The 49,416-nt window shown below is 69.5% G+C and carries 46 protein-coding genes, 3 pseudogenes and 1 riboswitch; of the genes and pseudogenes, 13 read left to right on the top strand and 36 right to left on the bottom strand.

Features of this window, described 5'->3' with window-relative positions; genetic code table 11:
- From ABZ490_RS37000 to ABZ490_RS36990, 3 genes are all read right to left on the bottom strand, one after another.
- Positions 1-858, bottom strand: an 858-nt coding sequence (locus tag ABZ490_RS37000; protein WP_359000552.1) for a UvrD-helicase domain-containing protein, incomplete at its 3' end; no start/stop codon positions are given.
- Complete coding sequence (locus ABZ490_RS36995; RefSeq protein WP_359000549.1) at positions 846-2,849, bottom strand: ATP-dependent endonuclease; 2,004 nt, start codon at positions 2,847-2,849, stop codon at positions 846-848. The genes ABZ490_RS37000 and ABZ490_RS36995, both read right to left, overlap by 13 nt.
- A 307-nt stretch (positions 2,850-3,156) precedes the next feature.
- Positions 3,157-3,468, bottom strand: coding sequence for a hypothetical protein (locus ABZ490_RS36990; RefSeq protein ID WP_359000547.1), 312 nt, complete (start codon positions 3,466-3,468; stop codon positions 3,157-3,159).
- Between the two features lie 69 nt (positions 3,469-3,537).
- Between ABZ490_RS36990 and ABZ490_RS36985 the strand changes: the two genes are divergently transcribed.
- Positions 3,538-4,412, top strand: a protein-coding gene (locus tag ABZ490_RS36985) for an IS5 family transposase (RefSeq protein WP_359000544.1) whose coding sequence is annotated in 2 segments (ribosomal slippage) — positions 3,538-3,928 and positions 3,928-4,412 — 876 coding nt in all. Because the reading frame shifts where the segments join, the coding sequence is not laid out codon by codon here.
- A 21-nt stretch (positions 4,413-4,433) separates the two neighbouring features.
- On the opposite strand, the gene ABZ490_RS36980 is transcribed toward ABZ490_RS36985, so the two are convergent.
- The 6 genes and pseudogenes from ABZ490_RS36980 to ABZ490_RS36955 form a co-directional block, all read right to left on the bottom strand.
- Positions 4,434-4,769 (bottom strand): ankyrin repeat domain-containing protein, encoded by a 336-nt coding sequence (locus ABZ490_RS36980; protein WP_359000541.1) that lies wholly within the window; start codon positions 4,767-4,769, stop codon positions 4,434-4,436.
- Between the two features lie 273 nt (positions 4,770-5,042).
- Entirely contained in the window at positions 5,043-6,227 is a 1,185-nt protein-coding gene (locus tag ABZ490_RS36975) for an IS701 family transposase (protein ID WP_359000566.1), read from the bottom strand.
- 215 nt (positions 6,228-6,442) lie between these two features.
- The gene (locus ABZ490_RS36970) at positions 6,443-6,847 is read right to left on the bottom strand and encodes a transposase (RefSeq protein ID WP_359000538.1); all 405 of its coding nucleotides are present in this window, start codon (positions 6,845-6,847) and stop codon (positions 6,443-6,445) included.
- A pseudogene (locus ABZ490_RS36965) lies at positions 6,811-7,038 on the bottom strand (transposase); the annotation flags it as partial. The gene ABZ490_RS36970 and the pseudogene ABZ490_RS36965, both read right to left, overlap by 37 nt.
- 1,716 nt (positions 7,039-8,754) lie before the next feature.
- Positions 8,755-9,087 (bottom strand): annotated as a pseudogene (locus ABZ490_RS36960) (class I SAM-dependent methyltransferase); the annotation flags it as partial.
- A gap of 116 nt (positions 9,088-9,203) precedes the next feature.
- Complete coding sequence (locus ABZ490_RS36955; RefSeq protein WP_359000535.1) at positions 9,204-9,638, bottom strand: hypothetical protein; 435 nt, start codon at positions 9,636-9,638, stop codon at positions 9,204-9,206.
- Between the two features lie 88 nt (positions 9,639-9,726).
- Between ABZ490_RS36955 and ABZ490_RS36950 the strand changes: the two genes are divergently transcribed.
- A complete protein-coding gene (locus tag ABZ490_RS36950) occupies positions 9,727-13,515 on the top strand; it encodes a hypothetical protein (protein WP_359000532.1) in 3,789 nt (1,262 codons plus the stop codon).
- Between the two features lie 177 nt (positions 13,516-13,692).
- Here the strand turns inward: ABZ490_RS36950 and ABZ490_RS36945 are convergent, their stop codons facing one another.
- From ABZ490_RS36945 to ABZ490_RS36900, 10 genes are all read right to left on the bottom strand, one after another.
- Positions 13,693-13,995: a hypothetical protein gene (locus ABZ490_RS36945; RefSeq protein ID WP_359000529.1), complete on the bottom strand. Its 303-nt coding sequence runs from the start codon at positions 13,993-13,995 to the stop codon at positions 13,693-13,695.
- A 141-nt stretch (positions 13,996-14,136) separates the two neighbouring features.
- Complete coding sequence (locus ABZ490_RS36940) at positions 14,137-14,265, bottom strand: hypothetical protein (protein ID WP_277820415.1); 129 nt, start codon at positions 14,263-14,265, stop codon at positions 14,137-14,139.
- 659 nt (positions 14,266-14,924) lie between these two features.
- Entirely contained in the window at positions 14,925-15,638 is a 714-nt protein-coding gene (locus tag ABZ490_RS36935) for a ParA family protein (RefSeq protein WP_359000525.1), read from the bottom strand.
- A gap of 169 nt (positions 15,639-15,807) precedes the next feature.
- Complete coding sequence (locus ABZ490_RS36930) at positions 15,808-16,380, bottom strand: helix-turn-helix domain containing protein (protein ID WP_359000522.1); 573 nt, start codon at positions 16,378-16,380, stop codon at positions 15,808-15,810.
- Positions 16,377-17,858, bottom strand: a complete 1,482-nt coding sequence (locus ABZ490_RS36925) for a MarR family winged helix-turn-helix transcriptional regulator (RefSeq protein WP_359000519.1) — start codon at positions 17,856-17,858, stop codon at positions 16,377-16,379. Before ABZ490_RS36925 ends, ABZ490_RS36930 begins: the two co-directional genes overlap by 4 nt.
- Positions 17,859-18,961: 1,103 nt before the next feature.
- On the bottom strand, positions 18,962-19,618 hold the full coding sequence (locus ABZ490_RS36920; protein WP_359000516.1) for an ATP-binding cassette domain-containing protein: 657 nt from the start codon (positions 19,616-19,618) through the stop codon (positions 18,962-18,964).
- Positions 19,611-20,576: an ABC transporter ATP-binding protein gene (locus ABZ490_RS36915; protein ID WP_359000513.1), complete on the bottom strand. Its 966-nt coding sequence runs from the start codon at positions 20,574-20,576 to the stop codon at positions 19,611-19,613. Before ABZ490_RS36915 ends, ABZ490_RS36920 begins: the two co-directional genes overlap by 8 nt.
- Entirely contained in the window at positions 20,573-21,460 is an 888-nt protein-coding gene (locus ABZ490_RS36910; RefSeq protein WP_359000510.1) for an ABC transporter permease, read from the bottom strand. Before ABZ490_RS36910 ends, ABZ490_RS36915 begins: the two co-directional genes overlap by 4 nt.
- Positions 21,450-22,418: an ABC transporter permease gene (locus ABZ490_RS36905; RefSeq protein WP_359000563.1), complete on the bottom strand. Its 969-nt coding sequence runs from the start codon at positions 22,416-22,418 to the stop codon at positions 21,450-21,452. Before ABZ490_RS36905 ends, ABZ490_RS36910 begins: the two co-directional genes overlap by 11 nt.
- Before the next feature lie 26 nt (positions 22,419-22,444).
- Positions 22,445-24,031: an ABC transporter substrate-binding protein gene (locus tag ABZ490_RS36900; RefSeq protein WP_359000507.1), complete on the bottom strand. Its 1,587-nt coding sequence runs from the start codon at positions 24,029-24,031 to the stop codon at positions 22,445-22,447.
- A gap of 248 nt (positions 24,032-24,279) precedes the next feature.
- Here ABZ490_RS36900 and ABZ490_RS36895 point away from each other — a divergent pair, with 248 nt between their 5' ends.
- Positions 24,280-25,113, top strand: a complete 834-nt coding sequence (locus tag ABZ490_RS36895) for a hypothetical protein (RefSeq protein ID WP_359000504.1) — start codon at positions 24,280-24,282, stop codon at positions 25,111-25,113.
- Positions 25,110-25,778 (top strand): class F sortase, encoded by a 669-nt coding sequence (locus tag ABZ490_RS36890; RefSeq protein ID WP_359000501.1) that lies wholly within the window; start codon positions 25,110-25,112, stop codon positions 25,776-25,778. The genes ABZ490_RS36895 and ABZ490_RS36890 overlap by 4 nt, the downstream gene beginning before the upstream one ends.
- 5 nt (positions 25,779-25,783) lie before the next feature.
- Here ABZ490_RS36890 and ABZ490_RS36885 read toward each other — a convergent pair whose 3' ends face one another.
- The 3 genes from ABZ490_RS36885 to tsaD all read right to left on the bottom strand — a co-directional run bounded on the left by ABZ490_RS36885 (position 25,784) and on the right by tsaD (position 28,322).
- The gene (locus ABZ490_RS36885) at positions 25,784-26,593 is read right to left on the bottom strand and encodes a MucR family transcriptional regulator (protein WP_359000499.1); all 810 of its coding nucleotides are present in this window, start codon (positions 26,591-26,593) and stop codon (positions 25,784-25,786) included.
- A gap of 110 nt (positions 26,594-26,703) precedes the next feature.
- Positions 26,704-27,276 carry a GNAT family N-acetyltransferase gene (locus ABZ490_RS36880; RefSeq protein WP_359000560.1) on the bottom strand — a complete coding sequence of 191 codons (573 nt, stop codon included), beginning with the start codon at positions 27,274-27,276 and terminating at the stop codon, positions 26,704-26,706.
- Positions 27,273-28,322 carry a tRNA (adenosine(37)-N6)-threonylcarbamoyltransferase complex transferase subunit TsaD gene (gene tsaD, locus ABZ490_RS36875; RefSeq protein ID WP_359000496.1) on the bottom strand — a complete coding sequence of 350 codons (1,050 nt, stop codon included), beginning with the start codon at positions 28,320-28,322 and terminating at the stop codon, positions 27,273-27,275. Before tsaD ends, ABZ490_RS36880 begins: the two co-directional genes overlap by 4 nt.
- A gap of 140 nt (positions 28,323-28,462) precedes the next feature.
- Here tsaD and cbiE point away from each other — a divergent pair, with 140 nt between their 5' ends.
- Genes cbiE through ABZ490_RS36860 form a run of 3 tightly spaced genes read left to right on the top strand, consistent with a single transcriptional unit; the run spans position 28,463 to position 30,925 of the window.
- On the top strand, positions 28,463-29,737 hold the full coding sequence (cbiE, locus tag ABZ490_RS36870; RefSeq protein ID WP_359000493.1) for a precorrin-6y C5,15-methyltransferase (decarboxylating) subunit CbiE: 1,275 nt from the start codon (positions 28,463-28,465) through the stop codon (positions 29,735-29,737).
- A complete protein-coding gene (cobM, locus tag ABZ490_RS36865; RefSeq protein ID WP_359000490.1) occupies positions 29,734-30,483 on the top strand; it encodes a precorrin-4 C(11)-methyltransferase in 750 nt (249 codons plus the stop codon). The genes cbiE and cobM overlap by 4 nt, the downstream gene beginning before the upstream one ends.
- Positions 30,473-30,925 carry a GNAT family N-acetyltransferase gene (locus ABZ490_RS36860; RefSeq protein ID WP_359000487.1) on the top strand — a complete coding sequence of 151 codons (453 nt, stop codon included), beginning with the start codon at positions 30,473-30,475 and terminating at the stop codon, positions 30,923-30,925. Before cobM ends, ABZ490_RS36860 begins: the two co-directional genes overlap by 11 nt.
- On the opposite strand, the gene ABZ490_RS36855 is transcribed toward ABZ490_RS36860, so the two are convergent.
- On the bottom strand, positions 30,912-32,048 hold the full coding sequence (locus ABZ490_RS36855; protein WP_359000483.1) for a cobalt-precorrin-5B (C(1))-methyltransferase: 1,137 nt from the start codon (positions 32,046-32,048) through the stop codon (positions 30,912-30,914). The genes ABZ490_RS36860 and ABZ490_RS36855 overlap by 14 nt on opposite strands.
- Positions 32,049-32,066: 18 nt before the next feature.
- On the opposite strand from ABZ490_RS36855, the gene ABZ490_RS36850 reads away from it, so the two are divergent.
- The 3 genes from ABZ490_RS36850 to ABZ490_RS36840 all read left to right on the top strand — a co-directional run bounded on the left by ABZ490_RS36850 (position 32,067) and on the right by ABZ490_RS36840 (position 34,766).
- Positions 32,067-32,837 (top strand): cobalt-precorrin-6A reductase, encoded by a 771-nt coding sequence (locus ABZ490_RS36850; protein ID WP_359000480.1) that lies wholly within the window; start codon positions 32,067-32,069, stop codon positions 32,835-32,837.
- 191 nt (positions 32,838-33,028) lie between these two features.
- Positions 33,029-34,114: a HoxN/HupN/NixA family nickel/cobalt transporter gene (locus tag ABZ490_RS36845; RefSeq protein ID WP_359000477.1), complete on the top strand. Its 1,086-nt coding sequence runs from the start codon at positions 33,029-33,031 to the stop codon at positions 34,112-34,114.
- Positions 34,115-34,166: 52 nt separating this feature from the next.
- A complete protein-coding gene (locus tag ABZ490_RS36840) occupies positions 34,167-34,766 on the top strand; it encodes a cadmium resistance transporter (RefSeq protein WP_359000474.1) in 600 nt (199 codons plus the stop codon).
- On the opposite strand, the gene ABZ490_RS36835 is transcribed toward ABZ490_RS36840, so the two are convergent.
- From ABZ490_RS36835 to ABZ490_RS36825, 3 genes are read right to left on the bottom strand one after another with little or no spacing between them, the layout of a single operon-like run.
- The gene (locus tag ABZ490_RS36835) at positions 34,763-36,259 is read right to left on the bottom strand and encodes a precorrin-2 C(20)-methyltransferase (protein ID WP_359000471.1); all 1,497 of its coding nucleotides are present in this window, start codon (positions 36,257-36,259) and stop codon (positions 34,763-34,765) included. The two genes, ABZ490_RS36840 and ABZ490_RS36835, sit on opposite strands and share 4 nt — an antisense overlap.
- Complete coding sequence (locus ABZ490_RS36830) at positions 36,256-36,900, bottom strand: precorrin-8X methylmutase (protein ID WP_359000468.1); 645 nt, start codon at positions 36,898-36,900, stop codon at positions 36,256-36,258. The genes ABZ490_RS36835 and ABZ490_RS36830 overlap by 4 nt, the downstream gene beginning before the upstream one ends.
- A complete protein-coding gene (locus ABZ490_RS36825) occupies positions 36,890-38,167 on the bottom strand; it encodes a cobalamin biosynthesis protein CobG (RefSeq protein ID WP_359000556.1) in 1,278 nt (425 codons plus the stop codon). Before ABZ490_RS36825 ends, ABZ490_RS36830 begins: the two co-directional genes overlap by 11 nt.
- Before the next feature lie 101 nt (positions 38,168-38,268).
- Positions 38,269-38,344: riboswitch (cobalamin riboswitch) on the top strand.
- Between the two features lie 53 nt (positions 38,345-38,397).
- Between ABZ490_RS36825 and cobN the strand changes: the two genes are divergently transcribed.
- Both cobN and ABZ490_RS36815 read left to right on the top strand, forming a co-directional pair.
- Entirely contained in the window at positions 38,398-41,982 is a 3,585-nt protein-coding gene (gene cobN / locus ABZ490_RS36820) for a cobaltochelatase subunit CobN (RefSeq protein ID WP_359000465.1), read from the top strand.
- Positions 41,983-42,283: 301 nt separating this feature from the next.
- Positions 42,284-42,512, top strand: a pseudogene (locus ABZ490_RS36815) (ABC transporter ATP-binding protein); the annotation flags it as partial.
- Positions 42,513-42,624: 112 nt separating this feature from the next.
- On the opposite strand, the gene ABZ490_RS36810 reads toward ABZ490_RS36815, so the two are convergent.
- Positions 42,625-43,077: a Fur family transcriptional regulator gene (locus ABZ490_RS36810; protein WP_359000462.1), complete on the bottom strand. Its 453-nt coding sequence runs from the start codon at positions 43,075-43,077 to the stop codon at positions 42,625-42,627.
- Positions 43,078-43,223: 146 nt separating this feature from the next.
- Between ABZ490_RS36810 and ABZ490_RS36805 the strand changes: the two genes are divergently transcribed.
- Complete coding sequence (locus ABZ490_RS36805; protein WP_359000459.1) at positions 43,224-43,865, top strand: superoxide dismutase; 642 nt, start codon at positions 43,224-43,226, stop codon at positions 43,863-43,865.
- A 294-nt stretch (positions 43,866-44,159) separates the two neighbouring features.
- Here the strand turns inward: ABZ490_RS36805 and ABZ490_RS36800 are convergent, their stop codons facing one another.
- From ABZ490_RS36800 to ABZ490_RS36760, 9 genes are all read right to left on the bottom strand, one after another.
- Complete coding sequence (locus tag ABZ490_RS36800) at positions 44,160-44,495, bottom strand: YnfA family protein (protein ID WP_359000456.1); 336 nt, start codon at positions 44,493-44,495, stop codon at positions 44,160-44,162.
- Positions 44,496-44,505: 10 nt separating this feature from the next.
- Positions 44,506-44,874, bottom strand: a complete 369-nt coding sequence (locus ABZ490_RS36795; RefSeq protein WP_359000453.1) for a hypothetical protein — start codon at positions 44,872-44,874, stop codon at positions 44,506-44,508.
- Positions 44,855-45,301, bottom strand: a complete 447-nt coding sequence (locus ABZ490_RS36790) for a MerR family transcriptional regulator (protein WP_359000450.1) — start codon at positions 45,299-45,301, stop codon at positions 44,855-44,857. The genes ABZ490_RS36795 and ABZ490_RS36790 overlap by 20 nt, the downstream gene beginning before the upstream one ends.
- Entirely contained in the window at positions 45,298-45,555 is a 258-nt protein-coding gene (locus tag ABZ490_RS36785) for a hypothetical protein (protein WP_359000448.1), read from the bottom strand. Before ABZ490_RS36785 ends, ABZ490_RS36790 begins: the two co-directional genes overlap by 4 nt.
- A 162-nt stretch (positions 45,556-45,717) precedes the next feature.
- The gene (locus ABZ490_RS36780; protein WP_359000445.1) at positions 45,718-46,317 is read right to left on the bottom strand and encodes a cation transporter; all 600 of its coding nucleotides are present in this window, start codon (positions 46,315-46,317) and stop codon (positions 45,718-45,720) included.
- Positions 46,318-46,547: 230 nt separating this feature from the next.
- On the bottom strand, positions 46,548-47,102 hold the full coding sequence (locus tag ABZ490_RS36775; protein WP_359000442.1) for a copper resistance CopC family protein: 555 nt from the start codon (positions 47,100-47,102) through the stop codon (positions 46,548-46,550).
- 165 nt (positions 47,103-47,267) lie between these two features.
- Positions 47,268-47,579, bottom strand: coding sequence for a hypothetical protein (locus ABZ490_RS36770; RefSeq protein ID WP_359000439.1), 312 nt, complete (start codon positions 47,577-47,579; stop codon positions 47,268-47,270).
- A 116-nt stretch (positions 47,580-47,695) separates the two neighbouring features.
- Positions 47,696-48,556, bottom strand: coding sequence for a hypothetical protein (locus ABZ490_RS36765; protein WP_359000437.1), 861 nt, complete (start codon positions 48,554-48,556; stop codon positions 47,696-47,698).
- Complete coding sequence (locus tag ABZ490_RS36760) at positions 48,553-49,266, bottom strand: ParA family protein (RefSeq protein ID WP_359000434.1); 714 nt, start codon at positions 49,264-49,266, stop codon at positions 48,553-48,555. The genes ABZ490_RS36765 and ABZ490_RS36760 overlap by 4 nt, the downstream gene beginning before the upstream one ends.
- Positions 49,267-49,416: the final 150 nt, after the last annotated feature.

Genomic DNA, 49,416 nt, shown 5'->3' with positions numbered 1-49,416 from the left:
TCGCACCAAGCAAAAACGACGTCCTCCGGACGGGCACCCCGCCCCATTTTCCCGGCCCCGGGGTGAGGCCGAAAGGCCTCGGGATGACTGGCTACCGACAGGGTCCTGTATGAGCTCGGGGCGCATCCGATTGAGCACCTCGACGACGGGAGGCGAGCACCGGTAGTTCTCGTGCTTGGTGATCTCGGTGAGCAGCCCAGGCCGTTTCACCGCTCCGACACCGGACTCGTAGATCTTCTGCATGGAGTCGCCGAAGAGTCCGACCACGCATTCCTCTCGCCCGGCGCCCGCCAGGTGGTCCAGCAGGAGTTGGATCGTCTTGGGTGAGGTGTCCTGGTACTCGTCGACGAAGATGACCGGGTACGTGCTGGTGATGATGCGTATGAGCTTGGAGTGGGTCTTGACGAGGCGCAGTGACAGCGCGATGACGTCGTCGTGGGAGATGCGTCCTTCCCTCAGCCTCCGCCCGCGGTCGGAATACTCGATGGCCGGGGGAGTGGTGACTTCGTCGAGGTCTTCGGGCTTGGCCAGGTCCTTGTTGTAGTCGAGGATCTGCTGCCAGAGTTCACGCTGGTAGAGCTGGATCGCTTGCCAGAGGAATTCGTGGATGGTGGCGACGTCGACGAGTGGGTCTGCGGCGATGCGTTCGACGATCTTCTTCTTGGCGACGTTCGTGTACGTGATGCAGGCGATCCGCCGGCCGTTTGCCTCCAGGCCGGCGCGTTGGTGGGTGAGGAGGTGCTGCAGGGTGCGCACGAGGGTGGTCGTCTTGCCCGCGCCGGCCCCTGCTTCGACGAGGAAGCTGCGCCGGGCCTTCAGTTCTATTGCGACGGCTTTGAGTGTGTCTAGGCGAGCCACTGCAGTCCTTCGGCGATGTAGCGGGGAACGGCCCAGTCCTCTAGGAGCATGACGTCGAAGGCGAAGTCGGTCTTGTGGTCGCTGAGATGCTGGGCGATGTCGTATGCCTTGGCCTCGATGTCGTCGGCGGAGGGGTCGGCCCCGACCTCTTTGACGAAGGCCGCTTTCAGCGCGAGCTGACGGAAGTCACGGGCGAGAGGTTCTGCGTTGGCGATGATGAAGGCGTCCTCGAAGCTCCGCGCGCAGACTCCCGAGTCTCTTTCGGGGACCTGGTAGGCGACGCGGACGTGTCCCTGCTCCTTGTCGGCCGCGTCGGTGGCGAGCAGTTCGGCGGTACTGGACTCTGCGGGCAGCCAGTTCTTGAGCGTCGAGTTCGCGGTGACGGTGGGCCCCTGGCTGGGGGGACAGGCCTTGCGGTGTCGGGGGCACACGGAGTCGATGTCGGTAATGACGAGGGTCTTGACGTTAAGGAAGGTCAGAAGTTCGCGGAAGCGGACGGCATAGGCGTCGCCGACCTCGATGACCGACACGTACTGGTGCAGGAGTTCTTTGGCGCACCGTTTCGCCATCTCGGGGAGGAGCAGGCGTTCTGCGGTTCCCTCGATGAGGATCACCTTGTCGGCGAAGAACATGTCGCACCGGTGTAAGACCATGTACTGGCGCAGGAAGCGCAAGGTCTCGTCGCCCTGAGGGGTGGTCTTGACGTTGGCCTGGAAGGTCGACAGGTCCTTGACCGTGAGCTGTGGCCCGGAACGGTCGAAGTAGCGCACGGTGTGAAAGCCGCTGCTGGCGACGATGTGGGAGGAGTGCGTGGTGATGATCACCTGCACTTTCCATCCCGTCTTACGTTCGATGAAGTCCTGGATGTTCTTGATGAACGTCTCCTGCATCTGGGGATGCAGGTGGGCTTCCGGTTCCTCGATGAACAGCACCTGCAGCGCCGGTTTCGGCGTGGTGCGTTCGTAGGTCTGGTGAAAGCTGATGACCTGCAGGATCGTGAAGATCAGCTTGCTGTAGCCCAGCCCGTTGTGGCCTTCGGGGAGATGGAAGTCGTCATCCCCGGAGGGGTACTGGATGCGGGTGCTGCCGCGCAGGATTCCTGAGGCCTCGATGAGGGAGACGATGCGGGGCTTCTGAACCGGGGTGATGGTGCCGACCCCGAAGGTGCGCAGGTCTTCGAAGATGGGGTCGAACAGGGCGGCGTAGTTGTCGTCGAGCTGCTTCGAGGCGGATTCCAGGGCCGTCTCAATCTGCTCGATGCTCTGGTGGCGGTCTTCGTGCCCACTGTTGACCTTGTAGTAGGCCTCGAACGTCTTCGACAGGGTGCGGGCCTTGTCGCCCGGGGTGTCGTCCACCTTGGTCTGCGCGTAGACGAACTTGACCGACAAAATGGACTCAGCAGTGCCCCGCTTGATGTCCTTGCGGACGTTCTCGTCCAGCGGGCTGACCCCTCGATAGGCCGGGGCGAAGTGGTCCGAGAAGTTCTTGCGGAGCCACTTGATGCGGTCGAACGGCTGCCGCTGGCTGGCCGACCAGAAGTCCTTCAGGAAGTCGTGCGGGCGCGCCGCCTCCAGCGCCGCCTCGATCTTGACCTCGAAGCAGGCGTCGTTCAGATCGAGGATCACTCCGGTGAGCGGAGCAAGGTCGTCCTCCTCCGCGTACTCGATGGTGAGGACCAGTCGGATGGCGGGGACGAGGTCGTAGGCCTTGGCCAGCAGCTCCTCGCTCGTCTCGGTGTCGCCTTGGGCAGCGTGCGTCTGTGCCTCGCCGAAGATCTGCCGGGCCTGCTCGATGTCGGCGATACGGCAGGTGGAGAAGTCCTCCAGGACGAACCTCGTGTCCTCCTCACCGAAGAACTTCTCGAAGAGATTGACGAACGACGTCTTGCCGCTGTTGTTGCGTCCGACGATGAGAGTGGCCTTGGGATCAACCCGGACATCCACCCTCTCCAGGGCGCGAAAGTTGATCACTTCGGCATGGGTCAGCTGCATCGCACTCCCGACGTCGTTCCCAACCCCACCTCCCGGGGCGGCATACGCCTGCGACTACCGAGAGTCAGAGCAGTATCTGATACGGAAGGGACAGAGGTGCCCACTTGGCTCAAAGTGGTCAATGATCTGACAGATTACATACGTTTCTGTCTTGGCTGATCGATTTCGGTCGTTGGGTGCCGGGCTGTGCCTTCACGCGTCGGTGAAGGCAATTCGGCCGACACCGCTCATCCAACCCAGCGCACAGCGTCCGGGTTCACAGGCCACCGTGCCAAGCGGTTCCAGCGCAAGATCGTCTGGTGCCCGGTCACGGCGCTTCGACCTTGGGCGGTTTGAGGTCGGGTGGGTAGCCCTTGGCGCGGAGGAAGGCGTCGATGGCGAGGGTGACGATGTCGCCGTGGGGGATGTTGCTGTCGGCGTTGTAGCGGCGGATGCGGTGTTGGAGTTGGAGGGCGTTGGGAACGGCGTAGTTGAGCTGTCCGCGGCGGGTGTGGCGGTTGCTGATGATTGCCTGTGTGTCGGGGTGTGGGCTGAAGGGGTCGTCGGTGGGCCCGGGCAGGGCTTCGAGGACATCCGCGAGGTCGCGCAGGAGCCGGATGTGGTGGGTGTGGTCGGGCATGAGGTGCTCCGGGTGCTGCGACTAGGGCCTGTTGCGAAAGTGGATCTTGACGGTGGATGATCACACTCTGTGGGGCGTGGTGATCTGACGGACGGGCAGTGGGCCCAGCTGGCGCCGTTGTTGCCGAGGGGCATCAAGCCGGGCCGTCCGCCGGTGTGGACGCGGCGGCAGCTGATAGACGGCATACGGTGGCGGACCCGGACCGGTGCCCCCTGGCGGGACGTGCCCGAGCGATACGGGCCCTGGGACCGGGTCTACGACCTCTTCCGTCGTTGGCAGCGTGATGGCACCTGGGGCCGGATTGTCACCCAGCTGCAGGCCCAGGCGGACGCGAAGGGCTTGATTACCTGGGAGGTGAACGTCGACTCCACCGTCTGCCGGGCTCACCAGCACGCCGCAGGGGCGGCGAAAAGGGGGACCTGCAAAAGGAGCCGCCTGGCGGCATTGCCGTCGAGCCGGCTGACCACGGGCTCGGACGTTCCCGGGGCGGGCTGACCACCAAGATTCATCTCGCCGTCGAGCAGAGGCAGAAGCCTCTGTCCGTCGTGATCACTGCTGGTCAGCGGGGTGATTCTCCGCAGTTCGAGCCGGTCCTGGAGGCGATCCGGGTGCCCCGGCTGGGGCGCGGGCGGCCCCGTACCAGGCCGGACCGGGTGCGGGCCGACAAGGCGTACGACTCCCGGCGCAACCGGGCCTACCTGCGAAGACGCGGCATCAAGGCGACTATCCCGGTCCCTGCGGACCGGGCTCGCAACCGCCAGAAGCTCGGCTCCCGGGGCGGTCGGCCGCCGAAGTTTGACACGACCGACTACCGCGAGCGCCACGCCGTCGAGTGTGGGATCAATCGGCTCAAGCGCCACCGGGCCGTGGCCACAAGGTACGACAAGCTTGCCGTCCGCTACGAGGCGACCGTGCTGGTCGCAGTCCTCAACGAGTGGCTATGACCAGCGCGTTCCCAGCAGGCCCTAACGCAGAGAGATGAAACGCTTGAGCAGTGTTTGTCCCATGAGATGACCGTAGTGTTCGGCAATCTGCATGGGAGTTTCCCCGTTGTCGGCTGGCAGCTGAGGATCCGCGCCGTACGCGAGCAGAATGGCTGTCGCTGCCGTGTTCCACGGGTATCCCGTCTGCAGGTGGCCGTCGCCCTCCACGTCGAGTGCGTGCGTGAGCAGCGTGTGGCCGAAACACCTTTCGTTCGGATCCGTTCCGGACGAAAGGTGAACGGTGAGCGCCTCGTAGTCACTGGCCTCCACGGCCTTGTGCGCGGGCGTCCAATTCGAGTCGTCAGACGTGTCAGTCACCTGACGAAGACTACGAGTCGGCTACTTACGCCTGTCGGGGCCCTGGCACTTCCACAACACGCCCTAGTACTCCAGCAGGATTTCGCTGTCTGACCTGGTCTTTCGCTGGGTGGCGGGAGTGTAGCGGGACTTCGATTGTGTGGGGGCGGTCTCAGGGAGACCGCCCCTCGATCGTGCGACAACGCCGCTGGTAGTGACAGCGGCGGGCGACTGCTTGGCGTCGGCGGCGCCAGTTCGACCAGCTCAGTGCGTGGTGTCGTCCTCGGCGTCCGCTCAGGTGCGGGGGCCGGGCACGACAAGCTGCCAGGAGTCGCCGAACCTCCGCCACTGTGAGCTCGATGGCCCCGGCCGTCCCACCTGTTCCGCCCCCTTTTCCTGGGCCTGGTGTGCCGTGGCGGCCAGGAAAGCGTGCGCGAGCATGGCCAGCGTGATGTGCCGATACCAGCCCGGGTAGCGGCGGACTTCGTACTGATCCAGGCCGCACTCGTTCTTCGCGGCCTGGAAGCACTCCTCGATCGCCCAGCGTGCCCCGGCGACCCGCACCAGCTCCCGGACGGTGACCTGAAGGGGCGTGTGGGCGAGGTAGTAGGCGATCTCGACGGGCTTGCTGATACTGCGCCGGGCCAGTGCCCACCGCATCCGGTGAGGGACCTCGCCCTGGTAGTCGAACTTGGCGACGGCCGGCAGCCGCACCGCTGCCCAGTGGTAGACGCGTGGCCCCTTCGCGCCGTCACCGCAGGAGATCTTCTCCCATGCTTCGTCCGGGGCCTGCGCGAACAGAACCTCGATCCGTGAACAGCCAACGCTGAACTGGGACTTGGGGACAGCCAGCACGTAGCCGACACCCGACTGTTCCAGCAGTCGGCGGAAGCGGTTGTCCTGCCCGTAGGCGGAGTCCGCGGTGACCCATGCGATGGGCAGCGGCGAGGCGAGGGCCCGCAGCACCATGTGCCGGGCCAGTTCGCCCTTGGTGGCGAACTCCCGCTCGTCGGGGACCCTTGCCGCGCGGCAGCGTTCCCGGTCCTCGGTCCAGGATTTCGGGAGGTAGAGCTCGCGGTCGACCAGGGCCCGGCCGCGAGCGGAGGCGTAGGCGGCGAAGACGCCGATCTGGCAGTTCTCGGTTCGGCCGGCGGTTCCGGAGTACTGGCGCTGGACCCCGGCTGAGGTGGTGCCCTTCTTGATGAACCCGGTGTCGTCGATGATCAGGACGCCGTCGGCCTCGCCGAGCTTGCCGGCGACGTAGTGCTGCAGGTCGTCGCGGATGTCATCGGGCTCCCACTTCGACCCGGCAAGGAGGTGCTGCAGCCCGTCGGGCGTGCGGTGGCCGGCCTGTTCGGCCAGCTGCCAGCTGTTCTTGCGGGCCACCGGGGCGAGCAGCCCGCGTACGTAATCACGTATGCGTCGGCGGAGCTTGACCCGACCGAAGCGGTGCCCGATGGTCAGGAAGAGATCGTCCAGTTCGAGGTCCCACTGCGCGGCGGCATACTCGGTGATCACCCTCGGAGGCTGCCCCGCCGCTGTCACTACCAGCGGCGTTGTCGCACGATCGAGGGGCGGTCTCCCTGAGACCGCCCCCACACGATCGAAGTCCCGCTACACTCCCGCCACCCAGCGAAAGACCAGGTCAGACAGCGAAATCCTGCTGGAGTACTAGAGGGCGTCTGAAAAGCCTGTCAGGAGGCTGGTCTTGCGAGGCGGCGCACGAGGAGCATGGCCATGGTGAGGTAGATGGCGCTCTCCGAGCAGACGCGCAGGTACTCGTAGTCCCTCGACAAGCGCCGGCACCGTCCGAGCCAGGCGAACGTCCGTTCTGCCACCCAACACCGCGGGACCACCGCGAAGAGGGGCACTTCCGGAGGTGGTGTGCCCACCTTCACCCAGGTCGAGCGGAACCCTCCGTCGCGGCGCTGCACCACCTCCACCGTAATGCCGGTGGTTTCCCTTGCCCAGGTATGGAAGGCGGCGCCGCGGTAGCCCTGGTCCGCCCACACGTGCCCAAGGCGTGGGAAGGCATCGGCAGCCGGGCGAACAGGACTGCAGCCCCGTCGCGATCGCCGACGCTCGCCGGGCTCACGCACGTGACCAGGACAGTGCCGCGGGTGTCGACGAGAAGGTGGCGCTTGATGCCGCTGACCTTCTTGCCGCCGTCGTACCCGTGCAGGCCGCCGCGCTCACTGGCCCTGACGCTCTGACTGTCCACGATGGCCGAGCTGGGAGTGGGATCCCGGCCGAGCTGTACCCGCTCGCTTTCGCGCAGCGCCGTCAACATCCGCTCCCACACGCCTTCTTGCTGCCAGCGCCGCCAGTAGTGGTAGACGGTCTGCCGCGGCGGCAGGTCGTGCGGCAGCAGCCTTCAGGCACAGCCGGCCGCAGCCAGTAGACCAGCGCGTTGATGATCTCCCGCCGCGCGTGTATTGCCGGTCGCCCACCGGGCTTGACCGCCGGAACCAGCGCACGGAGGATCTCCCACTCCGGATCAGACAGATCCGTCGGGTAACGGCTACGCAGCCCGCACACCCCAGCCCCCGAAAGTGCGTCACCGCCCCGCTTCCAGGCCACTTCCCGCTGACAGGCTTTTCAGACGCCCTCTATCTGCCTGATCTTCCATTGACACGCTCAGAGGCTCTGTTAGAGCCCCGCGCATCTCTCCGACGACTGGCGTCCCGCGGCCGAGCGATGCACTATGGAATTGAGGCGTCCCTCAACCGCAGCACTAAAGCCAAGAATGGCTTTCTGGGGCGTTACGCCAGTCAAGACGCTCATGTCTGGGACTCTATTACCTCAGGGCGCATCTGCGAATACTTGATGGTGTCGTGCCGATTCTAATCGCTCAGCGTCAAAGTTCCCGAGGTGCTGAAATGCGTGGTCGCACCCTAGCAGCCGCTGTGCTGCTCACTACGTCAATCTCGTTTGCCGGTGTCGCGCATGCTGACCCGTTGCCCTTCGGCCCTGGTCACACGATTACCATTGCGGGAAATCTAGAAGTGCGCAGCCGTGGGTTTTTGGGGATACGAAACTATAGGCACAACTATCATTTCTCGCACACTTTCCTCATATCGCTTTCAGACCATGGTGCGAAAAACCACTACATTGAAGCATGTGCAGGTGGCGATACCGTGGGCTGGGTGCAATTCAAGGTGCGCGTTCCCGCTGACTTCAGTGCACCTGTAATATCGACGGTCGTAAAACTGTACACAGGGTCGAGTTGCATCCGGTACGAAGATGCCTACCAAGGTCAGGCTGCGGATAGTACTCGGCTGCACCCTGAACCTGTCAACGTATCGCGAGGAGTGACAAACGAAAACTGGGATTCCGCTGTGGTGAATTACAGTGCGTCCAGCAAGTTCAGCCTTTGTTGTTTCGGTTAGTGCTCCAGCTGTAGATCGCGATCTTGTTATCCTGCGCCATCGCTCCTTCCGAGGGTAATGAGTTCTGCATCATCCCTGAGGGCCCCTTCGAGCTCGACGACGAGGGACATGCGAACTACCTTGGCTGATGGTCAGACTTCGATGACATAGGGCACTTGCTGGTCGGGGCCAGTCCGTGAACGGGTACGGCCGCCGTTGATCATCGGTGTGTGAAGACAGAAGAACGGCGGCCGCGGGCAGGAGACGTTCGAGGTCCTGATGGACCGTATCGCTGGACGGTTCGTCCGGGTGGAACCACGGCGCCGGGCACGGGCGTTCGTGCTCGGGTTGCTGTCTGACCTGCCCCGCAAGAACTGCTGGACGCTCGCCGAGCACGGCGGTTCGGCAAAGCCGTCTCCGTTGAACCACTGAACGGTCGGGTACCAGCGCACGATCGTTGGGCCGAACAGTCCTCCGGGGTCTTCGACCAGGCCCCAGCCCTCGTCGGTGGTGCGCACGTCGTCCTCCAGGGGAGGATGACCCCAGTCGGGGTTCCCGGGGCAGAACTGCTCGTGGAGATCGGCGGTCTCGGCGTACACCTCCGGCTCTCCCGGCCGGCGGACAGCGACGTGGCCGAGCAGCGCCATCCAGCCTCCGGGATGGAGTACGTCGTGCGCCCGCTGCCAGCCGATCGACGGGTCGACCCAGTGCCACGACGACGCGGCCACGAGAGCATCGAAGCGTCGGCCGCGGTCGTCCCACTCCTCGAACGTCGACGTCTCGACTGCGACGTTACGGAAGGAGGCCATCCGCTGGCGAGCAAGTGCGGCCATGTCTGCGCCAGGCTCGATGGCGGTCACTGAGCATCCGAGTGCTGCCAGCGAGCGCGTCGCCTGACCGGTGCCGCAGCCCACCTCCAGCACCGACGACCTGTCGGCCACGCCGGTGACGGCGACAAGGTCCGCGAACAGCTCTTCGGGGTATCCCGGCCGGACCCGGTCCTAGAGCTCCGGTACCTCGTTGAACACCCGGCCGAGGTCGTGTGGATTCGGGCGCATCTTCGGAGCGTCAGTCACGAGCGCACAAGCTATGAGGTTCGTCGACGGGTACGCCACTGGTTTGACGGCAGCTCCTCGACAGCAGCCGTGTCGTCGAGCAGGTTCTGGGCGATGGCCGCGTAGCTGCTCGCGGTGGTGTGGGACAGGTTGAAGACCAGGGCGAGGTGCCGCGGGTCGGCGCCGACGGTCAGTGCTTCGTTCAGGACCCGGTCGCTGTGGACGCGTTCGAGGTAGACGCCCTGGTGCAGCAGGTGCCGCTTGAGGTATTCGGGGCTGACGGGCCCGGTTCCCAGGGCGGTCTTCGCGTTGATCGGGACGTGCCGGTTGGGGGTCTTCGGCCAGGTGTCCCGGCGCTGGTCGAGCCAGGCCAGCAGGGTCTGGTGGGGCAGGACTTCTTTTGGAGCCGGTTGCGAAGCCAGGCCCTGGCGGCGCGGTTGCGAGCGGGCATCCACCAGGTTGTCCAAGCTCCGTAGGCGCCAAGACCGGCAGTACAAGGCCGGACGGCAAACCTCAGCCGACGTGAGTGTCGGTGGGTGGCAGTACCGTCGGGGGATGAGTGCATGGCCGCCAATTGATCGTGATGATCTTCGCAAGGCACGTGGTGACGCGGGCTTCGATGCCGTCCTCCCGCTGCTGATCAGGCGCTTGATAGCCGAGACCGCAAGCGGGTTGGATTCCTTGGACATGCCGGGAGGCTCCGGCATCGCGGTCGGAGGTTTCGACGGCATCGTCACAGCGTCGGGACCATCGGTGTTCGTGCCGGAGGGAACTTCGGTGTGGGAGTTGTCTGTTGGCGGCGGCAACAGTAAGGCCGAGGGGGACTACGAGAAGAGGGTCAAGGGACCGAACGGACTTCCGACCCAAGATGTCACCTACGTTGAAGTCGTCCTCGACACGTGGAGAGATGCTCGAACGTGGGCCGCGCGCCACACCGAGGACGGTCGGTGGCGGGGGGTACGTGGGTACAACCTCGACGGGATCGACCTCTGGCTGGAACAAGCGCCCGCCACCGCGGCCTGGCTTGCTGCCCGCCTGGGAAAGTCGCAGCCGGGCGTGCGGTCTGTTGAATCGTGGTGGACTGACATTTGGCTCCGATCGACGCGTATCCCACTGGATCGGGCGGTGGTGCTGGGAGGAAGAGAGAAGGCAGCTGCCGACTTCAGTGCCCTACTCGCCACAGGGCGGTCGGTGATCACGCTAGGCGGAGATCTGCGCCCCGACGAAGTCTGCGCTTTCGTTGCCGCTGCCCTAGAACAGGAAGGCGACCTGGGGGCCACTCAGGTGGGGACGCGCGTCCTATTCGTTTCCGACAAGCACGGTATCGAACAACTGGTGACGCAGCGCCAGCCCTTGATCTTGGTCCTCGCGGATCCGGCGCTCGCCCGGGACATTCCGCAGCAGCAGCCTCACCAGCTGGTGTGGGCGGCGATGCCCGGCGTCCCGTGCGACGTGCACGTGCCCAGGCTCCACAGCCAGGTCATCGAGTCCCTGCTGCTCTCTGACGGCATGCCGAGCGAGCGAGCGGCCCGACTCGGCGCGCTCGGTCGCCGCAGCCTGCTGGCGCTGCGGCGAGCTCTGGCCCACCATCCGGAGCCACTCACACCGGAACGGGCCTCGACGCTCGATGTGGTCCGCCGACGGCTGCTCCTGCTGAATTCCTGGAACGGGGACAATCGGGAAGACCGCCGTGTGGTTGGACAGTGCTCGGGACTTGAATACGAAGAGTTGCAGGAGCGGGCCCGTGAGCTCGCCGCAGGGTCCGACATCCCTTTCCTCGGCCATCAGGAAGGGATCTGGCACGTGCTCGCTGCCGAGGATGCCTGGGCCTTGCTCGGCGCATCCCTTACCAGCGACGATCTCCAATTCTTCCGAACGGCAGTCTTGGAGGTACTGACTGAAACGGACCCGACCCTCGACCTCGACCCTGGTGAGCGGTGGAAGGCCGGGGTGATGGGCGTGAGCCGGTGCTTCTCACACACCCTTCGAGCAGGGCTCGCCCAGTCACTCGCCCTCCTGGGCACCCTGGGCGCGGACCTACGGGGTCCCGGAGGTGTCACGGGAGATCGATGGGCACGGATGCTGGTTCGTGATCTGCTGAAGCAGGCCAACGCTGATGGCACGTACAGCCAGTGGCGTTCCCTGGGCGATGTGCTGACCTTGCTGGCTGAGGCCGCCCCGGAGGAGTTCCTAGAAGCGATGGACGAGGGCCTCAGTGGCACCACACCTCTTCACACCGCCATGTTCACCGACAACCAGCCTGACAACATGGGGCTGGGATCCAGCTCTCCTCATACAAGGTTTCTGTGGTCCTTGGAGATCCTGGCATGGTCTCCGGAGCACCTCGATGACGCCGTGGACCTACTGACCGCGCTGGCTGTCGTGGACCCGGGCGGCCGGCTCTCGAATCGTCCCCTCGCGAGTCTGGTGGGGATTCTCAGCGCGTGGGCTCCCAACACGAACGCCCACGCCGAGGACCGCATCAGAGTGATCCGACGCCTGGTGCGCAGGTGGCCAGCACTCGGCCGCAAGTTGCTCCTCCAGCTCATACCTGACAGTCACGCTACGCAGATGAGCCATTCTGGTCCGCGCTTCCGTGACTGGAAAAGAGACATCGTCGTCACCCCGCATGACCGATGGAGAGTTACCACCGCCGTAGCCGATCTGCTCCTTAACGAACTCAACGCCGCCCCCGAGCTGTATGCCGACCTGATCGGCAAAATCGACGTTCTACCTCCCCAACACCGCGCTGAGGTCGCGCGACGGCTGACCGAGCTGGCCGGCGACCTGGAAGATGACGATCAGCGTGCGGTTCTCCACCGCGCACTGCGCGATCAGGTCGCCCGGCACCAGGAGTACGCGGACACCGCGTGGGCCCTTCCCGCGGACGAGCTTCGCCCCCTCCTAGCCGCGTGCGAAGCGCTGGAGCCTCGGAATCCGGTGAAGCGGTACGCATGGTTGTTCCAATCCGGCTGGATCACGCTTGGCGACATCAGGCGCCGTGACAACTTCGCCGACTACGACGCGGAACTCCTCGCCCGGCGGGCCGCAGCGGTCGGGGAGACAGTCGCGAACGGAACGTTGGCGGCTCTCGTCGAGCTGGCCTCCGCAACCGAGTTCGCCGACCTGGTGGGCATCGCTCTCGCAGAGCACTCCGAGGACCATGACCAAGAGCTGCTGTCCTGGCTTGAGGAGGACGCCTCACCAGCCAAGGAGGTCGCGACTGGGTACCTTCGTCGGCGTATCTGGGCCCAGGGGAATGATCTCCGCGACAGGCTTCTTTCCCTCACAGAGGTTCCGCAGACTCAGGCAACCATTCTGAGGCTCGCCCCAGAACCAACTACCGCGTGGTCCAAGCTCGCTGAACTCAGTCCGGAAGTAGCCGGACATTATTGGCGTGAGTTCTCCTACTTCGGGCTCGGCCCCGACTTCCCGCGAGCGTTGGATGCGGCCCGGTCGCTATTGGGCGCAGGACGTCCCGCAGCGGCGCTGGACCTGATCCTCCTGTACGACAGGGAAGGGGACAGCGTAGAGGCCGCCAAGGTCGTCGTCACCGGGCTTGAAGACCTCATCGCAGGTAGGTTGAGCGATCCTGAGATCGGACGACTCAGTTCACGTTTCCAGGACCTGTTTGCGTTGCTCGCCCGGCACCATGAGCAGGTCGGGCGTCAACGCATCCTCAATCTGGAGTGGCAACTCTTGCCTGCACTCGGGTTCGACGCGAAGGCTCCAATCCTCCACAAGACGCTCGTTGAGGACCCAGAGGCGTTCGCGGATTTGGTGACGTGGTCCTTCCGCCCCAGCACCGTTTCCGAGGAGGACACGGCAGATGCCGTCGAGCAGGAGAACAGACGCAATATCGCGAACCACGCCTACAGAGCCCTTCACACTTTGCGTACATGTCCGGGACTTACGGCCGATGGGGCCCTCGACCCAGTTGCACTGCGCACGTGGGTCGTGACGGCACGGGCAGAACTGGCTGCCAGGGATCGTGCCAGGGTAGGTGATGTGCAGATCGGTGAGGTACTTGCTTTCGCCCCGCGCGACCAGGACGACTTGCAGATTCCAGAAGCTGTCCGAGACCTACTTGAAGAGATCAATAGCAGCGATCTCGAACGAGGTCTCAGCATTGGAATCTACAACAAACGAGGTGTGACCAGCCGGGGACTCCTGGATGGCGGAGTTCAAGAGTCGGAGCTGGCCCGGTCCTTCCGGGAGCAGGCCGAACGCGCACGCGCGTGGCCGCGAACCAGGAAGTTGCTCAAAGGGCTTGCGGAGTCGTACGAAGCTGACGCCAGGCGGGAGGACCAGGAGGCAGAGCGACGGCATCAAGGCCTGGAGTAGGCCCCTGTCAGGGCCCATTGCGAAAGCGCAGGCCGCAGCCACTCATCGGTGGCGTGTGATGCCGCACTCAATCGCGTGCCGCCGCTTGTAGTCGTCGGCGGCGAGGCGTACAGATTCTGATCCGCGACGCCGTCACGACGCTGCGGCCGGACTCCGGCATGGTTTGTCGGAGGGAAGTTAGGCAGTGGTAGAAGCTGGCTCTGGCGGGTAGCCCTTGGCGCGGAGGAAGGTGTCGAGGGCGAGGGCGACGATGTCGCCGTGGGGGATGTTGCTGTCGGCGTTGTAGCGGCGGATGCGGCGTTGGAGTTGGAGGGCTTCGGGTACGGCGTAGTTGAGTTGCCCCCGGCTGGTGTGGCGTGTGCTGAGGATTGCTTGTGTGTCGGGGTGGGGGATGAGGGGATCGTCGGAGGTTTCGGACTGGGCTTCGAGGATGGCGGCGAGGTCGCGTAGCAGGCGGATGTGGTGGGTGTGGTCGGGCATCGTGGTGCTCCGGGTTGCGGCGACTAGTTGAATAGTGATCCGCCTAGTCGACTATTCGGCTATTGGAATAGTCGGCAGGGTGGACGCGGTCCCGCAGGGCCGCGTCCACCCTTGTGCCGTACTGGGTGAAGCGTCGGATGGTCAGAAGCCCCGGGTGGTGAGCCACTCGTCCATCGCGACGGCGACGATGTCGCCGATGGGCAGGTGGTCGAGTTCGTTGTCCAGGGCGAAGCGCTTGATCCGTCGTTTGAGCTTCAGCGCGGCGGGCACGGACGAGTCGAAGCTCTCCCTCGTGATGACGCGCTGATTGAGAAGGACGGCGACGTCGGGGATGTCTCCGGGACGGCCGGGGCCCTGCGCCCACGGTGCGCCCTCGCTGGGTGCTTCGTTCGATGGAGCTGCCTGGTGGTGCCCAGGAGTCAGCTCAGCACCATGTACGGGGAAGGCCGTACTTGTCGGCGCCGGAGACGTTGCCGGGCGTACCGCTACCTCAGCGACCGGAGCCGCACCGTGAACCTCGACGATGGAAGACCCCAGCACTACAGGCGGCTCACCATGCCCATGGGCTGGTGTCACCGACTCCTCAACCGTGACCGGACTCGGATCGGACGTGGTACCAGCCACGAGAGGTGACTGGCCCCTGGCCGCTTCCCAGGCGGCATCGCTCGGGGGATCCGCAGCAGCCGACGGAGCGTCCGCCGCCGCGACGTCCGTTTCCCCATATGCCGCGACGGGCGTGGAAGCGACTGCGGAGTCCGCCTGGAGCGTGTTCGCGGACGTCTGGGCCGTAACACGCGTGGCGGTCTGTTCGGCGGCGTACTGCTCGGGGGTGAGTTCGGCGGCCGGGGGAGGGGGCGGCGGGGTCGCCTTCTTGGCCCCGCCGAGGGTGCGACCGCCGGTGCGGCGGGCCGGGGGCTTCATGCGCTCGCTCATGCCGTGAGCTCCTTCATCAGCTCGGCGTACTCGCTCAGCTCGGTGGGGATCTCGCCGAAGGCCTCCATGTAGTGGACCCAGGAGTGGATGGTGGTCTCGGCGAGTGGGAAGGGCTCGTCGCGGTCGGGGCCGATGCCTTCGCCCTCGGCGGGGTCGAGGAGCTGGTCCTTTGCCCGGCTGGGCAGGCTGGTGCGGTCGTCGGCCTTGACCATGACGACGTGGGCGGTGACGTCGTGCTCGTTGCGGGCGGCGGCGCGTTCGGCCTCGTCGAAGGTGGCGACGAGCTTGCGGCGTTCGATCTTGGTGGGGGCGACCGGCACGAGCAGCAGGTTCGCCTCGGTAACAGCTTCGTGGAAGATCCGGGCGCTGCCGCCGCCGGCGTCGACCACGATCGCACCGAACTCGGCGCGCTTGGTCCGGATGTACTCGGCGATGTCGTCGAACGGGTACCGCTCCACGACCAGGTTCGCGGGGATCTCGAAGCCGGCGGCCTGGGCGACCTTGAACCAGTCGTAGGCGGACTGGCTGGTCGCGTCGGCGTCCAGCAGCAGCGTCGGGACGCCGAGGACAACGGCGTAGTAGAGGGCGATGAACCAGGCGGAGGTGGTCTTTCCGGTGCCGCCCTTGAGCATGCCGACGACGATCACGAACGCGTCCCAGACGTGTTCTGTGGCTGCGGCCAGGGTCTTGTGGCGGGTGTTCTCGTTCACGTGTGCTTGATCTCCTGAAAGAGGAAGAGGTGTTGTTTGGTGCGTGTGTGCGTCGGCGAGCGGGCTGGCGGCGGGGGCGCCCGTGCTGGCCTCTGGCGGTCGACGCGGCACACGGCCGCGGCCTTGGTCTGCAGGGCAGGGCGGGAAACGCCCACGAGGGCATGGGGGCTCATGGCTGCTTCCTTGGGGCGTGGGCGGGCCCGTGATGGTGCTGGGGCCGCATGCGGGTGCCGGCTTGGTGGAGAAGCCGGTAGACGGTGGCGATGGAGTAGCTGTGCTCCCGGGCGAGGTCGGGCACTGTGGCTCCGGCCTCGTACCGGGCCCGCAGGGACAGCGCGACCTTGTTCCGTTCGGCGGCCCGGGCTGCCGCGCGCACTTGCAGGGACTGCTGTGTGGTGCGCACGGCGCCGCCGGCCTCGATCAGCAAGCGCCGGGCACCGCGCCGCGTCTCTCCCGCCGCGGCGGCGAGTTCGGCGAGGGTCGCGCCGTGCTGCTCGTACAGGGTGCGGAGGTGGGCGGCGAGGCGCTGGCGGGCTTGTGGGTTCTGGCGCATCCGGCGGGTCTGCCAGGAAGTGCGCATGACGGTCCCGGCGTCGTGCAGCCGATTGAGGACGGTGCCGTAGGACAGGCCGCTGGCGGTGACGAGTTCGTCGACCGTGGCGCCGGACTCGTACTGCTGGCGCAGGGACTGGAGCGTCACCTCCTCGCTCGCGTCGGAGGGTGCCGGGGGTTCTGGGTTCATGCGACGGACTCCCATTCGCTGAGGGCTTCGGCATGGGCGGCGGCCAGCTCGTCGTAACTGCGCTGGTCGGATGGGGTGATGAGGATCAGTCGGCCGTCGGTGGCGATGCGCCAGCCGTCGGCAGGGCGGCCCGTGACCGGGTCGAGGACGCGCCCGTCCTGGGTGTGCCATGTCGGCGGGATCTCGTCGGGGCGTGGTGCTGGGACCAGGACCTGGCGGCCGTCACGGACGAGCACCACAGCCCTGCTGCGATGCTCCGCAAACCGGTCCAGTACCTCCTGGTAGGCCGCCCGCTCCGCCCTGTGCAGGGCCCTCCGCCGGGCCGCGATGCCCCAGGTGCCGTGTTGCTCGGCGACCTTGTCCCAGCCCTGTGCCGGCGCTGTGGTGTGGCCGGTGTCGGCGTCCGTGAGGTGGATGCCGAAGCCCTCCAGTGCACGCGGCGCGAGGGCCCAGGTCTCTCCGGTGTGCTGGACGAGGCCGTGGTCGGCGAGGCGATTCAGCGCCCGGTAGGTGGTGGCGCGGGAGACCGAGGACGTTCCGACGAGCTCGTCGGCCGTCTGGCCCTGGCGTGAGTGCAGAGCGCTGATGATCACGAGGGCGGCGGTGCCGAGGCCGTGGTGGGCGAAGGCGTCGTGGCCCATCAGACGTGCGAGGGCGGTGGAGTCGATGTCGGCCGTCGTGGCCGTCTCAGGGGTGGTCCACTCCTCAAGTGCCGGGTCGGGGGGGAACTGAGTGGTCCACAAACGAGACGGAGCGCTGCCCAGGGCGAGATACCAGGTCGAACCCTCCCGGCCGTGGCCGACCCGCAGGCGGCGAAGCCAGCCTCCCGGCTTGAGGACCGTGTCGTAGACGGCCCGCAGTGTCGTGCGGGAGATGCCCGCCTCTTCGGCGGTCTGGCGCTCGCTCGCGTGGTGCAGAGGGCCGCCGGCGATCTCGGCAAAGTTCAGATGCGCCCGCAGCACCCGCAGCGCGGTCCGTCCCCGCTCCCCGCGCCAGGGCGTGGTCTCGACGCGGTCCCGCAGCGCGGCGAGCACCTCGAATGCGTCGTGCCGGGAACCCAGTGCCAAGGTCGTTCCGACTGCGGCTGAGGCGTTGGCCCAGACCCGGCGGATGTAGTCCAGGGCGCGGCTCTGCCCAGACCGCAGCGCGATGCTACGGGTGTACTGTCCGCCTTCGTGCTCAGGGTGCAGCAGGAGTTGCGTGAGCTGGTCGGCGCTGCCGCCGGCGCGGGCGACGTGGCAGGCGATGGCCGCGGTGATCCGGTGTCCGTGCTCGGCCACGCCCTGGCGGTCCCCGCGAAGGATCACGGTCCGCCTGTCGGAGGCGAGTCGGCTGTAACTGCCGGTGGCGTAGCGGCCGGTGAGGTCGCCGAGCAGGATCAGATCGGCCGCAGCTGACGGCAGTCGGGACAGGCCCAGCGGGCTGCGGAGGTGGGTGACGTGTCGTTGGGGGAGTGGCTGGTGGGTGCTGTCTGGCACGGTGGGGTCGTCTCGCAAAGACGTGGACGCCACCCAGGCCCGCTAAAACCACGGGCGGCGTCTGGAACCGACCTCCATCGGCGCCGGCAAGGTCTCCAGGATGGCCGTCCTGGAGGCCCTTGTAAGCCCGGCCCCGAGCGGAGGCAGGCGTCCCCATCGCAGCTCGACCGAGATCGAAACAGAGCACCGCCAGAGTCGCCCAACCGTGATCCACACCGGCCAACTCAGGTCCCTCAAAGGCCAGTTTCAGGGGCTGATGCCTCTGACTGCCTCCGAGCGACCCGGGTCGAACCGGGGTCGAATCAGAGCGATTTCCTCTGACTGCCTCCGCTCGCCTCTGCAACCCGTCCTAGCAGGTCACAGCCTCATCGCCCCCACATCAGCGCAGGTCAGAAAGATGCGCTAGCTGTACCACTGGTTCCTGGCGAAGGCGGTCGTGTGCGGCATGGTGTTCGGCTCCCGTCGTTGGGTCGTGGCGACATCGTCGGGAAGGGTTGTGCGGGGGCGCAATACGGCTTCCGTGTCACGGAAGAGTGCTTGGAAAATCCCTGGTGAGAGCCTTGATGCGAGGCGTCGTTCCGCTGCCCGCCGACAACGGGGACAGCCATCAGGCCGTGTGCCTGCGGTGTCGGTCGGTGTTGATCCCCGACCATTCAATTGCGAGACATGTCCTTATCGCTTCTTTTGTGGAGCCCCTCTGGCGTTTCTCCGGCGGCATACGGCCGGTACAGCAGCAGAAGTTGTATTACTGCAGATCAAAGCTGGTCGATGTCCGCGTGGGGAAGGGGCGGGGGCGAATCCGGGTCGAATTCACCTTCCTTTCGCCGCGAGCAGCGGATTGCTGCAGGTCAGCTGGGTGATCAGAGGCGACGACGGTGGGTAGGGAGTCCTGCACGGTGTCCGAGTGGACTCAGGCCTTGAGGAGAGGCCCTCCGGAGAGTCTGGGAGGTGCCGCATCCGGGCAGCCTGGACGGCGTCGGTGTCCGGGCTGTGCGAGCGTGGTCGGCAACAGCGTGGCGTCCAAGGCTGGGCCGACTTGGGGAGGCTCAACAGCGCAGGCGGTGGGGGTGCGGCTGAGGTCGGGTTGGCCCGGCGGCGCATGGTCAGCCTCGGAGTGTCTCCCAGTGGATGGTGCGGTCGCACCAGCGGTTGAGGAGGGTGCGGTCATGCCCTACGGCGAGCAGGCCCGCGCCGGTCGACCGTCGGTAGTCCTCGACTGCTCTGACCAGTGCGGCAGTTGTCGACGCGTCGAGCATCGCGGTCATCTCGTCGCAGATCAGCCAACGCGGACGCAGGACGAGGGCGCGGGCGAGGCAGGCGCGTTGGAGTTGGCCGTCGCTGACCTCGTGGGGGCGTCTGCCGAGAAGGTCCGTGGTCAGGCCGACGGTGGCGGCGAGTTCGGCGGCCCGCTCGGAGGGTGCGTCGCGGTGGCCCGAGGCGTGCAGGGGCTCGGCGATCAGGTCCCTGAGCCGCAGCCGGGGGTCTGCGGACAGTCTCGGCTGTTGGAAGACGGCGCCGAAGGCTGTGCGCTGTTCGCGGGGGGCGCGGTGGCGCCAGCGTCGGACCGGGCTGCCGTCGAGGAGGACGGTTCCGGAGTCAGGGCGGTGGAGGAGTGCGGTGACGCGGGCGAGGGTGGATTTGCCGCAGCCGCTAGGGCCGAGGAGGCCGACGGATTCGCCCGGCTCGACCGTCAGGGAGGCATCCCGAACCACGGGGCTGTGTCGGTCGTATCCGGCGGTGATGGCGCGCAGTTCAAGCACGGACGTCCTCTGAGATGTGCGGATGGTGGCAGGCGACGGTGCCGGTGAGAGGAGGCATCGCGGCGCAGGCGCCCGTTGCCCGGTCGCAGCGCGGTGCGAAGGCGCAGCCGTCGGGGAGGTCACCGAGTTCCGGGGGCATGCCGGGGATGGGGGTGAAGGCGCGGTCGGGCAGGGCGTTGAGCAGGCCGCGGCTGTAGGGGTGGCGGGGGCCGGGAGTGCCGAAGAACGCGTCGGCGTCGGTGATCTCGATGATGCGGCCCGCGTACATGACGGCGACCCGGTCGGCTATTCGTTCGGCGGCTGCCAGGTCGTGGGTGATCATCAGCAGGGCCCGGGCGCCGTCGTCGATGTGGCGGCGCAGTTCGTCGACCGTGTGTTCCACCAGGTCGCGGTCGAGTCCGGTGGTCGGTTCGTCGGCCAGCAGGAGAGGTGCGTCGCCGACGAGGGCGAGGGCGGTGGCGGCGCGTTGGGCGAGGCCGCCGGAGAGTTCGTGGGGGTGGCGGTCGAGGTGGTCGGAGGGGAATGCCGTCCGGGCTGCGGCTGCTTCGGTGGTCTTGCGTACGGCCGTGCGGCCTCGGACGTCCGTCAGCGCGGTGACCGTCTCCTCCAGTTGGGAGCGGATGGTGCGGACGGGTGTGAGGTGTGCGGCCGGACTCTGCGGTACGAGGCCGATGCGTCGGCCCCGTACGGTCCGAGACAGCGTCTGCTCGTCGGCGGCGAGCAGGTCGAGGTCGCCGAGGCGGGCCTCGCCCGCGGTCTGGGCGTTGGCCGGAAGCAGGCCGAGGAGGGCGGAGGCGAGGACGGACTTGCCGCAGCCGCTCTCGCCGATCAGGGCGAGGCATTCGCCGGCCGCGACGTCGAAGCGGGCGTCGGTGACCGCGGCGATGCGGCGACCGCCCGGCATCAGGAAGCGCACCGACATGCCGCGGACCGAGAGGATCGGGGGTGGCTGGGTCACAGCATGAGCTCCGATCGGCGGCGAGGGTTGATCCGTTCCCGCCAGGCTCCGGCGAGGCCGGCGATGGCGAGGGTGGGGATGATGATGAACAGGCCGGGGAAGAGGGTCGGCCACCACTGTCCGGCGAGCAGTGAGCCGCGTGCGCTCTGGATGAGGTTGCCGAGGCTGGCCATGTGGGTGGGCAGGCCGAGGCCGAGGAAGGACAGGGCCGACTCGTGCCACATGGCGTGCGGCACCATCAGTACGGCGGCCAGCGCGGCCTGGGGCAGCACGCCGGGCAGCAGGTGTCGTACCGCGACGCGCCACCGGGACGCGCCGCCGGAGACGGCGGCGTCGATGTAGGGGCGGGAGCGCAGGGACAGCACCTCCGCGCGCACGATCCGGGCCGTGGACAGCCAGTGGGTGAGGGCGACCGAGACCACCACCGGCCACACGCCGGGCCGGAACATGGCCACGATGAAGATGCCGAGCAGCAGGTGGGGCACGGACGAGAACGTGTCGACCAACCGCATGAGGCCGCGGTCCGCCCAGCCGCCCAGCGCCCCTGCGGCAGCGCCGACCGCGGTGCCGATCACGGTGGCCGTGAGCGCCGCGGCCACCCCGACCAGCAGGGAGACCCGCAGCCCGTAGACGCACCGCAGCAGCAGGTCCCGGCCGACGTCGTCCGTGCCGAACGGGTGTACCCAGGAGGGGGGTTGGAGTTTGGCGGCGAGGTCGACGGCCTGCTGGTCGAGCTGGACCAGCGGTGGCACGAGGAGCACGGCGAGCACCGTCGCGATGACCAGCGCGACGGAGGTACGCACCCGGATGGTCCGCGTGGAGCGGCGCGTCGTCCCGTGCGACCGCCAGATGGCCGGGTCGGGAGCCGGAGAGTCACATGTCACTGAACCTCACCCTCGGGTCGAACAGTCCGTAGAGCAGGTCGGCGAGCAGGTTGCCGGCGAGGACGGCGGCGGTGGCGAGCGTCGTGAGGGCGGCGAGGAGGGGGAAGTCGACGGCGGTGGCAGCCTCGACGGTGGCCGCCGCGATGCCCGGCCAGCTGAAGACGGTCTCCACCAGCAGGGCGCCGGTGATGAGTTCGGGGACGCGGGAGCCGATCAGCGTCAGTACCGGGAGCAGTCCGGAGCGCAGGGCGTGGCCGAGCAGGACGGTGTGTTCGCTCAGGCCCCGGGCGCGGGCGCCGCGTACCGGGTCCTCAGCGAGGGCGTCGGTGACTCCTTGGCGTACGTAGAGGGTGAACCAGGGGAGTTGAGATACGGCGAGCACCCCGGCGGGCAGGACCAGGTGGCTCGCTACCTGCCCCGGCGTGACCTGCTCGCTGGCTGTGTCCGTCAGGCCACCCGCCGGGAGCATGTCCAACTGGAGGGCGAAGAGCCAGACGGCCAGCAGTGCGATCCAGAAGACCGGTGCGGCTTCCAGGGTGTAGGCGAGCGAGGTGACGCCCCGGTCCAGCCAGGAGCCCGGCCGCCGTGCGGCCAGGACCCCCAGCAGGGTGCCGGTCAGCACGGCGGCCACGAACGCGACCGCGCACAGCAGTGAGGACCACACCAGGCGTTCGCCGATCACCTGGGCGACCGGCTGGCGCAGCACGCTGGACTGGCCGAGGTCTCCGCCGAGGGCGGAGGTCAGCCAGTGCCACCAGCGGGCGGTGACGGGCTGGTCGACGCCGAGGTTGTCGCGCAGCCGGTCCAGTGTTTCCTGGTCGGCGCCGAGGGCGGCGGTGCCGGCGTACGCCCGGACGGGGTCGAAGGGGGATGCGGCGGCGATGGCGAACACGCCGAAGGTGACGATCAGGAGGATGGGGGCGGCGAACAGCAGCCGCCTCCCCGCCAGGCGTGCCATCGCTCCCCAGGGCAGGGATGCGGCGGTCACTTCTTGGGCTGCCAGTCCTCGATGTTCCACCAGGGGCCGCTGGCGAAGCCGTGCTCGTGCGGTTCGAGCTGGGTGGTGAGTCCGTTCCAGCGGTCGGCGAGGACGTAGAGGTGGTCGATGTGGGTGAGGAAGGTGTAGCCGGGGTTGTTCACCAGCTCGCGCTGCAGCGTCTCGTACGCGGCTTTTCGCGTCGCCGTGTCCGAGCTGCGGCGGCCGGTGTCGAGGGCCTTGTCCACGCCGGGGTCGTCGTAGCGGGCCATGTTGTTGAAGCCGTCGCCGGCGAGGGAGGAGTGCAGGAGGGTGTAGAGGCCGAAGTCGGGGTCGCCGGTGCTGCCGAAGCCGGCAAGGACGGCGTCGTTCTTCATCCGCGGCTCGATGACCTCCCAGGTGGCGCTCTCCACCTTCACGTCGATGCCGGCCTTCTTGGCGTCGGAGGCGTAGGCGAGGGCGTGGTCCTGGCGGACCTTGTCGCCGGAGGGGTAGAGGAGCGTGAACGCGGCCCGTCGGCCGTCCTTGGCGCGGATGCCGCCGTCTCCGGTCTTCCAGCCGGCCTGGTCCAGGATCCGCTGGGCCTTGCCTATGTCCTGGGCGCGCTCGATGTCCTTGGCGAACCAGGGGTCGTCGACGGGGAGGGGCCCGTACGCGGGCCGGCCCGCGCCGTCGAGGATCTTGTCGACCATGGCCTTGCGGTCCACGGCGGCGTCGAGGGCCTGCCGGATCGCGCGGTCGGCGGTGACCTTGTTCTCCTGGGGGAGGGTGACGGTGCGGAAGTCGTAGGATTTGGCGTCGTACGTCTTCAGCCCGTTGTCGTTCTTGAAGGTGGCGGCGAGGTTGGGTGGGAGGATCGCGCCGTCGAGGTCGCCTGAGCGCAGGCGGGTGGCGCGTACGTTGTCGTCGGAGATGACGGCCATGGTGAACGTCTTCACCGTCGGCTTCCCGCACCAGTAGTTCGGGTTGGCCTTGAAGGTGAGTTTCTCGCCCTTGCTCCAGGTGGAGAGGACGTACGGGCCGGTGCCGACCGGCTTGGTGTTGAAGGAGCCGGTATTGGGGTCCTGCGCTCCGGCGATGTGCTCGGGGACGACGGGCAGGACCGTGCGCCCGGCGAACGGCGCGTAGGGGTACTTCAGCGTGAAGACCACCTTGTCGTCGCCGTCCGCCCGTACGTCCTTGATGGCGTCCAGTTCGCTGCGGGCGGTGTTGTTGGTCTTCGTGTCGAGGATCGTGTCGTAGGTGAAGACCACGTCGGCGGAGGTGAGCGGCTCGCCGTCGCTGAACTCGACGCCGTCGCGCAGGGTGTAGGTGTAGGTGAGCCCGTCGGCGGCCACCTCGGGGAGGGCCTTCGCCAGGGCGGGTCTCAGCTTCAGGTCGGCGTCGCGGGCGAGCAGGCCGTCGAAGATCTTGGAGTTGCCGTCCTTGCCGTAGCCGAGCAGGGGGCTGAGGGTGTCCGGCTCGGACGCCACCCCGATCACGACGGAGTCGGAGTCCTTGCTGCCTTCTTCACTGCTGCCGGGCGCCGAGCAGGCGGCGAGCCCGGTGACCATCGCCGCCGTGACGGCGGCACCTCGTATCCGACGGATCGTCATCAGCCTCACACCCTTGTTGCGATCGAACTGTTGTTGCGAGTTATGTGCGACAACAGGGCTACCCAAGGTCGGCGGGCGTCAGTCCGCTTCCCGCCCGAGGCAGGTCTTGGCGATGGGGTGTTGAACGCGCGCGAGTCTTCTTGCGTTAGATGGGTAACTGCGTATCGTTCGCAATAAGAGGCGGTGCCATGCGGAAGCCGTACGAGATGCGGTCACCCGGCTCCGGGGGCCGCGGAAAAGGAATGAACGTGACAGCCAAGCGCACCGCCCGTCTCGCGGTACTCGCCGCAATTCCGGCTGCCCTGCTCGGGGTGGCGGCCTCGGCCCCGGTGTTCGCGGAGGAGGACACCCCGGCCTACCAGATCGACCTGGAGCAGCTGAACGACTCCGGCTCCAAGGGGACGGTCCTGCTGAGCGCCCGCGGCACGGAGCTGACGGTGTGGATCAAGTCCGAGGGCATGGTGCCGGGCCAGCCCTCGGCGCAGCACCTGCACGGGTCCACCGAGGGGCACGACTTCGTGTGCCCGGACGACAGCGCCGACACCAATGGCGACGGGATCCTGAACAACACCGAGGCGACCGTCCACTACGGCGACATCAACATCGCGCTCACCGTCTCGGGCGACACCGACGCGGCGACCAGCGGGCTCGCGGTCGACCGGATGCCGGTGGCGGACAAGGAGGGGAAGATCTCCTACAAGCGGACCATCCCCGTCTCGCAGGACGTGATCGACCACATCAAGGACCTGCACGTCGTGCAGCACGGCATCGACAAGAACGGCAACGACAAGTACGACTTCGACGGCGCAGGCAAAAGTGAACTCGACCCGAAGCTGCCGCAGGAGGCGACCGCTCCGACCAACTGCGGCGAGGTCAAGGGCGCGGCGGTCGGGTCCGTCCCGGTCGGCGGGATCGAGACCGGCAGCGGGTCCTCCGGCGCGGGCGGCATGTCCCCGGGAATGCTGATCGGCACCGCCGCCGCAGCCTCGGCGACGGCAGCGGGCGTCTTCGTCGTCACGCGCCGGCGGATCGAGGCCACGTCCCGTGCCGCAGCGGCGGCGGAGACCGGGGGTGCCGCGTGAACCGCTCCGGCGGCAGCAGTACACGGGCGGAAGGAAGGCGGGGCCGCGCCGCTCTGATCGCCGCCGCAGCGGCGGTCCTGCTCCTCACCGGCTGCGCGGGCCAGGACACAGCGGGCTCGCAGACCTCTCCGGGCCAGACCACGGACCTGGGCACGGGCGGCGTTCAGACACCGGCTGCGGGCTCGGGCGGTGCCCAGGCCATCGCCGCCCTGGACAGGTCGGTGCCGACGAAGGTCACCATTCCCTCCCTCGGTGTGTCGAGCGCACTGGAGACGCTGGGGCAGAACGAGAAGGGGGCGATGACGACCCCGAAGGACCCGGATCTGGCGGGCTGGTACGAACCCGGACCCACCCCCGGCTCGGAAGGGCCCGCGGTGATCGCCGGGCACGTCACCTGGAACGGCGCGGACGCGGTCTTCAAGAAGCTGAAGACCGTCAAGGCCGGTGACACCGTCGAGGTCTCACGCGAGGACGGCAGGACCGTCACCTTCACGGTGGAGCGGGTCGAGGAGTACGAGAAGGCGGCGTTCCCCACCCTGGAGGTGTACAAGAACCTCGACTACGCGGGGCTGCGCCTGGTCACCTGCGGCGGCGAGTTCGACGCGGACCGGCACTACTACCCCAACAACGTCGTGGTGTTCGCCACCATGACAGCCGTCGCGTAGAGCGATCACCGTGCACCGATCCGGGCCGCCACCCACGGGATGCTGCGGCCGGTGGCTGCCGCCAGCTCCCGGAGCGTGGCGCCCTCGGCCGTCCGCTCGCGCAGCCACACCCTGATGTCCTGTGCGCCGACGCGTTCGGCGGCGGCACCGTCGTTCAGTCGGACGCGTGCGCGTCGCCCGTCGGCGGAGTTCTGTCCGCTGGGGCGGACGGGGATGCCGTACTCGGTCAGCAGCCGTCGCACCCGGTTCCTGCCGATGGCGAGGATGCGGGCCGTGTCCTCGATGCTGCGCTGCTGGTCGGCGTACACGGTCCGCAGCGCCTGCCCGAGGTCGGTGAATCCCCCGGCCCGCAGTGCGGCGGCCGTTCGTTCACCGGCGGCGCGGGTCTGGGTGCGGCGGCCCGCGTCCAGGCTTTCCCGCCGGGCCTGCCGTAGCTCCTCCGAGTCCGGTCGGCGCCGTGCGCCGGTGTTCCAGCGTCTGCGGGCCAGTTCGCCCGAGCGGGCCATCGCCCGTCCCGCCGCGAAGCGCGTCCGGGCTTCTTCCGACGCCCGGTATCCGGCGAGGCGGGTGCGGGACTGCTGCCGGGAGAGGGAACGCGCGCTGAGCGCCCGGGTGCGCAGCAGACCGAACTCCCGGCGGTACTCCGCCGCCGTCATGTCGTGGACACGGACATGCGCCCCGAGCGAGCGGAAGGCCCGCCCGCACACATGACAGACCACAGTGTCGGTCGCTTCGTCCCGGATCAGACGGCCGAAGTCGGGATGCCGGGCCCCGACGTCGGAATGCGGGGTCCCGAGGCCGTTTTCCACAGCCATGATCGGAATCCTCCAGCTTGGGCGGCCCCCGCCGACGACGACGGTGTGGCCCCGCTCGGTGAGGAGGCGGCGCCGGAGCCCGGCGGTGCGCAGGACGGGGCTTCGGGTTCTCAGAGCGGTTGGGGGGCCAGGGAGCGGGCGGGGTGGCGCGGTCCGAGGAAGACGGCGATGCCCTTGCCGTCGAGGGAGGGGTGGGTGGCCTGGGTCCAGCCCTGGCGGCGGTAGAAGGACATGGCCCGGGGCGACCGGACGGAGGTGAGGAGCCAGGAGCGGCCGTCGGGGGCGTCCGCCGTCACCGCCTCCAGCAGTTCGCCGGCCAGGCCCGTGCCCCGGGCCGCCGGACGGACCGCGAGTTCGTCGATCTCGCGGGCGCCGACCAGCCAGGCCATGGTGCGGTCGGGGCCGAGGCCGGCGGCGGCCTGGGGATAACAGCGGTCGGTGGGGAAGGGGGCGCGGGTCGTCCAGGCCGTGGCGAAGCCGACGACGTCCGAACCCGCGAAGGCGAGCGCGGCGGTGAAGCCGGGACGCCGGACGTCGTTGACCAGCCGGCCCAGGAATTCGATCGCCTTCTCCTCGTCCTCGTTCCACGGCGGCGCGCAGAACGCCTCGACGTAGACGTCGTGCAAGGCGCCTGAGTACGCGCGCACTTCGGCGCCCTTGAAGATGCGGATGTCGCTCATCAGGCCGCCACCGTCCCTGCCGAGACCGGGTGCAGGCAGGCGTACTCCAGAGGCGCCGACGGGTCGATCGACACGTCCAGCGGTGCGGGATCGACTCCGGCCCGTACGAGGAGGTCACCGACCGCGGCGATCATCGCGCCGTTGTCCGTGCACAGCTTCAGGGGCGGCACACGCAGCGTGATCCCGGCGGCCCGGCATCGCTCCTCGGCCAGCGACCGCACCCGGGAGTTCGCGGCGACCCCGCCCACCACGACCAGGGTCCCCACGCCGTACTCGCGACAGGCCGCAACCGCCTTGCGGGTCAGCACGTCGGCGACCGCCTCCTGGAGCGACGCCGCCCCGTCGGCCACCGGCAGCTCGCGGCCCACGTGCCCCTCGGCCCAGCGGGCGGCGGCCGTCTTCAGCCCCGAGAAGGAGAAGTCGTACGACCCCGGCAGCGGGCGGGGGAAGGGGACAGCGCGCGGATCCCCCGCGCACGCCACCCGATCGATGGCCGGACCACCGGGATACGGCAGCCCGAAGACCCGCGCGACCTTGTCGAAGCACTCCCCGGCGGCGTCGTCGAGGGTGTCGCCGAGGTGGACGATCGGATCGCGGGCCAGGTCGCGGACGAGGAGGAGGGAGGTGTGGCCGCCGGAGACGATCAGCACCATGCAGGGATCCGGCAGCGGGCCGTGCTCCAGGGTGTCGGCGGCCACATGACCGGCGAGGTGGTGGACACCGTACAGCGGCACACTCAGCGCGTAGGCGATCCCCTTCGCCCCGGCAAGGCCCACCTGGAGCGCACCCGAGAGTCCCGGCCCGGTGGTGACGGCCACGGCACCGACATCGGACAGCGCCAGGCCGGCCTCGTCCAGCGCCTGCCGGACGACCGGGCGCAGCGCGTGCAGGTGCGCCCGGGAGGCGATCTCGGGCACGACCCCGCCGAAACGGGCGTGCTCGTCCATGCTCGACGCCACCGCATGCCCCAGCAGCCGCCCGTCGCGGACCAGCCCGGCTCCGGTCTCGTCACAGGACGACTCGATGCCGAGCACGATCGGAGAAGCCATCGCCCACCCTTCCTGCACTCTGAAAGTTATTGCAAGTAGTGTGCAATAGGTCGGGTGGTCGTGTGTACCCCTTCAGGGGTGTGCAGGTCACCGCCCGTAGAGTGCGTGTTTGTCTGTCCCCGGACCCGAGGTGTCGAGCAGTGACCCCCGAACGCCCCGTCCTGCCCGCCGCCGTGACCGTCGTCGGGATCGGAGCCGACGGCTGGAGGGGCATCCCGGACACCTCCCGCACCGCCCTGCTCGACGCCGACGTCCTCATCGGCGGCCCGCGTCAGCTGGACCTCCTCCCGCCGCAGTGCACGGGGGAGCGGATCTGCTGGCCCTCACCCCTGCGGCCCGCGGTTCCCGGCCTCCTCGCCGCGCACACTGGTCGCCGGGTTGCCGTGCTGGCCAGCGGAGACCCCATGTTCTACGGCATCGGGCGCGCCCTCACCGAGGTCCTCGGCGCCGGTGCCGTGCACGTCCTGCCGCACCCCTCCTCCGTCTCCCAGGCTTGCGCGCGCCTCGGCTGGCCGCTGGAGGACGTCGAGGTCGTCACGCTCGTCGGCCGGCCCGTGGCCCGCCTGGCCGCTTCCCTGCACGGGGGCCGGCGGATCCTCGTGCTCAGCGCGGACGCCACCACTCCCGGTGAGGTCGCCGCACTGCTGCGGGACCGTGGCTTCGGGCCGAGCCGGATGCGGGTGCTTGAACAGCTCGGCGGTGCGAAGGAACGTACAACCGCCCCGGCCACCGCCGACGACTGGCGCGACGAGCCCTGCGACCCCCTCCACATCGTCGCCGTCGAGTGCCGCCGCGCCCCGGACACCCTGCGCCTCGGCGCCGCACCGGGACTGCCGGACCAGGCGTACGAACACGACGGCCAGCTCACCAAACGACACGTCCGCGCCGCCACACTCGGCGTGCTCGCGCCCGCACCCGGTGAATTGCTGTGGGACATCGGCGGCGGGTCGGGCTCGATCGCGATCGAGTGGATGCGCACACACCCCTCCTGTCGGGCGGTCACCGTCGAACGCGACCCGGTGCGCGCCGAACGCATCACCCGCAACGCCGACCGGCTCGGCGTACCGGGACTGTCCGTCGTCACCGGCGCCGCACCCGGCATCCTGGCCGAACTCCCGCCGCCGGACGCGGTGTTCATCGGAGGCGGCCTCACCGCACCCGGCCTCCTCGACGTCTGCTGGGAAGCACTGCCCGTCGGCGGACGCCTCGTCGCCAACACCGTGACGCTGGAGTCGGAGACGCTGCTCGCCGACGCCTACCGCCGCCACGGCGGTGAGCTGGTGAAGCTCGCGGTGGCGCACGCCGTGCCCGTGGGCGGCTTCACCGGCTGGCGGCAGGCGATGCCCGTCACCCAGTGGGCCGCCCGCAAAGCCGCCCGGACCACCGTCAACCCCCTTCCAGGAGCAGACAGATGACCGTGTACTTCATCGGCGCCGGTCCCGGCGCCGCCGACCTGATCACGGTGCGTGGCGCCCGTACGCTCGCCGCCTGCCAGGTCTGCCTGTACGCGGGCAGTCTGGTACCGCGCGAACTGCTCGCCGAATGCCCGCCGGACGCACGGCTGGTGGACACCGCCCAGCTCGACCTGGACGAGATCACCGCCGAGTTGATCCGCGCCCACGAGGAGGGGCACGACGTGGCGCGACTGCACTCCGGGGACCCGTCCGTGTTCAGTGCGGTCGCCGAACAGATGCGGCGCCTCGACACGGCCGGGGTGCCCTACGAGGTGGTCCCCGGCGTGCCCGCCTTCGCCGCAGCCGCGGCCTCCCTGAAGCGGGAGCTGACCGTGCCGACGGTCGGCCAGACCGTGATCCTCACCCGAGTCGCCCACCGCGCCACCGCCATGCCTGAGGGCGAGGACCTGGCCACCCTCGGCCGCAGCGGCGCGCTCATCGTGCTGCACCTGGCCGCCAAGTACGTGGACCGCGTGGTGGGCGAACTGCTGCCGCATTACGGCGCCGACTGTCCGGCCGCCGTGGTCGCCTACGCCTCCCGCCCGGACGAGGTGATCATCCGGGGCACGCTCGACGAGATCGCCGGGAAGGTGAAGGAGGCCGGAGTCCTGCGCACGGCCGTGATCATGGTCGGGCGGACGCTGGGCGCGGAGCAGTTCCGGGACAGCCACCTGTACTCGCCGGAGCGCGAGCGGCATGTCTGCTGACCTGGTGATCCGTCGGGCGGTCGCCGAGGACGCCGAGCGTCTCACGGGCATGGTGCATGCGTCCGGCGCATATCAGGGGCAGTACGCCCCGATCATCGTCGGGTACCGGGTCACGGCGGAGGACGTCGCCCGGCACGAGGTCTTCCTGGCCGAGGACGGCGAGGGGCGCCTGCTGGGCTTCTACTCCCTGTGGCCCGACGTCCCGGAGCTGGACCTGCTGTTCGTCGCGGACGATGCCCAGGGCAGGGGCATCGGCCGGCTCCTTGTCGAGCACATGCTCGACCGGGCCCGGCAGGTCGGCCTGAGCGGCGTCCGCGTGGTCTCCCACCCGCAGGCCGAGGGGTTCTATCGGAGCGTGGGCGCCGAACGGGCGGGAACAGTGCCTCCGACACCGCCGAAGGTCACCTGGGAACGACCGGAACTGTGGTTCAGGACCGGCTGACCGCAGGTCCGGCGACCTCGCTGCGACCCACGATCGTCCCCGCCCGGTCGATGCAGATCACGTCGACTGCGACGGGCGCGCCCCGCAGCACGGCCAGCGCCTCGTCACGGGCGGTGATGGCCACCAGGTCGCCGAGCGGGACCCCGGCCGCCGCGCACAGCTGGAGGGCGGCCAGTCCGGTGTTGGCGTCGGCCACCTCGGCAACCAGGGCCTCGTCCGCGCCGCCGTGCCGGGCCAGTTCGGCGAGGAAGCCCTTGTCGACCTGGGAGCGGGCGGAGTGCAGGTCCAGGTGGCCGGCCGCCAGCTTCGACAGTTTGGCGAAGCCGCCGCAGATCGTGAGGCGGTCGACGGGGTGGCGGCGGACGTACTTCAGTACCGCGCCCGCGAAGTCGCCCATGTCGAGCAGCGCGTCCTCCGGGAGGCCGTACGCGGCGACGACCGTCTTCTCCGAGGTCGAGCCGGTGCAGCCCGCCACGTGGGTCCGCCCGGCTGCCCGTGCCACGTCGACGCCGCGCCGGATGGAGTCGATCCACGCCGAGCACGAGTACGGCACCACGATCCCGGTCGTCCCCAGGATCGACAGCCCGCCGAGGATCCCGAGGCGGTGGTTCCAGGTGGAGCGGGCGATCTCCTCGCCATGGTCGACGGAAACGGTGATCTCCACGTCTGTGCTGCCGCCGTACGCGGCGGCGACCCGGGCGACGTGGTCGCGCATCATCTGGCGGGGCACCGGGTTGACGGCCGGCTCACCGACGGGCAGGGGAAGGCCGGGCCGGGTGACCGTGCCCACGCCGGGACCCGCCTTGAAAACGACACCGGTCCCTGCCGGCAGCCGCCGCACGCTCGCCCGTATCAGCGCCCCGTGCGTGACGTCCGGGTCGTCGCCTGCGTCCTTCACGACCCCGGCCATGGCGGCGCCGTCCGTCAGCTCCTCCGCCGCCAGGGCGAACGACGGCGTCTGCCCCCTGGGCAGCGTGACCGTCACCGGGTCGGGAAACTCGCCGGTCAGCAGCGCGGTGTACGCGGCCGTCGTCGCCGCGGTCGCGCAGGCGCCGGTGGTCCAGCCGGGCCGCAGACCGGTGTGCTTCAGCTGGGCGCCGCGCGCGCCCGTGGGCTCATTCATGAAGGGAACCGAACTCTCGTGCACGTGCTGATCCTGGGCGGCACCACCGAGGCCCGCCGCCTCGCCGAACTCCTGGCGGCCGACCCCTCGCCCGGGCTGCGGGTGACGACCTCGCTGGCCGGGCGGGTGGCCGCGCCCCGGCTGCCGCCCGGCGAGGTCAGGGTGGGCGGCTTCGGCGGCGCCGAGGGGCTGGCCGGGTGGCTGCGCGAGCACGAGGTGGACGCGCTCATCGACGCCACACACCCTTTCGCCGGGACCATCAGTTTCCACGCGGCACGGGCCGCCACTGCCGTCCATGTTCCCCTGCTCGCCCTGCGGCGCCTCGGCTGGGTCCCGGCGAAGGGGGACGACTGGCACGAGGCCGACTCGCTGGAACAGGCCGCCGCGCTGCTGCCCGCGCTCGGCCGGCGCGTCTTCCTCACCACCGGGCGCATGGGGCTCGCGACCTTCGCGAACCTCACCGACCTGTGGTTCCTCGTGCGGTCCGTGGACGCGCCCGAGCCGCCCACCCCGCCCCGCATGAAGGTGCTGCTCGACCGAGGCCCCTTCACCCTCGACGGGGAACGCGAGCTGCTGCGCGCGCACCGCATCGACGTCGTCGTGACGAAGGACAGCGGGGGAGCGGCCACCGCGCCGAAACTGACAGCCGCCCGGGAGGCCGGGCTGCCCGTCGTCGTCGTACGCAGGCCGCAGGCCCCCGAGGGCGTGCAGGCCGTGCAAGACGCGGAACAGGCGCTCCGGTGGGTCAGGCGGGGACGCGACCTGCGCACTTTCCCGGACACTGACTGAAAGCTGACACGGGCTTTACCGCCATCGACTTGTAGTTGCAACCCATACGCAGAAGCCTGGAAGGCGCGGCTGAAAACAGCCGTACGCCGAGAAGTAAGGCCCACGTCCCCATGACCACCGCTCCCGATTCCGCCAGCCCGGCCTCCCCAGCCGGGCGGGGCGGCATCTCGTGGCACCGCATCCGCACCTCCATGACCCGAAAGGAGTGGGCCAGTGTCGGAGGGATGGCCGCCTTCATCCTGGCACTGCACGTCATCGGCTGGTTCACGCTGGTCGCGATCGTCGCCCCGGAGCACTACAGCCTGGGCACCAAGACCTTCGGCATCGGCATCGGCGTCACCGCCTACACCCTCGGCATGCGGCACGCCTTCGACGCCGACCACATCGCCGCGATCGACAACACCACCCGGAAGCTGATGAACGAGGGCCAGCGCCCGCTGTCGGTCGGCTTCTGGTTCTCCCTCGGTCACTCCACGATCGTCTTCGCGCTCGCCTTCCTGCTCTCCCTCGGCGTCAAGGCGCTGGCCGGACCGGTCGAGAACGACGACTCCACCCTGCACAGCGTCACCGGCTGGATCGGCACCACCGTCTCCGGGACCTTCCTCTACGTCATCGCGATCATCAACCTGGTGATCATGGCGGGTATCTGGAAGGTGTTCCGGCAGATGCGCTCCGGCCACTTCGACGAGGCCGCGCTGGAGGAGCAGCTCAACAACCGCGGCTTCATGAACCGCATCCTCGGCAAGGTGATGAAGTCGATCACGAAGCCGTGGCAGATGTACCCGCTCGGTGTCCTGTTCGGCCTCGGCTTCGACACCGCCACCGAGATCGCCCTGCTGGTCCTGGCGGGTTCGGGCGCCGCCTCCGGGCTGCCCTGGTACGCGATCCTGTGCCTGCCCATCCTGTTCGCGGCGGGCATGTCGCTGCTCGACACGATCGACGGCTCGTTCATGAACTTCGCCTACGGCTGGGCGTTCTCCAAGCCGGTCCGCAAGGTCTACTACAACCTCACCATCACCGGCCTGTCGGTGGCCGTCGCGCTCATCATCGGCACGGTCGAGCTGCTGGGCCTGGTCGCGGAGAAGGCCGGCCTGCACGGCGCCTTCTGGGACTGGGTCTCCGGTCTCGACCTGAACATCATCGGCTACGTCATCGTCGGACTGTTCTTCGCGACCTGGGCGATCGCCCTGCTGGTGTGGAAGGTCGGCCGGATCGAGGAGAAGTGGACGGCGGGGCTGGCCCAGGGGCCCGCGCCCGTCGAACAGGGCGCCGAGTAGCACCGCGTAGAGTCGCCCGGGCATCGTCGTCCCCACCGGAACGGGCTGGTCAGTGAACCTGGGCATCATCGGGCAGGCCGTCGGCCTGTTCGCCGTCACCAACATCGACGACATCCTCATCCTGTCGTTGTTCTTCGCCCAGGGTGCGGGCGGGCGTGGCGAGGCCCGGCGGATCGTGCTCGGGCAGTACCTGGGCTTCGCCGCCATCCTTGCGGTGGCGGTCGCGGCGGCGTTCGGCGCGACCTTCCTGCCCGGGAGCGCGATCCCGTACCTCGGCCTGCTTCCGCTCGCTCTGGGAATCAAGTCCGCTTGGCAGACATGGCGAGGGCGCGGCGACGACACGGAAGAGGGCGAGGAAGGGCGTGCGGGCGGCCCGCGCCCGCTGGAGGTCGCCGCCGTCACCTTCGCCAACGGCGGCGACAACATCGGCGTCTACGTCCCCGTCTTCGCCACCGTCGGAGTCGGCGGCATGACCGTCTACACCGTCGTCTTCCTGGTCCTGGTCGGTGTGTGGTGCCTGGCGGGCCGGTTCTTCGCGACCCGGCCCGTCGTCGCCCGTGCCCTGAGCCGCTGGGGGCACGTCCTGCTCCCCCTCGTCCTCATCGCGCTCGGCGTGCTCATCCTCGTCGAGGGCGGCGCCTTCGGCCTCTAGGAACTGCCCTGCTCGGGATAGCGGCGCGGCGTCCAGACGACCTCCTCGCCGCTGCCGCGCCGTACGACCTGCGTCTGGGAGGAGCCGACCAGCAGGATCGTACGCATGTCGACCTCGGCCGGATCGAGGTCGGCCAGCCGCACGATCCGCACCCCCTCACCAGGGCCGCCGACGTCCCGGGCGACCACGACCGGAGTCTCCGGCGCCCGGTGCTCCAGCAGCAGGTCGCGGGCCTTGCCCACCTGCCACGTGCGGCTGCGCGAGCCCGGGTTGTACAGGGCCAGCACCAGGTCCGCCGAGGCAGCGGCGCGCAGCCGCTCGGCGATGACCTCCCAGGGCTTGAGCCGGTCGGAGAGGGAGATCGTCGCGTAGTCGTGCCCCAGCGGAGCCCCTGCCCGCGCGGCAGCGGCGTTGGCCGCGGTCACACCCGGCAGCACGCGCACCGGGACATCCTCGTACTGCTTCTGTGAGGCGGCCTCCAGCACGGCCGTGGCCATCGCGAAGACGCCCGGGTCGCCGCCGGAGACGACCGCCACCCGCCGTCCCCGTTTGGCGAGCTGGAGGGCGAACTCGGCGCGCTCGGCCTCGACCCGGTTGTCGGATCCGTGGCGGCGCTGGCCGGGGCGTACTGGCACCCGGTCCAGGTAGGTGGTGTAGCCGACCAGGTCGTCGGCGGCGGCGAGCGCGCCGCGTGTCTCGGGCGTCAGCCACAGCGGTCCGGCGGGCCCGGTGCCGACCACCACGACCTCCCCGTGCTCCCGTGCGGGGGGCTCGGCGTCGACCTGGCTCGGCAGGACGGCGACCGAGAAGTACGGCACCGACTCCGGCTCCACGGCGGCCAATTCGGCGAGGCGTTCGCCGCTCATGGTGGCCCGCTCGACGTACCGGGCCTCGCCCAGCCGCCCCGAACCCTCCAGCGCCCGCCGCACCTTGGTGAAGGTGCGTCCCAGCTTCATCACGACGGCCACGTCCGTCGACGCGAGCCGGGCGGTCAGCTCCTCCTCGGGCAGCGTGCCCGGCAGGATGGTCAGCACCTCCTCGCCTTCGGCGAGCGGGGTGCCCAGGCGGGCCGCGGCGGCCGACACGGAGGTGACACCGGGGATGACCTCGGTGTCGTAGCGGTCGGCGAGCCGCTTGTGCATGTGCATGTAGGAGCCGTAGAAGAGCGGGTCGCCCTCCGCCAGGACCGCCACGGTCCGGCCGGCGTCGAGGTGCGCGGCGAGCCGGGCGGACGCCTCGGCGTAGAAGTCGTCGATGGCGCCCCGGTAGCCGCCGGGATGGTCGGTGGTCTCCGTCGTGACCGGGTAGACCAGCGGCTCCTCGACGTGGTCGGCGCGGATGTGCTTCGCCGCGATGGAGCGGGCGATCGAGCGTCCGTGCCGGGCACTGTGGTACGCGATCACGTCCGCCTCGGCGATGACCTCCACCGCGCGCACGGTCATCAGGGACGGGTCGCCGGGGCCGAGCCCGACGCCGTACAGCTTCCCGCTCACTCTTCCTCACTCGCGATCGCGTTGAGCGCGGCAGCGGCGATGGCACTGCCACCGCGGCGGCCACGGACGACCAGGTGCTCCAGTCCGGACGGGTGCTCGGTCAGGGCGTCCTTGGACTCGGCGGCGCCGACGAACCCGACCGGGACACCGATGACGGCGGCGGGCCGGGGCGCGCCCGCCTCGATCATCTCCAGGAGGCGGAACAGCGCGGTGGGCGCGTTGCCGACGGCGACGACCGCGCCCTCCAGCCGGTCCCGCCACAGTTCCAGTGCGGCGGCGCTGCGCGTGGTGCCCAGCTCGGCCGCGAGCTTGGGCACGGCCGGGTCGGAGAGGGTGCACAGCACATCGTTGCCGACGGGCAGCCGCTTGCGGGTCACGCCGCTCGCCACCATCTGCACGTCGCAGAAGACGGGAGCGCCCGCGCGCAGCGCCTCCCGGGCGCGGGCCACCACGCCGGGCGTGTACGCGATGTCCCGCACGAGGTCGACCATCCCGCAGGCGTGGATCATCCGGACCGCGACCTGGCCGACATCGGTGGGCAGCCCCCCGAGGTCCGCTTCCGCGCGGATGGTGGCGAACGACTGGCGGTAGATCGCCGCGCCGTCCTTCTCGTACTCGAACACCGTGCTCCTACTGGTCATGCGTACGGGCCGCCGCCACAGCGGCGGCGAGAGCGGAAGGGGCGTCGGCCGTGAACGTGGTCAGGACACGGCTGGTGCGGACGACGGAAATCCGGTAGCCGCCGTCCGGGGCGGCGACGACGTCCACGTGGTCGCCGCGCGGCCGGCCGCAGCGCCGCTCGCAGCCGGACCAGTACGCCGGGAGCCCGCCGCCCGCTGTGAGCGCCGCTGCCGCCTCCGTGCGGACATCCGCCCGCGACGTGGCGCAACCGGGCCGTCCGATGCAGGCGCCGACGCCGAGCCAGGGGGAAGCCGGGCCGGTGATCAGACCGACGGCGTCGAGCCCGGGGAGCCGTTCGGCAGGGACCAGGGGGAGGATCACCCCGCGCCACGGGGTGATGCGCAGTTCGCCGGACGCGGCGGCTGTCACCTCGGCCCACTGGGCGGCGGTGAGACGGCCCAGCGGGGCGAGCACACTGAGACTCGTCGTGCCGTCGGGGCGGGTGACCGGACCGGGCGGCGGTTCCCCGGCCCGGGGCCGGGCAGAGGCGCCCCGGACCTCCGGGGTCCGCAGGCGCCGTGCGACCTCCCGCGCCAACTCCTCACCCGATCCCGGTAGTTCAGCCACTCTCCAGGCCTGGCCGGCACTCGCTTCCAAGAAGACCTCGGCGGCCAGCAACGCGGCCCGGGGCGCGTTCTCGGCGTCCACGAGCGCGGCGGAATCCGACGACCCGATCCGCAGCCACGCGCCCCCGTCCGGCGTGGCCTCCAATGTCACGTCCGCACCCAGCGCCGCCACGTCCCCGCGCCCGTCGTCGAGCGCGAAGAGGAACCGCCCGGACAGCCCGGCCGCGGCCTCACTCGCGCAGACGAGCCCGTCCAACTCCCGCAGCCACGCCCGGACATCGGCGAATCCGTGCCCGTCCAGCCCGGACAGCGGCGACGCCACGACGTTGCGCACCCGCTCGTGCCGCCACGACGGCAGCAGTCCGGCCGACTCCAGCCGCTGCGCCAACTCGGCACCACAGCCCGTGGGCAGCCCACGCAGCTGGACGTTGCCCCGCGAGGTCAGGTGCAGCTCCCCGTCGCCGAGTTCCTGCGCCACAAGCCCAAGCGCACCGGCCTGATCGACCCGCAGCGCACCCCCGGGAACGCGGATCCGGGCGAGTGCGCCGTCGTCCGCCGCGTGCAGGCGCAGCGCACCCGGGCAGGCGTCACCGCGGTCCCGTGAGACGGCTGTGGCCTGGGACGACGGTGGGAGGGATGGCGTGGACACGGCGGCGAGCATACCCACCATCCCGCCGAATGTATGCCCCGCCCTCTCCCGGTGACCCTTACTATGCTCCTCGGCGGATCACCTGGTCCGCCACCGCCACGACGGCGACAGGGGAGGAAGCCGGTGCGAATCCGGCGCGGTCCCGCCACTGTGAGCCCACCCCGCCCGGGGCAGGTGAGTCAGGAACTCCCGCCGTCCGACACCGCCCGGGGCGCGGACACCCCGAGGAAGGCCGACGCCGCATGATCCTTCTGCTGTCGACGTCAGACACCGACCTGCTCAGCGCCCGTACGGCGACCGGACCGGTGCCCTACCGCTTCGCCAACCCGGCCCGCCTCCCGCTCGACGACCTCCCCGCCCTCCTCGACGGCGCCGACCTGATCGTCGTACGCCTCCTCGGCGGTCTGCGCGCCTGGCAGGACGGTCTCGACCTGCTGCTCGCCGACGACCTGCCGGTCGTCGTCCTGACCGGCGAACAAGCCCCGGACGCCCAGCTGATGGCCGCCTCGACCGTCCCGGTCGGAATCGCCGCCGAGGCCCACGCCTACCTCGCCCACGGCGGACCGGCCAACCTGGAGCAGCTCGCCCGCTTCCTGTCCGACACGGTCCTGCTGACCGGGCACGGCTTCGAGGCTCCGGCGCCCGCGCCGGCCTGGGGCCCGCTGGAGCGCCCGGAGCGCGACACCCCCGGCTCCGCGACGGTCGCGGTGCTCTACTACCGGGCCCACCACATGAGCGGCAACACCGCCTTCGTCCACGCACTGTGCGACGCCATCGAGGAGGCGGGCGCCCGTCCCCTCCCGCTGTACGTGGCCTCCCTGCGCGCCCCCGAACCCGAGCTGATCGAGAAACTGCGCGCCGCCGACGCGATCGTCACCACCGTCCTGGCCGCCGGCGGCACCAAGCCCGCCGAGGCATCGGCCGGCGGAGACGACGAGTCCTGGGACGCGGGCGCCCTCACCTCCCTCGACGTGCCGATCCTCCAGGCCCTGTGCCTGACCGGCTCCCGCACGGCCTGGGCGGAGAGCGACGAGGGCGTCTCGCCCCTCGACGCCGCAAGCCAGATCGCCGTACCCGAATTCGACGGCCGCCTGATCACCGTGCCGTTCTCCTTCAAGGAGATCGACGCCGACGGCCTCCCGGCCTACATCGCCGACCCCGAGCGCGCGGCCCGCGTCGCCGGGATCGCCGTACGCCATGCGCGACTTCGGCACATCCCGGCCGCCGACAAGCGCGTGGCGCTGGTCCTGTCCGCGTACCCGACCAAGCACTCCCGGATCGGCAACGCCGTCGGCCTGGACACGCCCGCCAGCGCGGTCGCCCTGCTGCGCAGGCTGCGGGAGGAGGGCTACGCCTTCGACGAGGTCCCGGGGATGGCCTCCGGCGACGGCGACGAACTGATCCGCGCGCTGATCGAGGCGGGCGGCCACGACCAGGACTGGCTGACCGAGGAGCAGGTGGCCCGCAACCCGGTGCGGATCCCGGCGGCGCACTACCGGCGCTGGTTCGCCACGCTCCCGGAGGAGCTGCGGACCGCGGTCGAGGAGCACTGGGGCCCGGCTCCCGGCGAGATGTTCGTCGACCACAGCCGCAACAAGGAGGGCGACATCGTCCTCGCGGCCCTGCGCTTCGGCAACCTGCTCATCCTCATCCAGCCCCCACGCGGCTTCGGCGAGAACCCGATCGCCATCTACCACGACCCGGATCTCCCACCCTCCCACCACTACCTGGCCGCCTACCGCTGGATCGCCGCCCCGCAGTTCGAGGGCGGCTTCGGCGCGGACGCGATGATCCACCTCGGCAAGCACGGCAACCTGGAGTGGCTGCCCGGCAAGAACGCCGGCCTGTCCGCCGCCTGCGGCCCCGACGCCGCCCTCGGCGACCTCCCCTTGGTCTACCCCTTCCTGGTCAACGACCCCGGCGAGGGCACCCAGGCCAAGCGCCGCGTCCACGCCACCCTCGTCGACCACCTAGTCCCGCCGATGGCCCGCGCCGACTCCTACGGCGACATCGCGCGCCTGGAGCAACTCCTTGACGAGTACGCCCAGATCTCGGCCATGGACCCGGCCAAGCTCCCGGCGATCCGCGCCCAGATCTGGACGCTCATCCAGGCCGCCAAGCTGGACCACGACCTCGGCCTGGCCGACCGCCCCGGCGACGACGGCTTCGACGACTTCCTCCTGCACGTCGACGGCTGGCTGTGCGAGGTCAAGGACGCACAGATCCGCGACGGCCTCCACGTTCTCGGCAACCCGCCGCGCGGCACCGACCGCGTCAACCTCGTCCTGGCCATCCTGCGCGCCCGACAGATCTGGGGCGGCACCACCGCCCTCCCCGGCCTGCGCGAGGCCCTCGGCCTCGACGAGTCCGCGGCGACCCGCACGACCGCCGACGAGGCGGAGGACAAGGCCCGCGCCCTCGTCCAGGCGATGGAGGACGCGGGCTGGGACCCGACCGCGGTTCCCACCGAGCACGGCGAACAGGTCGCCGCCATCCTGGAGTTCGCCGCCCGCGAGGTCGTCCCGCGCCTCGCCGCGACCACCGCCGAACTCGACCACACCGTCCACGCGCTGGCCGGTGGCTTCGTACCGGCGGGCCCCTCCGGCTCACCGCTCCGCGGCCTGGTGAACGTCCTGCCGACCGGCCGCAACTTCTACTCCGTCGACCCCAAGGCCGTCCCCTCCCGCCTCGCCTGGGAGACCGGACAGGCCCTCGCCGACTCCCTCCTCGCCCGCTACCGCGCCGACAACGGCGACTGGCCCACCTCCGTCGGCCTCTCCCTCTGGGGCACGAGCGCGATGCGCACCGCCGGCGACGACGTGGCCGAGGCGCTCGCCCTGCTCGGCGTCCGACCCGTCTGGGACGACGCCTCCCGCCGTGTGACCGGCCTGGAACCCATCCCCTACGAGGAGTTGGGCCACCCCCGCATCGACGTCACCCTGCGCATCTCCGGCTTCTTCCGCGACGCCTTCCCGCACACGATCGGGTTGCTGGACGACGCCGTACGCCTGGCCGCGTCCCTGGACGAACCGGCCTTGGTGAACCACGTACGCGCCCATGTCCAGGCCGAGTTGGCGGAGCACGGCGACGAACGCCGGGCCACCACGCGCATCTTCGGCTCCCGCCCGGGAACGTATGGCGCCGGACTGCTCCAGCTCATCGACTCCCGCGACTGGCGCACCGACGCCGACCTCGCCGAGGTCTACACGGTCTGGGGCGGCTACGCCTACGGCCGCGAACTCGACGGCCGTCCGGCGCGCGAGGAGATGGAGACGGCGTACAGGCGGATCGCGGTCGCGGCGAAGAACACCGACACCCGCGAGCACGACATCGCCGACTCCGACGACTACTTCCAGTACCACGGCGGCATGGTCGCTACCGTCCGCGCCCTGCGCGGCACCGCCCCCGAGGCGTACATCGGCGACTCCACCCGCCCCGAGACGGTCCGCACCCGCACCCTCGTCGAGGAGACCTCCCGCGTCTTCCGCGCCCGGGTCGTCAACCCCAAGTGGATCGAGGCGATGCGCCGCCACGGCTACAAGGGCGCCTTCGAGCTCGCGGCGACGGTCGACTACCTGTTCGGCTACGACGCCACCACCGGCGTGATCGCCGACTGGATGTACGACAAGCTCACCCAGACCTACGTCCTGGACCCGGCCAACCGAGAATTCCTCCAGCAGGCCAACCCCTGGGCCCTGCACGGCATCGCCGAGCGGCTGCTGGAGGCGGAGTCGCGCGGGATGTGGGAGAAGCCCGACCCGGCGGTGCTGGAGGAGCTGCGGCAGGTGTACCTGGAGACGGAGGGTGACCTGGAGGGCGGCGAGTGAGGCACACGGCCGCCCTTATTGCATGTAAGTTGCAATAGCAGACTCCTTGCAGAAAGGGCAGACCCTGCGCGACACTGTCACTCGGGCGCGGGGCCCGTCTTGCCTGACAAGTTCGACCTGCGGATGCCGTCCCGCGCCCCCTGCCGGGCTGTGCGCTTGCCTCCTCATGCCTGCGAATCGGTTGTGATTCCGGCCGGCGCCTGGGTGCTGATCGCCGTCGGGCAATCATTGGGGGCCCGCGCGGCCTGCTCCACCTCGCGGAGGTCGTGAGCCGTCCTTCCGGGGCCTCGGCCGGCTCTGTGAACTGTCCGGCCGCCGCGCCGACCTGCTTTCCGGCGGCCGGCGCCGGCAACTCGCCCTCGCCTGCACCCTGATCACCCGCCCCCCGGCTCCTGCTGCTGGGCGAGCTGACGGAGGGCATCCAGCCGTCGGTCGTGGCCGAGGTCGAGAAGACGATCCTCGCCCTCGCCCGGCGCGGCGGGCTCTCCGTCCTCCTCGTCGAACAGCACGTCGGCTTCGCGATGCGCGCCCACGAGAAGGCCGTACGGACGGCGCTCAGCGTGTGACAGCCGACCACTGAGCGGGCCCTCGACCGCGAGACATCCGTCTCCGGCGAGGGCCCGCTCGATGTTCTGGCACGGCTCAGCCGCCGCACTCGGGACAACGCCCGTACACCAGCAGCGACCCCGAAGCATCCGGCCGCAGCCCGGTCAGCTCCTCGATCCTGCCCACGGCCTCCCTCAGGCGCTCGTGTGCGAGCCCCTCCACCTCGCCGCAGTCCTGGCAGACGAAGTGATGGTGCGGCTCTCCGGGGACGCAGTAGCGCGTGGCGCCGGGACCGTGCACGGCGTACGTCAGCCCGACCGCCGTGAGGGTCTCCAGAGTGCGGTAGACCGTGGTGGGGTGCACGGGCGGCCCGCTCCGGCTCAGCTCCTCCCATGCCTCCGCGACGGAGAGATGACGCGCCGAAGCGGCGAACAACGCGACGATCTGCAGGCGCCCCGGGGTGCAGCGCAGTCCGTGCCGCCGCAGCAGAGCACGGGGTTCGGTCGGCACCACCGTGTCGTCGCGCGCCGACTGTGCGACCCCGCTCACCTCGCTCCCTCTCTCGAAGTCCGGCATCCTGCGCCTCCCGCGACACGGCACGTGGTCCTAGGACCAACGCCTGATCGGCAGTGCGCCTCTCTTGCTGCTAGCGTGCAGTTGCACATGAGTGGCAATTATGTCGGAGGATGTTGGACATGGCGGTGTACACGCTCCCGGAGCTCCCGTACGACTATGCGGCGCTCGAACCGGTCATCAACCCGCAGATCATCGAGCTGCACCACGACAAGCACCACGCGGCCTATGTGAAGGGCGCGAACGACACGCTGGAGCAGCTCGCGGAGGCCCGGGACAAGGAGTCGTGGGGTTCGATCAACGGCCTGGAGAAGAACCTGGCGTTCCACCTCTCCGGGCACATCCTGCACTCGATCTACTGGCACAACATGACCGGCGAGGGCGGCGGCGAGCCGCTGGCCGCCGACGGTGTCGGTGACCTGGCGGACGCGATCACCGAGTCCTTCGGCTCGTTCGCGGGCTTCAAGGCCCAGCTGACCAAGGCCGCCGCCACCACGCAGGGTTCGGGCTGGGGCGTCCTCGCCTACGAGCCGCTCAGCGGGCACCTGATCGTCGAGCAGGTCTACGACCACCAGGGCAACGTCGGCCAGGGCTCCACCCCGATCCTGGTCTTCGACGCCTGGGAGCACGCCTTCTACCTCCAGTACAAGAACCAGAAGGTCGACTTCATCGACGCCATGTGGGCCGTCGTCAACTGGCAGGACGTGGCCCGGCGTTACGCCGCCGCCAAGGAGCGCGGCGACAGCCTGCTGCTCGCGCCCTGAGCGCATGAGAACGTCCTGCTCGTGATCGTCTTCTCAACCTTCACTTGCAGGCGGTAGGACGGAGGGCTCCCGCGAGGACGTGACTCGCGGGAGCCCTCCGGTTTCTCTTCGATGTGAAGAGGCGTCAGGTGACGGCGGATGCGGCCGACAGCAAGTGGTCGCCGGTGCCCAGGCATAAGCAGACCGCCGCGTCGTCCTGCGCGTCGGCCGTGTGGGGCCACTGTGGATTTCAACAGAGTGGGGAGTTGCAACGAGCGCAGCCCATGCTGTCGGGTGTCCAGGGCGATGCGTGGATCAGTGGCTGCGGGGGGCGTACATGATCACGGCCATGCCCGCGAGGCAGACGAGGGCGCCGATGACGTCCCAGCGGTCGGGGCGGTAGCCGTCGGCGATCATGCCCCAGGTAATCGATCCGGCGACGAAGATGCCGCCGTAGGCGGCGAGGATGCGCCCGAAGTTGTCGTCGCTCTGAACTGTGGCCACCACGCCGTACAGACCGAGAGCGATGACTCCGGCGCCGATCCAGATCCAGCCCTTGTGCTCGCGGATGCCCTGCCAGACCAGCCAGGCGCCGCCGATCTCGAAGAGGGCAGCGACGGCGAACAGGGCAACAGAACGAGCGATCGTCATACCGCCGGACCTATCGTCGGCCCGCGGTCGTGATCTCCAGCGGGTCCCCAGATTTCGTGCCGTGGCACCCGCCCTCACCATCGGTCTTGGCTGAGCAGGAGCAGGAGCAGGAGCAGGAGCAGGAGCAGGAGCAGGAGCAGGAGCAGGAGCAGGAGCAGGAGCAGGAGCAGCGGCGCTGGCTGAGCCACCAGGTTCCAGCGGCGAGCACGGCCAGGACGACAGCGACGGCGGGCAGCCAGCCCACCACCGCCCCGGCGCCGACGACACCAGCCGCGATCAGGACGGGCAGCGCGCAGCACGCCACACAGGCCAGGGCGGCCAGGCCCCCCAGGACCTTCGGGGTGCGGTACGAGCGGGGGTCAGCAGCAGGGTCCGGCATGGCGGTTCTCCTCGGCGAGGTCGGTGAAGGGGATGGGACAGCAGGCGCTTCCGGCGCAGACGGTCAGGTCGTCGCAACCCGCCCCGACAGCCGTCGCCAAGGCGGTGCGGATGGTGGTGAGATCGGCGATCCTCGCGTCGACCTCGGCGAGCTTGGCCGCGGCCCGCTCTTGGAGCCCCGCAACGGGGCGGCCGTGCCGATGACGGCCGGCCTCCAGCAGCTCGGCGACCTCCTCCAGCGTGAACCCGAGGCGCTGGGCGGCCTTGATCACCCGCAGCGCGGTCACCGCCTCCTCGTCGTACAGGCGGTGGCCGCCGTTGCTGCGTTCCGGCTCGGCCAGCAGACCGCGCCGCTCGTAGTAGCGCAGGGTCTGGACATTCACCCCGGCCGCCTCGGCGACCTGCCCGCTGCGCAGGCCCGCGCTCACTGCTGCACCCGTGCGGTGCGTGCGGCGAGAGCGTCCAGGACCGTCTCGTGCACCGGGTCCACCGCGATGTCCAGACCGATCAGTTCCTCGCCCGGGGCGGTGGTGAAGGTGAAGAACGTGCAGCAGCCGCTCTCCCGTGCCACCAGGTCCTGAACCCGCTCCTCGACCCTGGGGCCGCCGGCGAGGTCCAGGCGCAACCGGAGCGGCTCGGGCCTCGACGACGAGGTCAGCCGCTCGGAAAGGGCGCGTCCCACTCCGCGACCCGCAGGGGCCGCTCCTCGGTGGGCAACGTGCAGGACTGCGGCACCCACGCCAGATCACTCATCGCACTCACTCCCGTCATCACATCCCCCTGGGCGGGGACACCTCCGACGGTAAACCTGTACCTGGGTACCGTTTGCAAGCCGCCGGCCCGGTCAGTGCTCGCCGGAGAAAATCTCCTTGACCTCGCGCAGCGCGTAGTGGACCAGCACGTACCCGGCGGCCGGATCGGCCCACCAGAGGCCGGCCAGAGAGTTCAGCAGGAGGCCGAGCAGCACGGCGGCGGCCAACAGGCCATCGATCAGGGTGACCCGCCCCTCGGTCTTCAGCACCGGGTTGTCCAGCGCGGTGCCAGTGCGTGCCTTGCCTGCGGCGAGCGTGAACATCACCACAGCCGTCACCGCGGTCCAGCCGATGCCAAGTGGCGAATGGTGGGGCCGGAAGCCGGAGGCCAGCACCCAGGTGGACTGCACCAGCAGGTACACCGCCAGAAGCGCGAAGCCGACACCGATCAGCCTCAGCGCACGGCGCTGACGGTCCTCGCCGGTGCCGGACAACTCCCAGATCACTACGGTGGAGGCGCCGATCTCGATCAAGGAGTCCAGCCCGAACCCGGCCAGCGCCACGGACCTCGCCGAGATCGCGGCAACCGCGAGCACCACGATGCCGATCACGTTCCAACCGAGGGTGGTGTACTCCAGGGCGAAGCCGCGGCGGATAAGCGTCTGGCGGGCGGCGTCATCAGTGCTGTTCACCGAGAGATCCTCCCAAAGCCGTTGGTCAGCTTGAAGGCGCCCCGGGCAGCCGCCTCCTGAGCGCTGACCCATGTCGGCGCTTCAAAATCCAGGGTCATTCATCAACCCCGGACCACCGTTTTCTGACACGATCCGGGGCCATGACCGCCCTCGAACCGGCCGCCGAACCGGACCCCTCGTTGCCGAGCCGCTCGTCGTCGTTCCCTCGCCGACCTGCAGAGCGGCCAGGGTCAATCGCGGCGGCGGTACCGATGAGCGCGGCCGGGGAGCGCGTGCTTCGGGCAGGCACGTCCGGGACGCGGCCGGCAAGATGCCGTCCGGCCTGCTCGCCGAGCGCGACGGCGGCGCAGGACCGTGGTGGGCGCGGCGTCCTTGGCGATGGTGCTCTGGCCGGAAGAGAGGACGACGGTGCGCGGTCCGACGGCGAAGCGGTAGCTGCCCATCATGACGTCGTCTCGGGCCGTGACCTGCCAGTCGATCGTGTGGACGCCTTCAGCCAGATTGCCCCGGAGGGGAACCGCGACCGCCTGGCCGCCTCGGCCGAGCGTCGCGGTTCCCACAGCCGCTGAGGGCTCGACGTGAACCGAACTCCCACTCGGACTGATGGATCGGTCGAATACCAGCACCAGCGACTTCGGAGAGTCGGCCACGGTCGCGTCCGCGGCAGGGCTGGTGAACAGCATGGTCGCGTGCGCGGACGCCGGACCGGCGGAGCCCAGCAGCAGGGCCGGGGCGAGCGAGACGAACGAGCCGATGACGACGGCGGCGCGCCGAACCGTTGGCACGGAAGAGGGCGCCTGTTGAGGGTCTCCGGTTCGCGGGTGGAGGCAGCGGGCGGGGTGGCCGCACCGAACAGCCACCCCGCTTCCGCCAGAACACGTGGCTGACCATTCCGGACCAGACGCGCCTGTACGTTTTTCGGCCCGTGGCGCCACCACGGAGGTTAGTGATCACCGTTCGTCGGCCTTGGGCAAGGTGAGGTCGGGAGGGTAGCCCTTGGCGCGCAGGAATGCGTCGAGAGCCATGGCGACGATGTCGCCGTGCTGGACACCGTGGTCCGCGTGGTACCGGCGGATCCGCCGCTGCAGTTGGAGAGCGTCGGGGACGGCGTAGTTGATCTGCCCACGACTGGTGTGGCGGCCGCCGATGACTTCCAGTGTGTCCGGATGTGGCGCCAACGGGTCGTCGGTCAGGTCGGATTGTGCGTCGAGAGCGTCAGCCAGGGCACGTAGCTGACGGGCGTGGCGCGAGAGATCGGGCATGGGCTGCTCCAGTCCGGCCCGCTAGTCGACTAGCTAGCCGCCTAGTCGACTAGTGGAATAGTCGGTGGGGCGGGTGTCCGCGAACGAGTGAAGCGTTCGCGGACATGTACGCCGCGTCAGAAGCCGCGTGCGGTGAGCCATTCGTCCAGGGCGACGGAGACGATGTCGCCGATGGGCAGGTGGTCGAGTTCGTTGTCGAGGGCGAAGCGCTTGATCCGCTTCTTGATCTTCAGCGCGGCGGGGACCGACGAGTCGAGGCTCTCGCGCGTGATGATGCGCTGGTTGAGGATCACGGCCGTCTCGGGGATGTCCTTGGGGCGGCCGGGGCCGTGAGCCCACGGCGTTCCCTCGCTGGGTGCTGCCTCGGGTCGCCCGTACTGCTCCTGATGAGCTCCCGGTGCATCGGTCCTCACCGGGAACGTGGTACCGCCTGCGACCGGAGTAGGTGCCGGACGAACCGCCACCTCGGCGGCCGGGGCCACTTCTGGGGCCGCGGACGTGATGGGGGACAGGCGGTGTGGCGCAGCGGGCTCGCTCGGCTGCGCCGGACGCACCACAGGAGCTACAGGTTCGTAAGCCGGGACCACAGGCGGCATCTGCCGCTCCACCGGCTCCTCACCGGCCCCTGCCTCGGGGGCGACGACGTCCGGGCGAACCGGCCCACTGGTGACCGGCTCCGGCACGGGGCCGCTCGGCACCACCTCGTCGGTCGGCTGGGTGGCCGTCTCCGCTGCTTCGGGCACTGCCTCGGTTCGGCCCTGCGCCGATGACTCGATGGGAACGGTGGAAGGAGCGGGCTGAGCTTGAGACTGATCGACAACGTGACGGCCTTCGTCCTGGCCGGCCGCGCGTTCGGCAGCGAACTGCTCGGGGGTGAGCTCGGCGGCCGGGGGAGGGGGCGGCGGGGTCGCCTTCTTGGCCCCGCCGAGGGTGCGACCGCCGGTTCGGCGGGCCGGGGGCTTCATGCGCTCGCTCATGCCGTGAGCTCCTTCATCAGCTCGGCGTACTCGCTCAGCTCGGTCGGGATCTCGCCGAAGGCCTCCATGTAGTGGACCCAGGAGTGGATGGTGGTCTCGGCGAGTGGGAAGGCCTCGTCGCGGTCGGGGCCGATGCCCTCGCCCTCGGCGGGCTCCAGGAGCTGGTCCTTTGCCCGGCTGGGCAGGCTGGTGCGGTCGTCCGCCTTGACCATGACGACGTGGGCGGTGACGCCGTGCTCGTTGCGGGCGGCGGCGCGCTCGGCCTCGTCGAAGGTGGCCACGAGCTTGCGGCGCTCGATCTTGGTGGGGGCGACCGGCACGAGCAGCAGGTTCGCCTCGGTGACGGCCTCGTGGAAGATGCGGGCGCTGCCGCCGCCGGCGTCGACCACGATCGCACCGAACTCGGCGCGCTTGGCACGGATGTACTCGGCGATGTCGTCGAACGGGTACCGCTCCACGACCAGGTTCGCGGGGATCTCGAAGCCGGCGGCCTGGGCGACCTTGAACCAGTCGTAGGCGGACTGGCTGGTGGCGTCGGCGTCCAGCAGCAGGGTCGGGACGCCGAGGACGACGGCGTAGTAGAGGGCGATGAACCAGGCGGAGGTGGTCTTGCCGGTGCCGCCCTTGAGCATGCCGACGACGATCACGAACGCGTCCCAGACGTGTTCTGTGGCCGCGGCCAGGGTCTTGTGACGGGTGTTCTCGTTCACGTGTGCTTGATCTCCTGAAAGAGGAAGGGGTGTTGTTTGGTGCGTGCGTGCGTGCGTGCGTCGGCGAGCGGGCTGGCGACGGGGGTGCCCGTGCTGGCCTCTGGCGGCCGGCGCGGCACACGGCCGCGGCCTTGATCTGTAGGGCAGGGT

Source organism: Streptomyces sp. NPDC005811, from assembly GCF_040630405.1.
In the GTDB taxonomy this organism is placed as follows: domain Bacteria; phylum Actinomycetota; class Actinomycetes; order Streptomycetales; family Streptomycetaceae; genus Streptomyces.
This window is presented reverse-complemented; position numbering and strand designations above follow the sequence as displayed.

Coding starts and splice junctions, on each gene's coding strand:
- cobM (WP_359000490.1), top strand. CDS start 29,734: ATGACCGTGTACTTCATCGGCGCCGGTCCCGGCGCCGCCGACCTGATC.
- ABZ490_RS36800 (WP_359000456.1), bottom strand. CDS start 44,495: ATGACGATCGCTCGTTCTGTTGCCCTGTTCGCCGTCGCTGCCCTCTTC.
- ABZ490_RS36990 (WP_359000547.1), bottom strand. CDS start 3,468: ATGCCCGACCACACCCACCACATCCGGCTCCTGCGCGACCTCGCGGAT.
- ABZ490_RS36905 (WP_359000563.1), bottom strand. CDS start 22,418: ATGGCACGCCTGGCGGGGAGGCGGCTGCTGTTCGCCGCCCCCATCCTC.
- ABZ490_RS36765 (WP_359000437.1), bottom strand. CDS start 48,556: ATGAGCGAGCGCATGAAGCCCCCGGCCCGCCGAACCGGCGGTCGCACC.
- ABZ490_RS36950 (WP_359000532.1), top strand. CDS start 9,727: ATGAGTGCATGGCCGCCAATTGATCGTGATGATCTTCGCAAGGCACGT.
- ABZ490_RS36885 (WP_359000499.1), bottom strand. CDS start 26,593: ATGGCTGTGGAAAACGGCCTCGGGACCCCGCATTCCGACGTCGGGGCC.
- tsaD (WP_359000496.1), bottom strand. CDS start 28,322: ATGGCTTCTCCGATCGTGCTCGGCATCGAGTCGTCCTGTGACGAGACC.
- ABZ490_RS36930 (WP_359000522.1), bottom strand. CDS start 16,380: ATGAACCCAGAACCCCCGGCACCCTCCGACGCGAGCGAGGAGGTGACG.
- ABZ490_RS36855 (WP_359000483.1), bottom strand. CDS start 32,048: ATGAATGAGCCCACGGGCGCGCGCGGCGCCCAGCTGAAGCACACCGGT.
- ABZ490_RS36945 (WP_359000529.1), bottom strand. CDS start 13,995: ATGCCCGACCACACCCACCACATCCGCCTGCTACGCGACCTCGCCGCC.
- ABZ490_RS36795 (WP_359000453.1), bottom strand. CDS start 44,874: ATGCCGGACCCTGCTGCTGACCCCCGCTCGTACCGCACCCCGAAGGTC.
- ABZ490_RS36825 (WP_359000556.1), bottom strand. CDS start 38,167: ATGCTCGCCGCCGTGTCCACGCCATCCCTCCCACCGTCGTCCCAGGCC.
- ABZ490_RS36805 (WP_359000459.1), top strand. CDS start 43,224: ATGGCGGTGTACACGCTCCCGGAGCTCCCGTACGACTATGCGGCGCTC.
- cobN (WP_359000465.1), top strand. CDS start 38,398: ATGATCCTTCTGCTGTCGACGTCAGACACCGACCTGCTCAGCGCCCGT.
- ABZ490_RS36900 (WP_359000507.1), bottom strand. CDS start 24,031: ATGACGATCCGTCGGATACGAGGTGCCGCCGTCACGGCGGCGATGGTC.
- ABZ490_RS36845 (WP_359000477.1), top strand. CDS start 33,029: ATGACCCGAAAGGAGTGGGCCAGTGTCGGAGGGATGGCCGCCTTCATC.
- ABZ490_RS36860 (WP_359000487.1), top strand. CDS start 30,473: ATGTCTGCTGACCTGGTGATCCGTCGGGCGGTCGCCGAGGACGCCGAG.
- ABZ490_RS36770 (WP_359000439.1), bottom strand. CDS start 47,579: ATGCCCGATCTCTCGCGCCACGCCCGTCAGCTACGTGCCCTGGCTGAC.
- ABZ490_RS36995 (WP_359000549.1), bottom strand. CDS start 2,849: ATGCAGCTGACCCATGCCGAAGTGATCAACTTTCGCGCCCTGGAGAGG.
- ABZ490_RS36830 (WP_359000468.1), bottom strand. CDS start 36,900: ATGACCAGTAGGAGCACGGTGTTCGAGTACGAGAAGGACGGCGCGGCG.